The following is a 55,396-nucleotide window of genomic DNA, read 5'->3' as shown; positions in this document are numbered from 1 at the left end:
TCTCGCGCAAGGAGGCGTGGACCTCGGCGATCTCCTTCGGGGTCGGGGTGCGGCCGGAGCCGATCGCCCAGACCGGCTCGTAGGCGATCACCGTGTCCTCGGCGGTGGCGCCCTTCGGGATGCCGATGGCGAGTTGCGCGCGGACGATGTCGAGCGCGCGGCCCTGCTGGCGCTCCTCCATGGTCTCGCCGACGCAGATGATGCCGCGAAGCCCCGCCCGCCGGGCACCCAGCGCCTTGGCGTGGACGCCGTCGTCGGTCTCGTAATGGTAGGCGCGCCGCTCGGAATGGCCGACGATGACGTAGTCGGCGCCGAGGTCGGCGAACATCTCCGCCGAGATCGAGCCGGTGAAGGCGCCGTTCGCCCGAGCATGCAGGTTCTGGCCGCCGATGGCGATGGGCGAGTCCTTCACCGCCTCGACGCAGGCCGAGACCAGCGTCGCGGGCGGGCAGATCAGCACGTCGATGTCGGCGAGCAACTGGGACGACAGCCCGTCCCGGATCGCATCGACGGTGGCGATCGACGAGCGCAGGCCGTTCATCTTCCAGTTGCCGGCAACCAGTGGACGTCGTCCCTCGCTCGCCATGGCGTCCCGGTCCCTCCGCACGTGCCAATCGGTATGGGGCGGACCTAGCAGAGCAAGCTTGGGCGCGCAAACCGGGAAGGCGTTTGTTCAAGGCATCCACGCGAAGGCGGTATCGTGACCTCATACAGCTGAGCCGGAGGACGACCTTCGGGTGCGGACCTGTCGTGAGCCGCGAGCGTGAACGGGACGGCCAACAATGAAAGGCCCCACCGGATCGCTCCGGCAGGGCCTGTCATGAGGCCGGCAAAGGTGGTCCCTGCTGGGGATCGTGCCGGCCCCCAAAGCCCCTTTCGGGGACGGGTTGAACATACGCCCTCAGCTCCCAAAAAAATAGACGTGGCGTATGGATTCGTTGCCGTGACGAGGGCTCAGAGTCCCATCGCCGCCCGCAATCCGGTTTGAACCCGCGCCAAGTCGGCGGGACTCAGGAAATCTCCACGGTACCCACGCCCGATCAAAACCCGATCGAGTCGGGTGTGCGAGACGAGGGTGACGGCAGCGCATTTAGCCCACGAGGCTTTCGGCAGGCTCAGATAGGCTCTCGCCGCGAAGGGAACGTCCCATGCGGCTTGCGATCGCGGCAGCGTCGCGCTGAATGGGACGACGAGGCAGACACCCGGGCCGATGCCGTGTCTGTGGTTCATCGCGGCGGGCGACACCACCACGACCTGCCGGATTTTCCAGAGTTCTGGAGTCACGCCGACGGGCGGTTTTCCGAGAGGAAATGTGAGTGGATCGGCCGGGTCGGGCCCGAAATCGCACATCAGTATCCCGCCCTGCCGCGGGGTGAATGTGATCGTCATCGAACTCGGACCCGGTCCCCGGCACCGTAGATACCATTTGATAAAGGACGTGCATCCCCTCCGGCGCTCATCCGCAAGGTCTGATGACCCCACCCCTACCCTTTGCGGGAGCGGCTCCGATCGTCTATCGCGAGCCCAGACACTGCCCCGCGCCATGCGCCGGGGCGATCAGGGTTTCAGGTCCGGCCGTCCGATGCTCCAGTCCATCCGCAGCGCCAGCCAAACGTGGCTCGGCAAGATCGTGCTCAGCGTGATCTTCACCTTCCTGATCGCGGGCGTGGCGATCTTCGGTGTGGAAGAGTTCTTCCGCGGCGGGTCGAGCACGACGGTCGCCACCGTCGGCAAGACGCCGATCTCGGCCGAAGAGGTCCGCACCGCCTACCAGAACCAGCTCAATCGCTATCAGCAGCAGCTCAAGCGCACCCTGACGCCGGATCAGGCCCGCGCGCTCGGCCTGGAGCGGCAGGTGCTGTCGCAGCTCATCACCGAAGCGGCGCTCGATCAGAAGACCGCCGACCTCGGCCTTGCCGTGTCGGATGCCGCGGTGCTCAAGGCGATCCAGGAGGAGCCGAGCTTCAAGGGCGCCAACGGCGCGTTCGACCGGACGCTGTTCTTTCAGACGCTCCAGCGCGCGGGCCTCAACGAGGCGCTATTCGTGCGTGAGCAGCGCTCGGTCATCGCCCGGCTCCAGCTCGCCGATTCGACGGTGGCCGAACTGCCGGTGCCGCAGGCGATGCGCGAGGCGGTCCACCGCTACTCGACCGAGCGCCGCTCGGCCGCGGTGCTGGCGCTGACGCCCGCCGCTGCGGGCGAGATTCCGGCCCCCACCGACGACGAGCTGAACAGCTACTACGATGGCCACAAGGCCAGCTACCGCGCGCCCGAATACCGCTCCCTGAACCTGCTGGTGCTGGAGCCCGAGACGCTGGCCAAGCCCGATGCCGTCACCGAGGCCGACGCCAAGACCGCCTACGAGGCCAACAAGGGCCGCTTCGGCCAGCCGGAGCGCCGCACGATCCAGCAGATCAGCTTCCCCGACGAGGCCGCGGCAGGGGAGGCGCGCGCCAAGATCGAGAGCGGCGAGCAGCCGTTCGAGGCGGTCGCCGTCGCCCGCGGCGCCGATCCGAGGGAGCTGACGCTGGGCACGCTGGCCAAGTCCGAGCTGTTCGACCCGGCGGTGGCGGATGCCGCCTTCGGCCTGGAGCAGGGCAAGGTAAGCCAGCCGGTCAAGGGCCGGTTCGGCACGGTGCTCCTGCGCGTCACCGCCATCGAGCCCGGCACCGTCAAGCCGTTCGAGGCGGTGAAGGACGAGGTCCGCAAGGAGGTCGCCCTGCGTCGCGCCCGCGAGGGGCTCACCGCCGCCCAGGACGCCATCGAGGATTCCCGCGCCTCGGCCAAGCCCCTTGCCGAGATCGCGAGCGAGCGCGGGCTCGCCGTGCTGTCGATCCCCGAGGTCGATGCCCGCGGGCTCGACCCGGCCGGCAACGAGGTGGCGGGCATCCCGGACAAGGACACGACGCTGGCGGCTGCCTTCCGCGCCGATGTCGGCAACGACACCGAGGCCCTGCGCACCAAGGACGGCGGCTCGATCTGGTACGACGTGATCAAGGTCACGCCGCCGCGGGAGAAGCCGCTGGACGAGGTGCGCGAGGAGGTCGTGAAGGGCTGGACCAAGGCCGAGACCGACAAGCGCCTCGTCGCCAAGTCCAAGGAGCTGACCGAGCGGCTGGAGAAGGGCGACGCGGTCGAGACCGTGGCGCAGGAGGCCGGCATCGCCGTCAAGGCGGTGACCGATCTCGGCCGCAACCAGAGCAAGGACGACCTCTCGGGCGAGACCGTCGAGCGCATCTTCGTCACTCCGGTCGGCAAGGCCGCTTCCGCCCCCTCGGGCGAAGGCCGCGCGGTGTTCAAGGTGACGGCGGCGACGATGCCGGCCTTCGTGCCGGGCACGCCGACCGACACGCAGCTCGTCAACTCGCTGCGCACGGCGCTCGCCGACGACGTGCTCGGCGAGTTCTTGGCCGAGGTGCAGAAGAGCGCGGGCGTGAGCGTCAACCAGACGGCGTTCCGGCGCGCGCTCGGCGGTGAGTACTGAGGGCGTCGATGACCGAACCTGCCCACGATGCGGTGCGGCGCGCCTACGCGGCGGGCCGGCCGAGCCTGCTCGGCCTCACCCTTGTGGCCGACCTGGAGACGCCGGTCGCCGCCTTCCTCAAGCTGAAGGGGGGGCATGCCGGCCCCGGCTTCCTGCTCGAATCGGTCGAGGGCGGCGCCGTGCGCGGGCGCTACTCGATGATCGGGCTCGACCCCGACCTGATCTGGCGCTGCCGCGACGGTCGTGCCGAGACCGCCCGCGACGCCGCGCTCACGGACTTCGTCGCCGACGACCGCCCTCCCCTCGAATCGCTGCGCGCTCTCATCAGTGAGAGCGCCATCGGCGACGAGCCGGACGGCGCGATTCTACCGCCGATGGCGGCGGGCCTGTTCGGCTATCTCGGCTACGACATGGTCCGCGCCATGGAGCGGCTGCCGGAGCCGAACCCCGACCCGCTCGGCGTGCCGGACGCGATCTTTGTCCGCCCGCGGACCATGGTGGTGTTCGACGCGGTCGCCGACGCGCTCACCGTCGTCACCCCTATCCGCCCCGTGGACGGCATGAGCGCGAGTGCGGCGATCGAGGCGGCGCAGGACCGGCTCGACCGGGTCGCGGCGGCGCTGGAAAGCCCGCTGCCGATCGAGGCGCGGGTGGACGCCGCCGGCCTCGCCCTGCCCTCCCCGGTCTCGAACACGCCGCCGGAAGAATTCCTGGGGATGGTCGCGAAGGCCAAGGAGTACATCGTCGCGGGCGACATCTTTCAGGTGGTGCTGTCGCAGCGCTTCGAGGCGCCGTTCACCCTGCCGGCTTTTGCGCTGTACCGGAGTCTGCGCCGCACCAACCCGGCCCCGTTCCTGTGCTACCTCGATTTCGAGGATTTCCAGGTCGTCTGCTCGTCGCCTGAAATCCTCGTGCGGGTGCGCGAGGGCACGGTGACGATCCGTCCCATCGCGGGCACGCGCCGCCGCGGCGCCACCCCCGCCGAGGACAAGGCGCTCTCGGAAGAGCTGCTCGCCGACCCGAAGGAGCGCTCCGAGCACCTGATGCTGCTCGACCTCGGCCGCAACGATGTCGGCCGCGTCGCTAAGATCGGCAGCGTGCGCGTCACCGGCTCATTCTTCCTCGAATACTATTCTCAGGTCATGCACATCGTCTCGAACGTCGAGGGCGATCTGGACCCGCAGCACGACACGCTCGCCGCACTCGCTGCGGGATTCCCCGCCGGTACGGTCTCGGGCGCGCCGAAGGTGCGGGCGATGGAGATCATCGACGAGTTGGAGCGCGAGAAGCGCGGGCCGTATGGGGGCTGCATCGGCTATTTCGGGGCGCGGGGCGAGATGGACACCTGCATCGTGCTCCGAACCGCCATCGTGAAGGACGGTCGCATGCACGTCCAGGCGGGCGCCGGCATCGTCTACGATTCCGACCCGCAATCGGAGCAGCAGGAATGCGTGAACAAGGCCAAGGCGTTGTTTCGCGCGGCGGAAGACGCGGTGTCATTCGCGAGCCGGGCGCGGCGGGGGCAGTAATCGCCGATTTTGTACAGATCCTGCCACCGGAGGCTCAAATTCTTCGTGCGGCATGAACGCATGACGATAGCGGACCATGCTGCGAAAAATCCAGATTTTCCTGCCGTATGCGCTGTTGATCGCCGTGGTACTATTTATATGCATTGCAGTTTATATATCAAATTTGGTTGTGTGTCGCGGCATAAGTTGCGTTTTTTCTGAAGAAGAAATCGAGAAAAATATCTTATTGGCAAAGGATTTCCCGGACAGATGCGCGTATGTTGGAGGCCCTACCGGCATCGGTATATTCCGCCCTTATAAATATGGTCGATTCGTTCGAGATCTGCTCGGCATCGAATATATGTTCATGAGCACGCAATTCCTCTACATATGGCGCGATGGCTCGACTGATGAGGAAATTGTCATCGTCAACGCAAATCGCCATATTATTTTGGAATATTATAAAGACGATAAGACATGCAGCACAAATGTTAGACTGAAATTTGATCCAACGAAAAACATGATCGCCATCAAGACTGATTAGCGGCGGCCGACGCATCTAGCATGTATGCGGGCGCCGGTTTCGACGTCGATTCGCGCATCGCCACCGTGCCGGAAACCGGAGACCAATAGCTGATTCATGCCGTCGATCCGCAGGAGCCAATTTCACACCTGTGGCCGCACGAAGGGCCTGAGCCGGCCCATCGCCTTGACTTCCCAAAGCGCCGACGCCACCCCCTGAGCAACGACCCATCCTACCCAACCCCCTCATCCTGAGGTGCCGGCGCGTCGCGTCGGCCTCGAAGGAGGGCTTCAGTCAGCCGCGCGAGCTGGAGCCCTCCTTCGAGGCCGCTGCGCGGCACCTCAGGATGAAGGGATCGGGTGGGAAACAGGTCCGCCGAATTCGCCGCAAGGCCCAGGCCCGATGTCCAACGTCCTCGTCATCGACAACTACGATTCCTTCACGTGGAATCTCGTCCACCTGATCGGCCCGCTCTGTGGCCGGATCGACGTGGTGCGCAACGACCGGATCGATGTCGCCGGCATCCGCGCGCGGGCGCCGGATGCGCTGGTGCTGTCGCCGGGGCCGTGCACCCCGAACGAGGCGGGGGTCTGCCTCGACGCGGTTCGGGAACTCGGCGCGGAGGTGCCGATCTTCGGCGTCTGCCTCGGGCTCCAGACCATCGGGCAGGCCTATGGCGGCGACGTGGTGCGGGCGCCCGCGCCGATGCACGGCAAGGTCTCGACCATCCGCCACGAGGCCAAGGGCGTGTTCCGCGGCATCAACGAGGGGTTCGATGCCACGCGCTACCACTCGCTGGTGGTCGACCGCGCGAGCTGCCCGGACGACCTCACGGTGACGGCCGAGGCCGACGGGCTGATCATGGGGCTGCAGCACCGGGACTTGCCGGTGCACGGGGTGCAGTTCCATCCCGAGAGCATCCTCTCCAACCACGGCACGCAGATCATCCAGAACTTCCTCGACCTCGCCGCGGCGTGGCGGGCGCAGGCGCGCCCGAGTGCGTGACAAGGGCGGGCTAGCCGTGCATTGACGGTCGCATCCCCCTCCCCCCTCTGCGGGGGAGGGTGGCCCTCGCGTCAGCGAGGGTCGGGAGAGGGGAGCGACGTTTCCGGACAGCGCGCGCCCCTCACCCGACCCGCTTCGCGGGCCACCCTCGCCCGCGGAGGGGAGAGGGTTCGAGCAGAGCCCGACCCATGGACGCCTTCAAGACCCATCTCGCCACCGTCGCGACCGGCGCCGCGCTCACCCGCGAGCAGGCGCGCGCCGCCTTCGACGACCTGCTCTCGGGTGAGGTCACCCCGGTCCAGGCCGGGGCCTTCCTGACGGCGCTCGCCGTGCGCGGCGAGAGCGAGGACGAGATCCTGGGGGCCGTCTCGGCGATGCGCGCCCGGATGCTGCCCGTGACGGCGCCGGAGGGTGCCATCGACATCGTCGGCACCGGCGGGGATCATTCGGGCAGCTACAACGTCTCGACGCTCGCCGCGATCCTCACTGCGGCCTGCGGCGTGCCGGTCGCCAAGCACGGCAACCGCGCCGCCACCTCGCGCTCGGGTGCGGCCGACGTGCTCGCGGCGCTCGGCGTCACCATCGGGCTCGATCCCGCCGGGCTCGCCCGCTGCCTCGAACAGGCCGGCCTGTGCTTCATGTTCGCGCAGACCCATCACGGCGCCATGCGCCACGTCGCGCCGACGCGCTCCGAACTGCCGTTCCGCACGATCTTCAACATGCTGGGCCCGCTCTCGAACCCGGCCGGCGTCACCGCCCAGGTGTTCGGCGTGTCGCGCCCGGCCTGGGCCGAGCCGCTGACGCGGGTGCTCGGCGCGCTGGGCAGCCGCCGGGTCTGGACCGTGCACGGCTCCGACGGGCTCGACGAGATCACCACGACCGGCCCGACCGCGGTGGTCGCGCTGGAAGACGGCGCGCTCCGGCACTTCACCATCCACCCGGAGGATGTCGGCCTGAAGCTGTCGACCCTCGACGACCTGCGCGGCGGCGATCCAGAAGACAACGCGGCGGCGCTCAACGCCGTGCTGGAGGGCGAACGCAACGCCTATCGCGACATCGCCGTGCTGAACGCGGGCGCCGGCCTTGTGGTGGCGGGGACCGCCGGTACCCTCACCGAGGGCGTCCTACGGGCGCAGGCAGCGATCGATTCGGGCGCGGCGCGGGGCACGCTGGCCCGGCTCGTCGCCGCCTCGCGGGCGTGATAAGGCCCGCCAGGGCTTTGAGTGCACCTCATGACATGCCCGCCGACGGGCCTTTTCATGAGAGACACGAAGGACAGACCGATGGACGACATCGTAGCCGACGTGATCGCGGCCCCCCCGGCACCGGAGCGCGCCAGCGTGCTCGCCCGGATCGAGGCCTACAAGCGCCGCGAAATTTCGGAAGCGAAGCTGCGTCTGCCGTTCGCCAAGCTGGAAAAGCTCGTCGCCAAGGCCGACGCCCCCCGCGGCTTCGCCGCGGCCATCGAGGCGCATATCGCGCAAGATCGCCCGGCGTTGATTGCCGAGATCAAGAAGGCCTCGCCCTCCAAAGGGCTGATCCGCGCCGACTTCGACCCCGCGACGCTGGCCAAGGCGTATGCAGCGGGCGGTGCGACCTGCCTCTCGGTGCTGACCGACACCCCGTCCTTCCAGGGCGCCCCGGAATTCCTCGTCCAGGCCCGCGCCGCCTGCGACCTGCCGGTGCTACGCAAGGATTTCCTGTTCGAACCGTATCAGGTGTTCGAGGCCCGCGCCTGGGGCGCCGACTGCATCCTCGTCATCATGGCCTGCCTCGACGACACCGAGGCTAGAGACCTCACCGAGACCGCCCACGATCTCGGCATGGACGTGCTGATCGAGGTCCACGACGCGGAGGAGCTGGAGCGCGCGATTCCCCTCGGCACGCGGCTCGTCGGCGTCAACAACCGCAACCTCAAGACCTTCGACGTCTCGTTCGAGACGGCGATCGACCTGAAGCCCGGCATCCCGGCGGACCGGATCGCGGTAGCCGAGAGCGGCATCGGCAGCCACGCCGACGTACGGCGGCTGCGCGAGCACGGTCTCGACACGATCCTGGTCGGCGAGAGCCTGATGCGGAAGGCCGACGTCACCGCGGCGACCCGCGCCCTGCTTTTCGGAGACACGGTTTGAGCGAGGGCCGCCTCACCCATATCGACGCGTCCGGCGCGGCCAACATGGTCGATGTCTCGGACAAGACTGCCACCTCGCGCACGGCGGTGGCCGAGGGCGCCGTGGTGATGCGGCCGGAGACGCTGGCGCTGATCCAAGAGGGCGACGCCAAGAAGGGCGACGTGATCGGCACCGCGCGCCTCGCCGGCATCATGGCGGCCAAGCGCACCCACGAGCTGATCCCGCTCTGCCACCCGCTGCTGCTCACCAAGGTGAAGATCGCCTGCGAGCCGGACGACGCGCTCCCCGGTCTGCGCCTGACCGCGGAGGTGCGGGTGCAGGGCCAGACCGGCGTCGAGATGGAGGCGCTGACCGCCGTGTCGGTCGCCTGCCTCACGGTCTACGACATGGTGAAGGCCGCCGACCGGGGCATGCGGATCGAGGGGATTCGCCTGCTGTCGAAGGAAGGCGGCAAGTCGGGCCTCTGGCGCGCGGAGGACGAGGTGTGAGCCTCCTCCCCGTCGCGGACGCCCTCGCAAAAATCCTCGCCGCCATCCCCGGCCCGGTCGAGTCCGAATCCATCCCCATTGCCCAGGCCGCCGGCCGCACCCTTGCGGCCGACATCACGGCGTCGCGCACTCAGCCACCCTTCCCGGCCTCCGCCATGGACGGCTACGCCGTGCGCGCCGCCGACGTGGCGAGCGTCCCGGCAACCCTGCGGCTGGTCGGCACCAGCGCCGCCGGGCACGGCTACTCCCAAACGATCGGGCCGGGCGAGGCGGTGCGCATCTTCACCGGCGCGCCGGTGCCGGAGGGCGCCGACGCCATCCTGATCCAGGAGAACGCCGACGCTGACGGTCACACCGTCACCGCCCGCGAGCCCGTCGCCGCCGGCCGGTTCCTGCGCCGGGCCGGGCTCGATTTTTCCGAGGGCGCGACGCTGCTGCAAGCGGGCGAAACCCTCGATGCCCGCCGCCTCGCGCTGGCCTCGGCCGCGGGCCATGCGGTGCTGCCCCTGCGGCGGCGCCCGCGGGTCGCCGTCATCGCCACCGGCGACGAGCTGGTGCGGCCGGGCGAGACGCCGGCCTGGGACCAGATCGTCGCCTCCAACGGATTGGCGCTCTCGGCGCTCGCGACGGAGGCCGGGGCCGAGGCGATCGATCTCGGCATCGTCGCCGACGACCTCGGGTCCTTACGCGACGCGATCACCCGCGCCCGCGCGGCCAAGGCCGACCTCGTCGTGACGCTTGGCGGCGCCTCGGTCGGCGATCACGACCTCGTCCAGGCGGCGCTCCGCGAGGAAGGGCTGGAGCTCGGCTTCTGGCGGGTGGCATTGCGCCCCGGCAAACCGCTGATGTTCGGGCGGCTCGGGGCCATGACGGTGATCGGGTTACCGGGCAATCCGGTCTCCTCGATCGTCTGCGGCCTGCTGTTCGTGGTGCCGGCGATCCGGGCGCTCCTCGGCGACCCGCGCGCCGGAGAGGATCGTAGCGAGCCGGCCCTGCTCGGCCGCGACATGCCGGAGAACGACCAGCGCCAGGACTATCTGCGCGCCCGCCTCGACACGGCCCCCGACCGCCTGCCGGTCGCCCACCCCGAGACCCGGCAGGATTCCTCCATGCTCTCGGTCTTGGGTTCGAGCGAGGCGCTTCTCGTGCGCGCGCCGCACGCCCCCGCGGCCAAGGCGGGCGATCCCTGCCGCATCATCCGCCTCGACCGCCGCATCGTCTGACGCCGACCCTCGCCGCTTCGGTGGTCGGATGTGTCTCAGATCGGCGGCTGCGCCCCGAGAACGATGGTTCGCCTCTCAGCCGCGCCGAGCCGGGAGAGGGGAATGCGTTCATGAAGGGGACGATCTGCGCCGTCGCGTTCGGCTTCGCCGCCACCGCCGCGCTCGCCCAGGATGGCGCAACGACGATCGCCAGCGAGGGGGCGGCCAGCATCCTGGCGCCGAAGAGCCGCTCGCGCATTCAGACCATGCCCGCACAACGCAAAAACCGCCGCATCCTGCCGTTCTGCTAGGCGCTCCAAGTCGCCAAGACACTCTCCAGGGAAATCAGATTATCTTCTCGACCGTTATGACAAATAACTTCATAAAATTCCAAATTTTATGAAGTGCGATCGCGCTGTATGTTCAACTCAACAGCTTCGCTGTGCTACGGCAACACGCGGCACGCCGCATTCGTTGAGCTTGTGATGAGGTTCATAATAGCCGCCAGCCCTACGGAACAGAGCATCGATCTGCTTTTCCTGCCGCTCGCCGTATTCCAGCGCGATCCATCCGCCGGGCCGTAGGTAGCGCAGTGCCGCGCCGATCACCTGCTGATGGATCGTGAAGCCGTAGAGCCCCCCGTCGAACGCTTCGCGCGGCTCCTTTCGCACGAGATCGGCCTTGTTGCCGTCGAGCCGGAAGGTCGGAATATAGGGAGGGTTGCACATCACGAGATCGACGCTCCGGTCGAACTCCTCGATCGGCAGAGGGCCGAAAAGATCGCCTTGACGAACCTGCACCCTGTTCGAGAGGCCGAGGCGATCGACGTTGCGCCATGCTGCGGACACGCAAGCCGAGGTCAGATCGCAGGCCCAGATGGTCGCCGAATTGAATGCCGTCGCAACGGCGCAAGCGAGGTTTCCGGAGCCGCAGCACATGTCGATGACCCGGTGAGGTCCGGGACGTTCGCTCAGAATGTCGACGGCGCTGCGACCCAGAAGTTCGGTTTCCTCGCGGGGAGCCAGAACATCGGCGGGGTGTTCGATCTCGATACCCATGAACCGACTGATTTGGGCGGTGCCCTCATACTGATTCTGCGACACCCGCCGATCCTCCGAGCTACTCCTGGCCAAATCGGATTGCTCCGCACGTCCCCGGCTTCATCCCGATTCATCCAAGGATGCACGCGACTTGTCTCGCGTTTCTGAAAAGGTGAATTGATCTATCGCAAAATCTTGACGCGTCGGGATCGCGGCTTACGACCGAAGCGTGGCTTGCCGGTCTCGATCGGCTCGCGGGATGGACTGGAGGACGGAAAGCTCGTGTTCAGGCGCCGGCGGCTGGAGGTGTCGTCGGTTTACCGCCGGCGCTTCGGCGGCAGCGTGCCGGGACAAAGTCGCACGATGAGCGTGCGTCTTGCCGTGGAGAGGCCAGTATTGCTCCATGGCGAGATAGGTGAAGGACGCGGACCATCCGATCAGGAGGAGACCGTTCAGCGCCTCGACGCCGGTCAGCAGACGGGCGTGGCCGACGGGCACGTGATCGCCGTAGCCGAGCGGGGAGTAGGCGACCACGGAGACGAACAGGCAATCCTCGAAGGTCTCGATCGGTACACCCGAGAACGCTCCCAGGCCGAAACGGAGGACGAGCAGCCAGTAGGCACCCGCATACACCCAGACCGCCGCCGTATGGCCGGCAAAGGCCGCCAGAACCACCGCGATGATGCGCCAGCGCGGCCGCAGCGGCAGGTCCGCCAGATGCTCGGAGGTCAGCCGCAGGGTTTCGTAGAGCACCAGGATGGTGACGACGACGAGGGCGACGCTGGCGGACAGGACGATGAGCATGGCTCGGCTCGGAATGCGCAGCGGCGGCGCCGACCCGGACAGTGGACGCGTTTCGCCCGTCCCCCGTCTTGACGGAGATCAAGGCCGGCGGGCCGAGCGCACCGGAGGATGCGCTCGGTCTCGACGCGGCACCGGCCGCGTGGAGAGGATCGGAGCCACGCCATGGATCGCTTGCAGCACGCCTCGACGCGGTGGCAGACGCGTGAACTCGTCATCGGAACGGTGCAGTATGCGACCGGCACCCTCCTCATCGCGATCGCGTGGGTCCTGATCGCCGCCGACCAGGATCGCGCGGCCGCCTCGGCGCTCATGCCGGGCCTGCTGATCCTGGTCCTCACCGACCTCAACCTGATCGGTTTCCGCGCCGCATTCGAGCGGATGGTCGCCGGCCTCGGACTCTGGACGCTGCTGTCGCCCTGGGCGCTGGGGTTCTCGACCAACCTCGCGGCGGCGTGGGCGCATGTCGCGCTCGGCGGCGTGGCCCTGGTCTGTGCAGCGGTCTGGCTGCGACAGGCGAGGACGCCATGACCAAGACGCTTGCGCCTCTCGTCGGCGCCGTGATCGTCGCCTGCCTGCTCGTGACGTTCGGAGGAAGCGAAAAAGCCGGCGCCGTCGGGGATTCACATGTAAACCACCGCGAGCGCGGCCGGACCTTGGCCGTGCAGCTCTGTGCCGAGTGCCACGTCGTCGGCGGGCAGCCGCACGCGGGCGGCTTCGTCGGTCCGTCCTTCGTCGGCATCGCCAACATGCCGTCCACGACCGGCACCGCCCTCACTGTGTTCCTGCAGAGCCATCATCAGCGAATGCCGAGCCTTCGGCTCGACCGGAACGAGGCGGACGCGGTCATCGACGACATCCTCAGCCTGAAGGAGGCGCCGCCGTGACGACGCCCTCCGTCGGCGACACCGCACCGAGGCTCCCCCATCCCGGCCAACCCGAGCCGAGCTTTCCCCCGCCCTCCCCGGCGCGCCCGCATTGGCCCGGGGAATCGCAGTTGCCGGAACCCCTCGGCGGGCCCGAGACGGAACCCGAGGACATCCCGCCCATGGGCGAACCGATCGGCGTCCCCGGCGGGATGCTCCCGGAGATCGTGCCCCGGTCTCCCACAGGGCGTCGAACAGGTGCGGCCTGAGCGGGAGGAGACCCCTTCATCGAGCCGACGCGGGTAGGGGTTGCTCCGGTGCCGATGGCTGCCGCGTCGATCCGCTCCGGCCGCCGCGTAACAGCGAGGCGACGGCCGCTGCGTCCGTTCGCGCGGCGCGCCCGGATCGGGGTAGAGCCTTCGATCCGGGAAGGTGCAGGTACCCGGGATCGAAATCGGCCAGGGCAGCGAGGCCGGCGTGATCCTGCACCGTGACGACGCCCCGCTTCAGAGCGATGAGCCCGGAGGCTCTGAGGGCCTGCAGCACCCGGCTGACGTGCACGATCGAGATCGCGGTGATGTCGGCGATGACGGTTTGCCGGAAGTGGTTCGGCAACGTGTCCGTCCGGCCCGTGCCGACGGCGCCGATCCGCGCCAGGATTTCGCAGATCAGATGGGCGATCCGCTGGTCGGCGAGGCGTCCGGCGAGCACCAGCCACTGGCGCGTGATCTCGAGCTCGACCGAGGAATGCCACCAGAGGGCGCGCTCGGTCGCGGGGTGTGCCTCGGTCAGGGATCGAAGCGTTCGGTTCGGCAGATCGGCCACCGTGACTTCGCACAGGGCTTCCAAGGTACCCTGCGAAGCGGTCGGGATCGGCAGGCGCGAGAAGCAGAGGTCGCCGGGAAAGTACAGGGCGACGATGCGGCGGACGCCGTCGGGCAGGAACTCGTAGCGATAGGCGATGCCGCTCAGGATCAGATGTGCGCCCCTCGGATCGGTTCCGCCGACGATGTCGGTGCGGGCCTCGATCCGCCTTGCCTGCAACGGAAGCGACAGGAGCGCGTCGCACCCGCTCCCGTCGAGGATGTCCGCCTCCGCCAGCCGCCGGACGAACCATTCGCGGATTGCCTGCGCGTGTTCCTGCATGAGGACCATCCTGAGAGCACCGTTGGCGCGAGGCGCGACGGTAAGGCCGCCGCATCGGCTCGTCGTTGAGATGGATCAAAACCGATCGTCCTCCCGACCTTGCGCAAGGGACGGGGTCGGGCACGATGGTGGGCTCACGGGGTGATGGCCGCCTTGAACACGCCGTCCCGCTGTCCGGCGAAGAGATCGTAGGCCGCCTCGATCGCCTCCAGGCGGAAGCTTTGGGTCACGAGCCCGCGCAGATCGACCCGGCCAAAGGCGACGACCTCCATCAGCCAGCGCATGCGCTCCTTGCCGCCAGGGCACAGCGTCGTTCGGATGGCGTGGTCGCCGAGGCCGGCGGCGAAGGCGTCGAGCGGATCGTCAGGTCGCCGGAATAGACGCCGGGCGACGACAGGGTGCCGCGGCCTTCGTTCAGGGGATCAGCCGCATCCTCCGGATCGAACCCGTTTCGCCGGGCACGTGGCTCGTCCTCTGCGCGCTCGCACTCTCGATCGTGCCCGTCATGGAGATCGACAAGGCGTTGCGAGCACGGGGTGGCGCCCGGACGCCGGCACCGTGAGCGGGACGCGGCTGCCGATGCTGCGATAGTCCTCAACGGTGGCGGTCCCGCGGCGCCCTCCCCTGGGCCGTTCCGACGCAACCGGGCGTGCGGTCGCGCAATGCGTGACCGCGTCCACGCGCATCGCGACGGCTGCCTCAGAATAGGCGATCCGGGTCGTCAGGTCCGCCACCATGACCACCATGAGAAGAGCGGCGACATCCAGCACACCGTTCAGAGCGAAGCGGGCAACCTTGGCCATGCCGACCTCCTCCCCGGTTCGGCCGGGACCGGCTCAGAAGGCGATCAGGCGATCGAGATGCGTGCGGTGGAGGCTGAGCTGACGGCCGCTGCAGCGCAGCAACGCGCCGTCGACTTCGAGTTGGGTCATGAGGCGCGACACGGTCTCGATGGTCAGCCCGAGATAATCGGCGATGTCGCGCCGCGACATCGGCAGGACGAAGGTCCCGGTGGCGCCGAGCCGAAGGTCGAGGTCGATCAGGAAGGCGACGAGGCGCTCCATCGCCGAGCCGCGGCCGAGCAGGAGCATATGGTCTTGCGCGTCGCGCAGGCGGCGGGCGGTGAGGCTCCAGAGCTGGCAGGCGACCGTGGCGTTACAGGCGGCCATCCGCTCGATCTGCCGCCGCCGAAAGATCAACATCCGCGTGTCGGTGAGCGCCTCGGCGGCGTGCCGATGCCGATCCTGTTGCTCGAATCCGAGCAACTCGCCGGGCAGGTGGAAGCCGGTGATCTGGCGCCGTCCGTCACTGAGGATCTTGTGGGTGCGCACCGCCCCGTCGAGCAGCTTGTAGACGAACTCGGCCTCCTCGGCCTCGCCATAGATCTCCTCCTCCCGCGCGTAGGAGAAGGGCGTTCCGATCAGATCCGGGCAACCGGCGAAATACAGGCTGTCCCACGGGCTGATCGGTACGGTCCCGACGGAACCCTTCCTCGTGGACGTAGGGAATGGAATCGATCGAGCGGATATCGGTAGTGAAGACATGAGGCGACTCCCCGACCTTCGGCGACGGGAAGAACCTGGCCGTACGCCGCCGGCAACAAAATTCCGGTCGGTTCCGTAGGCTTTCCTTCTTAAGGGAAACTACGTATCGGGAGGCGAATCGAACGCCGTTCATTCCGAGTTCGAGGACATCACGGTCGCAAAATTATCGGAAACACGCTCAATATTCAGAACCAATATGAAATTCGCCAGAGTAACGGTCGAATAAGTTCCTATAATTTCTGTATATATATTGAATCTTCAGCAAAATTATTGGATTTGACTTAAATCAAGGCCGCCGCAGTGTCTCTGGACATCTTGCTCGCTCGACAAGATCGGAGCGATGGAGGTTATTCCATGAATGCGAAACACCCGATGCAGATCCATGTCCAGGCGCCGTCCGGCGCAGCCGAGGCGCTGGGAACCGGCTTGACGACGTGGCACGCCCTCGCCGTCGAACTTCCGCTGCGGCTGACCGCCGAGACCATGCGCTTCGCGAGCCGTCGTCTGCAGGCCCAGGCCGAGCATATGTCGGCCCTGACCCGCTGCGGCTCGCTCATGGGTCTCGTCGAGCTTCAGACCGCATTCGTGACCAAGGGCGTGTCCGACGACCGCCAAGAGGCGACGACCCTGTCCCACGATGTGCAGGAGACGGCCTTCGCCAAGGCCGCCTGAAGCCGGCTCCCGCTGGAGCACGATGCGAAAAAAGTGGAAGCCGGTTTTCCGAAATCATCGTGCGGCTACAAAGAGCTAGAGCGTGCGGCGGCGGCCGTGATCGAACCGAGCCGACGCCGCCCGATCATCCGATCCGACACCCGCAAGAAGAGTCCGATGGCATTCATCCGGTCTTACCGCATCTTCCAGCGACGCGCCGAGCCGGGACTATGCTGTGCCGTGCCCCAGGCCATGCCGATCCCGTACTTCGTCCGGCCGGACGCATGGAGTTTCGGCCGCACGCTCAGCGAGGACGGGAACCTGCCGGTGGGCTTCCAGCCCATGCTAGCGCGCGAAGCCTCGGCCGCGTTCGGCTACTATCTCTTCCATGATCCCTGCGAGACCCCGGCACCGCGCCGTCGCCGCCTCGGCGGACACGCGGGCAATTTCCTGGATCACGGCGAGCGCATGCGCCTGAGAGCCTGACGGAACGCGGTCGCCTACGGTTCTCCCTGGGGCGGTCGGGGTCGAGCGAACGGCTCCCGTGCGTCGGCGCCGATGGGCAGCGTCGTCCGAAAGACCTCATAGGCGAACGGCTTCTCGATCAACGGCACGCCCGCGCCCCAGGCCGCGATGCGGATGCGCGGATCGGGGTGGCCCGTGACCAGCACGACGGGCACGCGCGCGTCGAGGTCGCGCAGGCGGCTCGCGACTTCGAGCCCATCCATCCCCGGCATGATGTGATCGATGAGCACGCAGGACGGACGAGGCACGGGATAGGCGGCCAGGAGGTCGCGACCGTTCGCGAAAGTCTCGACGCGATGGCCTTGGCTCTCGAACAGGAAGCGCGTCGAGTGCAGGACGGCGGGATCGTCGTCCACGACGTAGATGATCGAAGGGTCCGACATGCGATCCTTGGCCCAAGGCTCTCGTTGCGCGTCGCGTCTTTTCCGACGAACCGATGGCGCTTCGTCGGAATGCGCGCCGAGGCTCGGCTTCGAGCCCGTTCGTGCCGTGCATCCTGCGGGAGGGTCGCGAGGCCGGTGTTGACCTGCCTCAAGTGGTTTCGCCTCACGCGAGCCCGGCGAGCACGGCCCAGCGTACGAGTTCCTGGAGGGTCCCGGCCCGGGTCTTGGCCATGAGCTTGGCCCGGTAGATCTCGACGGTGCGCGGGCTGATGTCGAGGGTGCGGCCGATCGCCTTGCTGGTGCCGCCCGCAACCAGATGGTCGAGCACCTGCCGCTCGCGCTCGCTGAGCGTGCCGACCCGGCGCAGGAACTCCTGAAGCGTCGCGTCGGATGCCTTGTCGCCCCCGGGCCGCAGAGCCGAGCGCAGGGCGTGGAGCAAAGCTTCGGCATCGAACGGCTTCTCGATGAAGTCGGCGGCACCGAGCTTCATCGCCTCGACCGCCAGCGGCACGTCGCCGTGGCCCGTCATCATCACGACCGGTAGCTTCTGATCGGCCGAGCGCAGGCGGCGCAGCAGTTCCAGTCCGTCGATGCCGGGCATGCGGATGTCGGCGAGCACGCAGCCCGCGGCCGGCCTCGGCAGTTGCGCGAGCAGATCGGCGCCGCTCTCGTAGACCCTTGTCTCGAAGCCGGCGATGCCGATCAGGAAGGCGAGCGAATCGCGCATCGCTCCATCGTCGTCGACCACATGCACGAGATCAGCCTCCATGGCTCATCTCCCCTCGGCCCATCTCCCCTCGGCCCATCTCCCCTTCGCGCGCGGCCTGCAGGCTCAGCCGGAAGGTGGCCCCGCCCGCCGCATTGCGCTCGCCGCTCATTCGACCGCCATGCGCCTCAATGATCGTCTTGCAGATCGAGAGGCCGACCCCCATTCCGGTCTGCTTCGTCGAGAAGAAGGGCTGAAACAGCCGCTCGGCCACCGCGGGCGGGATGCCGGGCCCCGTGTCCGAGACCGCGATCTCGACCATGCCCGACGGCATCCGCCGGACTTCGACGCCGAGTTCGCGCCGGGGACGGTCCTGCATCGCCTCGCAGGCGTTGCGCATCAGGTTGACCAGCACCTGCTGCACCTGTACCCGGTCGGCCAGGACGGACTCGGCCCGTGGATCGAGCCGGACGCAGATCGCGATCCCCTGCTCGCGCGCGCCGACCAGCGCCAGCGCGCTCGCTTCCTCGATCAGCTTGGCGACCGGCTCGACCCGCTTCTCCGTCTCGCCGCGGGCGACGAAGGCGCGTAGGCGCCGGATGATCTCTCCGGCCCGCAACGCCTGTTCGGATGTCTTATCGAGAACCTCCAGGGCCTGGGCGACGCCGTCGGGGCCGCGCTCGGCCAGCAGGCGGTGACAGCCCCTGGCGTAGTTGGTGATCGCCCCGAGCGGCTGGTTCAATTCGTGCGCCAGGGTCGCGGCCATCGCCCCCATCGCACTGAGGCGGGAGACGTGGAACAGCTCGGACTGGAGTTCCTGCAGCCGCGCCAGCGTCCGCTCGCGCTCGGTCAGGTCGTTGACGAAGCCGGTGAAGAACACCTGCTCGCCCGAGCGCATCTCGCCGATCTTGAGCTCCATGGGGAAGACGGTGCCGTCCTGCCTGCACCCGGCGACGACGCGGGTGGTGCCGATGATCCGGTGCTTTCCGGTCCGGCGGTAGCGATCGAGATAGGCGTCGTGCTCCGCCCGCATCGGCTCGGGCATCAGGATGCGGACGTTCCGCCCGACCGCCTCGGCGGCCGGATAGCCGAACAGCCGCTCGGCCGCCGTGCTGAACGAGTGAATGGTGCCACCCTCGTCGATGACCACCATGGCCTCCGGCACGGTGTCGAGGATCGATCGCAGATGCGCTTCGCGGGCGCGCAGGTCGGACTCGACCCGCTTCTGATCGTCGATGCTGAGGACGACGCCGCGGTGGCGGGCGGGCCGCCCCGCCGCGTCGAGCTGCACCTGGCCGTGCGAGCGCAGCCATCGGAACTGTCCGTCCGGTCGCCGAACGCGGTAGTCGACGTCGTAGCGACCACCCTCCGCCAGGGCCCGTTCGATGGCCTCGGTACGCACCCGCCGGTCCTGCGGATGCACGCGTTCCTGGGTCGCCGCGAAAGTGCTCAGTTGCTCGGGCGGCGCGCCGAACAGCACCGCGCAGCTCGGCGAGGCGGTGATCCGCCCGGTCGGGATGTCGAGCGACCAGACGCAGACCCCGACCTCGTCGAGGATCTGCCGCAGATCCTCGACCGTCAGCGGATCGCCGTCGTTGCAGCCCGTGTCGAACCAATTCCCCGACTTCGTCATCGCCTGTCTTCCCTGCGATGTCGCGAGTCGCGGCTTGTGACGGTCGCGCCGCCGTATCGTTCAATGTTTCAAGCCGCGTCGCGGTACGAGCAAGATTTTGATGCAAATCACTTAACCGTGAACCCTAGTCCCGATTCTTGTCTTCGCACAGCTCTTGAGGTCATTCTTTTTGTGGACGCATGAACGTTATCAATTATTGATTGATTTCATTATTCATTTTACAACTGTTACGGGGATTAGCGGCACTCGAATATTGACATGCGTTAATCCTTCATGCGCCGCGGCGACCGGGATGTTCCTTGACCTGGATCAAGGCGTTTCCGAGAACCTGCCGGATGCTGCCTTCGCTCAGCCGGAGGCAGGCCATGTCAGCGAACCCATCTCCCCTCGCGGCCCTGCGCGACATCCTCGTCGGCACCACCGTGGAGGGTGAGTACGACGAGGCTTCCGCCGCCATCGGATACGGGCTCACCCTCGCCAGAGCCGCCGGCGCCCATCTGACCGTCCAGTCGGCTTCGTGGTGCCTCGCCGGCGACGACGCGTGGCTCGGCGACTTCGACGACGACGGCTTTCCCCTCATCGACCGCCGCCTCGATGCCCTCGCCCGCTCCGTCGCCGAACGAGCCACCGGCGACGCGGCGCAGGCCGGCCTCGTCTGCACGACTGAAACGCCGAGCCTGCCCTACCCGGAGGTCGTGAACCGGCTGGCGGATCGGGCGCGGCTGCACGACCTGACGATTCTGGATGCCGGGCCGCGGGGCTACGACCTCGACCGCGAGACGATCGAGAAGGCCCTGTCCGCGAGCGGGCGCCCCGTCATCGCGGTGCCACCGGGCCACGGGGCCTTCGCTGCCCGGCGGGTGATCGTCGCCTGGGACGGCAGCGCGCAGGCGGCGCGGGCCGCCAACGACGCGATGCCGTTCCTGCGCGCGGCCGAGGCGGTCGAGATCGTGTCGATCGGTGAAGAGCCGGACGCGGTCCCCGGCGCCGAGTTCGCCCCTCATTTCGCGCGGCACGGGATCGGCGTCACCGTCAACGACCTGCCGCGGCAGGGCAGCATCGCCGAGACGCTGCGCATCGAGGCCGGCCTGTTCCGGTCGGACCTGATCGTGCTCGGCGCCTACCGGCATTCCCGCGCGCGGGAGTTCTTCTTCGGCGGCGTGACGCGCTCCCTCCTGAAGCACGCGCCCGTGCCGCTGTTCCTGTCGCACTGAAGGCGTCCGCGTCATGACGATGCAAAGCCCTCCCCGGATCGACGCGGCCACGCGCAAGGCACGCGCGCGAAATCTCCGCCGTCGGCAGTTCGACCCGGTCCGGCCGCGTCTCGACGCGCCGCCGACGCTCCCACGGGAGGGGGCGGACTGTCCGGCACCGCTCGACCAGGACAAGCTCGACCAGTTGAGATCCGGTTGGACATTCCTCGAATGAATGGTCGACGCGGCCTCCGACCGTTTTCCGAGGCTCGGGCCGTATCCGGCCTCGCTGCGTCGGATCGGATACGGCCCTGAGTCGTTGTCTAGGTGTACGGTCCCAAGATGTGGTGTGACGGATCGACTCTGAAGCGTTCGGGCCCTTCGATCGAGGTGACGCTGGAGTTGTGGGCCTCGTCGCTGCGTGAGGTGAAGGGACGCTTGCGCCCGCTGTTGACGCAGGAGCGGGTCGCAGCCTCGGCGGGAGCATTCCTGGACGGATTGCTCGGCGAGGAGTGGCGCAAGACGGGTTGGATGCGGGCGGGAGCCACGGGCGATCCCGGTCCCTGGCGCCAGCAGGCCGTGCTCGGGCGCGGACGCTGGGATGCGGATGCCCTGCGCGACGTGGTGCGGGACTATGCCCTGGAGACCCTGGCCGACCCGGACGCGGTTCTTGTTATCGACGATCCTTCGACAGGCTCAGGATGAGGCCGGCTTTCTCACGCAGGGCAGAGCTTCGTGCGGCGTGCATCGCCAGTACACCGGCTCGGCGGGCAAGATCACGAACTGTCAGATCGGTGTATTCGCGGCCTACGCCGCCCGGCACGGCCATGCGTTCATCGATCGGGCCTTGTACCTGCCCAAGACCTTGACCTCGGATCCGGTTCACTTGGCCGCTGCCCACATGCCGGAGGGGACGAGCTTTTCGACGAAGCCGGGATTGGCTCTGGCGATGATCGAGCGGGCGATCGCCGCCAGCGTGCCGTTCTCATGGGTGGCGGCCGTTACAGTCTACGGGGTCGGCGATATCGAGAGGGCGCTGCGGCGCGCGGGCAAGGGCTACGTGCTCGGGGTCAAGACCGATCACCTGTTCAATTCCTGGGTCGGCAAGCCGCTGGTGGCCGGCACCGCCGAGGCGATCGCCGACGGCCTTGCTCCGTCTGCCTGGGTACGCCTGTCGGCGGGCGGGGGCACGAAGAGCGCGCGGCTGTACGACTGGGCCTACTGCGAGTTGGCCCACCTCGATGGTGCCGACTACGAGCAGGCCAGCCTGTGGACGCGCGGCCTGCTGATCCGCGGGTCGATCCAAGAGATCCGCCGCATCGCCGAGCGGCTGGCACAGCGGCGCATCCAGCCCGCCCGCGTCATCACGTGGTCGCTCTGGCGCCGGGCGCATCAGGCCGCCGCCCGGCAAGCCCACCTCGAGCGCCGTGCCGCGGAGGTCCGAAGACGCCGACGCGGTGGAGGCCACAAGAATGGGGGCAAACCTGCTCGCTCAAAAACGCAACTTTAATGCTAAGGCGGCGTGACGATCCGAAAGGCTGCCGGGTGAGTCAGCCCGGTACCACCGCCACGTTGTCGATCAGCCGCGTGCCGCCGAGATAGGCCGCCGCGATCACCCGCGCCGCGCGTTCGACCCGCGCGACGGGGCTCAGCGTGGCGGCGTCGCGGACTTCGAGATACTGCACCGGGCCGAAGCCCGCGGCTTTCAACTCCGCAATGCCCTCACCTACCAACGGCGCGGCCTCGGCGCCCGCCGCCAGCCGTTCGGCGATATGTGAGAGCACCGCGTGCAGGCGCGGCGCGGTCGCCCGCTCGGCCGGGGCGAGGTAGCGGTTGCGCGAGGACAGGGCGAGGCCGTCCGCCTCGCGCAAGGTGGGCACGCCCTCGATCAGTACGGGGAGGTCGAGGTCGCGCACGACCGAGCGGATCACCTGAAGCTGCTGGAAATCCTTCTCGCCGAACAGGGCCACGTCCGGCCCGACCTGGTTGAGGAGCTTCGTCACCACCGTCGCCACGCCCGAGAAGTGGCCGGGGCGAAAATGGCCGCACAGGCCCTCGGCCGCGGGGCCGGGCTCGATGCGGGTGGAGAAGCCCGCCGGATACATGGTCTCGACGGTGGGCAGCCAAGCCGCGTCGGCACCGGCGCCGGCCAGCAGGACGAGATCGCTCTCGGTGTCGCGCGGGTAGCGCGAAAAATCCTCGCTCGGGCCGAACTGGGTCGGATTGACGAAAATACTCACCACGGCCCGCTGACCGATCGCCCGCGCATGCGCCACGAGGGCGAGATGGCCGGCATGCAGCGCTCCCATCGTCGGCACCAGCACGATCCGCTCACCCGCCCGCCGCCACGCCGCGACCTGCGCGCGCAAGGGGTCGAGACGGTCGAAGCGGAGAAGCGTATCGGACATGGAGGGGCTCGTTGGGAGGACGAAGGCTGCACAGGTAAGCGGCCCGCGGGGCGGATGCCAGCCGCCGACGCCCGCGCGATTCGACCGCCTCACCGCGCGCCTTCGCGGATCGACTACGCCAGATTCCGAAAATGTTGCCGAATGATCCCGAACATACCTTCCTTTTTATCCGTAAGTGGTTGTCGGAGCGCAAGAAATATGTTGCCGCAAGGGCACGCCGGGGCACGAAGCTTGAGCGATCCCTCATAAATGCCCCGATAGAGGCTGTGGCGTGATTGTGGCGGCCACGCTTCTCGGGTGACAGTCGCGGCAAGGCCCCACGGGTGGGCCATAAACACGAAGCGACAAGGGCTCGGGGAATGACATTGCGAGTGCTGCGCGGCAGCCTGGTCGCATCGGTGGCGCTGCTGCCGGGGCAGGTTCTGGCCCAGCAGGCCGTGACGCTGGACGAAATCAGCGTCGTCTCGAACACGCCCGTCGCGGCGCCGCGCCGGATCGTCACGGCGCCGACCGCCTCGGGCGTGACGCGTGAACTGACGGTGCTCGACGGCATCGACCGCAACAAGGTTCCGCACAACACCAGCGTGCTGACCGCGAGCGACGTGAACCGCGTCGGCTTCCCGAGCGTGGTCCGCTCGCTCGATGAGCGGGTCGCCTCGATCAGCATCAACAACGCGCAGGGCAACCCCTTCCAGCCGACGATCACCTATCGCGGCTTCGAGGCCTCGCCGCTCGGCGGCTCGCCGCAGGGTGTCGCGGTCTACGTCAACGGCGCGCGCTTCAACACCTCGTTCGGCGACACGGTGCAGTGGGACCTGATCCCCGACATCGCGGTGGACCGGATCGAACTGGAGGGCTCCAACCCGGCCTTCGGCCTCAACGCGCTCGGCGGCTCGCTCGCGGTGTCGCTGAAGAACGGCTTCACCTACCAGGGCAGCGAAATCAACCTGCTCGGCGGCTCGTTCGGCCGCGGCGCGGTGGCGTTCCAGCACGGCCAGCGGGTGGACAATGTCGGCCTCTACGTCGCCGGCAACGTGCTCGGCGAGCGGGGCTGGCGCAAGCACTCGCCCTCGCGTCTCAACCAGATCTACGCCGACCTCGGCGTGCTGGCCGAGAAGGGCGAGTTCCACTTCAACGTGATCGGCGCCAGCAACAGCCTCACCGGCAACGGCACCGCGCCGGTGGAGCTGCTCCAGGCCAAGTACAACGACGTCTTCACCTATCCCGACCAGACCAAGAACGACTTCCTGCGCTTCCAGTTGTCGGGCACCTACGACGTCACCCCGACCATCAGCGTGCAGGGCAACGCCTATTACGGCGTGTTCAAGCAGCGCACCGCCAACGGCGACGCCGCCGACGTGGAGAACTGCGAGGCCGACGAGCGCTTCCTGTGCGCGGAGGGCGCCGACGACGAGCAGTTCTTCCTGCGTGACCGCACCGGCGCCCGGGTCCGGGCCAACCGCGTCCGCACCGCCAATTTCGGCGCGGTCAACCCGATCTTCGCCGACCGGTTCGACGAGGGCGGCCCCTACGCCTTCCTCAACCAGACCCGCACCGACACCGACAATTTCGGCGCCACGATCCAGACCACGGTGCGCGAGACGCTGTTCGGCCTGCCGAACCGCTTCGTCATCGGTGGCTCGTACGACGGCGGCCGCACCCGGTTCAACGCCGACAACTCGATCGGCGGCCTGACCCTCGACCGCGGCTTCGCCGGCCCCGGCATCGTCGTGTCGAGCGACGACGGCATCATCACCCCGGTCTCGGTGCGTTCCTCGAACGATTACGGCGGCATTTACTTCTCGAACGTCACCGACCTGACCGACCGGCTGACCCTGACGCTGCAGGGCCGGTTCAACATGGCCCACATCGTGCTGCAGGATCAGATCGGCACCGCGCTCAACGGCGACCACTACTACCAGCGCTTCAATCCCGGCGTCGGCCTCGCCTACAAGGTGATCCCGGACTACCTCAACGTCTACGGCGGATACTCCGAGGCCAACCGCGCCCCGACCCCGGCTGAACTGTCCTGCGCCGACCCGCAGGCGCCGTGCTCGCTCACCAACTTCTTCGTCGGCGATCCGCCGCTCAAGCAGGTCAAGGCCCGCACCGTCGAGGCCGGCATCCGCGGCCGCATCCCGCAGCCCGACGACTGGTTCGGCGGCATCCTGTCCTACAAGGCGGGCTTCTTCTCGACCCGCAACGACGACGACATCCTGTTCGTGCCAGCCCCCGACACGATCGGCCGCGCCTATTTCCGCAACGTCGGATCCACCAAGCGGCAGGGCGTCGAGGCGAGCCTGTTCTACACGACGCCCACATGGTCGGCCTTCATCGACTACGCCTATGTCGATGCGACCTTCCAGTCGCCGATCGAGCTGGCCGCGCCGGGCAACCCGTTCAACAGCGAGGGCGGCGACGAGGGCGGCCTCGTGCAGGTCCGTCCGGGCAACCGTCTGCCCGGCGTCGCGCCGCATCAGGTCAAGTTCGGCTTCAACTATCAGGTCACGCCGGAATGGCGCATCGGCGCGCTCGGCCGCTTCGCCACCGGCAAGTTCCTGGTCGGCGATCCGTCCAACCTGAACCGGACCACCGGCGACTACGCGGTGTTCGGCCTCAACACGTCCTACCGCGTGACCGAGAACATCGAGATCTACGGCTACGTCGAGAACGCCCTCAACCGCCGCTACTCGACCTTCGGCACCTTCTCGCCGGTGGACGAGGTTCCGATCGTCGCGGTGCCGAACGCCTCGATCAACCGCAGCCTCGCGCCCGGCGCGCCGATCGCGGCCTTCGGCGGCCTTCGCATCCTGTTCGCCCCGCCGCCGCCCGCCGCCCCCATCGAGCCGCTGGTCCGCAAGGGCTGAAAACCGACGCATCCGGGACGGCCTCGGTCGTCCCGGTCCCAAGGATCGACCCTTCGAGAAGCGCGGCGCCGGGCCCCCGGCGCCGCGCTTCTTCGTTTCGAAGCCCCTCGTCGGGCGCATGCAACCGGACGAGATCGTACACGTTCTTCTGGAAATCCCGCCCGGACATATTGCCAAATCATCCCGGGCGAGTTACGCAAGGATGCCGGCCGGGGCGACGGATGCGTGAGGCGCGCGACCGTTCCCGGCCAGTCCGTTTGCCGACCCGCCCGGTTCGCGCCGGGCCCTAAGACCAGGAGACAGATTCCCCATGGCGTTCCGCCCCACCCATGTCGCCCTCCTCGCCCTTGCGCTCGGCGCCGCCGCCCCGGCCTTCGCAGCCCCGACGATGACCAAGGTCGATGTCGCCGCCTTCGATCCGGACAAGGACGGCACGATCGATCTCAAGGAGGCCCAGACCGCCGCGTCGGCCGCCTTCGACAAGCTCGATCCGGATAAGGACGGCACCCTCGACGCCAAGGAGCTCACGGGCCGCATGAGCGCGGCCGACCTCAAGCAGTTCGACCCCGACAGCGACGGCACCCTCGACAAGAAGGAATACCTCGCCGCCGTGGCCGCCCAGTTCAAGGCTGCCGACCCGGACAACGACGGCACCATCGACGCCAAGGAGCTCGCCGGCCCGGCCGGTTCGGCCCTCGTCGCCCTGATGCGCTAAAACCGAGCGACCGCTCGATGAGGGGGCGCGGACCTGCGAGGTCCGCGCCCTTTTTCGTGCGCGCAGCGCGCTGGCACAGGCCGCAAGGGCGTAGCGTCGCAGGCCGGAAACTTACCATGGGTTCGGCGGCTTTCTGGGCACTCGGCCAGCGCGAAGGCGCGGCCCGTGATCCCGGAGACAGCCCACCATGCGTATCGCCCTCGGCCTGCCGGCCGCCCTCGCCTTCCTCGTCACCGCCGGACCCGCCCTCGCCGTGACCTGCAAGGACGACATCTCGACGATCGAGCGGCGGCTCAACAGCACCGGGGCCGAGCAGGTGACCGGCAAGGAGCCGCCGGGCGGCGCCACCACCTCCGGCTCGCCCATGGCCCTCGACAAGGCGCCGGAGGGCAAGCCGTCCGACCCTTCGACCAAGTCGACCAAGGCCGGCGTCGAGGAGGCGCGCAAGCTGCTCGCCACCGCCAAGGAGCAGGACAAGGCCGGCAAGGAGACCGAGTGCCAGAACACCATGACGAAGGTGAAGGAGGCGGCGGGCGCGCTGCCGTAACCGAACGGCGTTCTCATGAAAAAAGTCCGGAGCCGTGAGGCTCCGGGCTTTTTTTGTCGGTTCCACCGCCCACCTTCTCCGTCTTCGCGCGGCGAAGCCGAAGCGATGACGGCGAGAAACCTCAATACGCGCTGTCGGTCTTGAACAGGGCCAGCGGCGTCGTCACGAGAATCTTCAGGTCAAACAGGATCGACCAGTTCTCGATATAGTGCAGGTCGTGCTCGACGCGGCGCTGGATCTTTTCGCTGGTGTCGGTCTCGCCCCGCCAGCCGTTGATCTGGGCCCATCCGGTGATCCCGGGCTTGACCTTGTGGCGGGCGAAGTAGCCGTCTACCACCTGATCGTAGAGGGTGTTGGCGGCCTTGGCCTGGAGGGCGTGCGGCCGGGGGCCGACGAGGGAGAGATCGCCGCGGATCACGTTGAGGAGCTGCGGCAGCTCGTCGAGCGAGGTCTTGCGGATGAAGCGCCCGACCGGGGTGACGCGGGAATCGGTCTTGGTGACGAGGCGCGAGGCGCCCGCATCGCACTGATCGACATACATCGAGCGGAACTTGAACACCTCGATCAGCTCGTTGTTGAAGCCGTAGCGCTTCTGCCGGAACAGCACCGGGCCGGGCGAGGTGAGCCGCACCGCGAGCGCCACGCCGAGCATGACCGGCGAGAGCGCCAGCAGCAGGCCGAGACCCACGAAGCGGTCGAACAAGCCCTTGGTGATCACGTCCCAATCGGCCAGCGGCTTGTCGAACACGTCGAGGAGCGGCACGTTGCCGAGATAGGAATAGGCGCGCGGGCGCAACCGCAGCTTGGTCGCGTGGGCCGAGAGGCGGATATCGACCGGCAGCACCGAAAGCTTGGCCAGCATCTGCAGGATGCGCGCCTCCGCCGAGATCGGCAGGGTGAACACCACCAGATCGACGCGGTTGCGGCGGGCGAAGGCGACGAGGTCGCTGACGTTGCCGAGCTTGGGGTAGCCCGCGACGTGGTCGCTGGCGCGCTCGTCGCCGCGGTCGTCGAACACGCCGACGATGCGGATGCCGCTGTCGGGGCCGGCCGCGTGCAGCGCGCCGATCAGCTCCTCGGCGACCGCGCCGCCGCCGACGATGGCGGTACGCCGGTCGAAGCGCCCGCGCGACATCTGCACCCGCACGAAGGCGGAGAGCGCGGTGCGGCCGAGCATCAGCGCCGCGAGGCCGGTGGCGAAGAAGCTGATGAGCCAGATGCGCGAGTAGTGATCGGACACCTTCGCCAGCACCATCGCGCCGGCCACCATCAGGAAGGCGAGCGACCAGCCGGCGACGAGCTTGAGTCCGGTCTTGGGCAGGTGGCGGAAGGCGCCGATCCGGTAGCAGCCGGACGCCTGGAACAGGCCGATGGCCGCGACCGCGACGGCGAAGATGGCGGCGGGGTAACGCGGGGCGAGCGGCACACGCCCGTGCAGCAGCGCCACGTGCAGGGCGAAGCCGATCAGCACGAGCCCGCCGAACTCGGCGAGCCGGACGCAGCCCGCCAGCACCACCGGCGACAGCCAGGGGCTCGCGGGCGGCGGGGGGGCGAGGTCCGGCTCCGCGCCGGCCTCACCGAGGGGAAGCGGCGGCGGCACCGGGGTCGGGGCGCCGGCTTGCCCGGCCGCCTTCAGCAGATCGCGGACGTCGATGGCACTCATGGCGGACTTACCCAAGGGATGCGCGAGAACTTCTTTGGAATTGGGGGCCGGGACGGTCCCCTAGAGCATCGTCTGAGATCCGGGATCCAGGACGATGCTCTATGTTGTTGTGCCGCATCGGCTTTTTTTCGAAAGCCGGCGACCACCTTTCGGGCCGATGCTCTAGGTGGGTCAGGCCGTGGCGGGGGCGGGTTGCGCCACGGCGGGGCGGGACGCCAGCGCGGCGGCGTAGCCGCACAGCACGTCGGCCCCCATGCGGTTCATCGAGAAGCGGGCGCGCACCGAGTCGCTCAGCGCCTTGGCCCGGCCATCGCGGACCTCCGCCGGCTCGTCGAGGATGCGGGCGATGGCTCCGCTGAGCGCCCCGACATCGCGCGGCGGCACGAGGCTGCCCGCGAAAGCGCCGAAGATCTCGGGGATGCCGCCGACATTGGTCGCCACCAGCGGCTGGCAGGCGGCCGCCGCTTCCAACACCACGTAGGGCAGCGACTCGGCCAGAGACGGCACCACCATGAGCCGGCCGCGGCCGAGCACCGGCCGGATCGGCTGGGGCGGCTCGAAGGCGATGGCGTCCCGCACGCCGAGTTCGTCGGCCAGCCGCGTGAGGCTGTCGGTGTCGGGCCCCGAGCCGACCATCAGCAGCCGCAGGCGACGGCCCTCGGCCTTGAGCCGCGAGAGCGCCTGCAGCAGGAACGGCAGGCCCTTGGCCTCGCGCAATTCGCCGACATAGACGAGGTCGAACGCCGCCGCGACGGTGCCGACGGGCTCGAACTCGGCCTCGGCGATGCCGTTGTGGACGATGCGCGCGAGGCGGACCGGCCCGCCCGCATAGGTGCGGTGGCGCGAGGCCACGAACTCGCTCTCGAACAGGAAGACGTCGGTCGCGCGGACGAGCTGCCGTTCGATGCCCATGTAGAGCCGGTGCAGCATCGTGCCGGGGCGATAGTTGTAGCTGCCGCCGTGGGGCGTGTAGGCGCGGATCAGCCCGTCCGAGACGGGGCAGAGCCGGGCGTAGACGCCGCCCTTGGCGCCGTGGCCGTGCAGCACGTCGGCACCGACCGCCCGCACGCGTTCGCGCACGCCCATCAGCGCCGCGAGGTCGGAGGGGTGCGGGTTGCGCCGCATCGGCAGCCGCACGACACCGAGCGCCAGATGCGGCGCGAGGTCGGCGAGCGCCTGCTCGGCCCTCTCGCCGCCGGTGTTGGCGTCGCAGACGATGCCGACCCGGTGCCCCGCTGCCGCCTGGATGCGGGTGAGATCGACGACGTGCCGAAACAATCCGCCGACGGGCGCGCGGAAGACGTGGAGGATGCGCAGGCTCTGCCCGGTCCGGCAGGGCCCCGGTAGATCGAGCGCGAGCGGCTCGGAAACCGGGCGGGGCGGCGCGAGGCCGGGAGCGAGGGAAGCGACCACGGTGGAGCAATCTCCGCGGAGGGCGGTCCCGAAACGGGCGCCCGATAGCCGGGAGAATTGCGCGCGAGGGGTCAGCGGCGGGTTAAGGGAACCGGCGCAATGCCGACTCACCGACCGCCGGGGGCCATTGCGACCGTGTTTTGTACGGTTGGGTTAGGCGTCCGTGAACGATCTCAGGCCGACCGACCCGACTCCTAAAAAAACCGTTCCTTGACGACGATCGTGTCGCCGGGGCGCACCGGGTAGGACATCGGCACGATGCCGTTGATGAGGCCGCCCGGCCCGTCGCGGGTCAGCACGGCGTAGTCGCGGGCGGCGCGGGGCCCGAAGCCCGCCGCGATGGCGACCGCCGATTCCACCGTCATGCCGTTGACGTAGGGGTACTGGCCCGAGGTCGTGACCTCGCCGAGGATGTAGAACGGCCGGTAGGCATCGACCTCGACGGTGACGTGCGGCTCGCGCACGTAGCCCGTCGAGAGCTTGCCCTCGATCGTCCGCGCGGCCTGCGCCGTGCTCTGCCCGCCGACCTGCACCGTGCCGATCAGCGGCATGGCGATGCGCCCTGCTCCATCGACCGCGTAGATGTTGGACAGGTTGTCCTGCCCGAAGACGATGACCCGCAGCTTGTCGCCCGCGGCCAGCGTGTAGCGGCTGCCGATGGAGCCGGTGCCGGTGGCGTCGAGGTCGGCCGTCCGGTAGTCCGGACGCAGGCAGCCGCCGAGCGCCAGCACGGTCGGGAGGCCGAAGAGGAATGCGCGCCGATGCATCGTCATCGCCGTTATGGTGAATCTCTCCTCTCGTCTAAACCGCCATGGTTAATGAACTCTGACGTGCCGAACGAAGACGGCGCATGAGCGGAATGCCTTAACCTGCGAGAAACCTTAACAGGTTCTATTGAGGCAAGAGGGGTCGATTGCCTCGATCCCGGCCCTGCTCTGCGTGAAGACTGCCCATGCCTCGCCTCAGGCCGCCGACCGACCCCGCCGCCTTCAACGAGCGTTCCCACGCCGCCGGGGACGGGCTGTCGGTGACGCAGATGTTCTCGGTGCTCGGCCGCTCCTGGGCCTGGATCGCGGTGCCGACGCTCGCCGTTGCACTCGGTGCGGGCGTCTTCGTGCAGGTCGTCGCGCCGCGCTACACCGGCGAGGCCAAGGTGCTGCTGGAGAGCCGCGACCCGGCGTTTGCCCGCACCGCGGCCGAGCGCGGCGAGCCGATCCAGCCGATCGACGAGCAGGCGGTGGCGAGCCAAGTGCAGGTGGCGATGTCGCGCGATCTCGCCCGTCAGGCGATCCGCAGCCTGAAGCTCGTCGGCAACCCGGAATTCGATCCGCAGGCGGGGGGCGTGTCGCCGGTCCAGAGCGCCCTGATGCTGCTTGGCGTCACCGCCTCGCCGATGGAGCGCTCGCCGGAAGACCGGGTGCTCGACAACTATCTGGAGCGCCTGCTGGTCTATCCGGTCGGCAAGTCGCGCATCCTCGCCATCGAGTTCAAGTCGCGCGATCCGGAACTCGCCGCCCGCGGCGCCAACACGGTGGCCGACCTCTACCTCGCCTCGCTCGCCGCCGCCTCCGTCGACACCGCGCGCTACGCCTCGACGTGGCTCGGCAACAACATCGAGACCCTGCGGGCGCGGGTGGCCGAGGCCGAGGCCAAGGTCGAGTCGTTCCGCGCCCAGAACGGGCTGATCGGCACCGGCTCGGCCGCGAGTCAGCCGCTCTCGGCCCAGCAGCTCTCGGAGCTGTCGAGCCAGTTGACGCAGGCCCGCACCATCAAGGCGGACCTCGCCGCGCGGGCCAAGCTCCTCAAGGACATGATCAAGGACGGGCGGGCGTTCGAGATCCCGGATGTCGCCAACAACGAGCTGATCCGGCGCACCGTCGAGAGCCGCATGACGCTGCGCGCCCAGCTCGCGCTCGAATCGCGCACGCTGCTGCCGGCGCATCCGCGCATCAAGGAGCTGACCGCCCAGGTCCAGGACCTGGAGACCCAGATCAAGGCAGCGGCCGAGCGCGTCGTCCGCACCCTCGAGAACGACGCCAAGATCGCGGGCGCCCGCGTCGAGAGCCTGCAGGCGGCCGTCGATGGCCAGCAGGACGTGGTCGCCAAGGGCAACACCAGCGAGGTGCAGCTCCGCGCCCTGGAGCGCGAGGCGAAGTCGCAGCGCGAGCAGCTCGAATCCTACCTCTCGCGCTACCGCGAGGCCGCAGCCCGCGACGCCGAGAGCGCGACGCCGGCCGACGCCCGCGTGGTCTCCCGCGCGGTGACGCCGGAGCTGCCCTCGTTCCCCAAAAAGGTGCCGATCGTCGCCTTCGCGACACTGCTCGCCTTCCTGCTGTCCTCGGCGGCCGTCATTGGCCGCCACCTTCTCAAGAACCCGCCCGCGCCCCGGCCCGTCCGGTTCGAGGCGGAGGACGAGCTGCCGCCGGACCACTTCCCCGAGCCGGAAGGCCCGCGCCGCCGCGCCCCCGAGGCCCCGCCGATGCCGGCCTCTGCCGCCGAGCGGTTCGCCCCGGCGCTCGCCTTCGCCCACTCGCTGCGGGCGACCGCCACCGTCCACCAGCCCATCTTCGGCGGCGCCCAGGGGCTCGCTCCGGTCGCCCCGCTCGCCAGTGCGCGTCCGGCCGGCGCGATCGACCTCGACCGGCTGATCGAGCGCCTCGGCACGGGCAAAGCCGGTGAGGGCACCTGCATCCTGGTGGTCGAGACCGAGTCGGGCCGCGCGGAATCCGGCCTCACCACCGAACTCGCCCGCACCCTGAGCCCCCGCGCCCGCACCCTCTTGGTCGATGTCAACGGCGCGCCCGGCGGTCTGTCCGGCCCCGGCCTGACCGATCTGGTCGCGGGCGAGGCCGCCTTCCTCGACGTGATCCAGCCGGTACGCGGCTCGCGCCTTCACACCATCCGCCGCGGCCTCACCGAACGCGAGGTGCTCGTGGAGGAACCGCAGGCGCTCGCCATCGCCCTCAACGCCATGACGCAGAGCTATGACTGGGTGCTGTGCCGCCTCGACGCCGCGACCCTTGAGGCCGGCGATCTGATCTCGGCCTGCGGCCCCTGCGCCGACTCGATCGTCATCGCCTCGAACGAAGCCCCCGACGACCCCGCGCTCGTCACCCTCTACGGCCTCGCCCGCGAAACCGGCGCCGCCCAGGTGCTCGTCGCCCAGGACCGCGAGACCGCCCCGCGCCGGGCGCCGCGCGACGAGCGGCTGGAGGAGACGCCGCTGCGCCTGTCGGCTTGAGCGGCGCGGATCGATACGGCTGAAGCGCCACCGGTTCAGCCGCTTTCCCCCCCTCTCCCGGCACGGCGGGGAGAGGGGATGCGCTTCACCCCCGCCGCATCGTCCGCAGCCGCTTCGCCACCGCGAACAACCTTGGCGAGCGCTTGATCCGGTGCTTCAGCCGCACCGCGCTCCCCGCGACAACCGCGTAAAGATGGCCCGCCGCGCTCACCGGCACCACCGATTCCACGAGTTCGATGGTCTCGTCGCAGGTCTTGGCCTTGTAGCTCGCCTCGCCGACGCCGAGGTCGAGCGCCCGGCGGCCGCGGGCCGACTGGTCGCCGATCAGGCGGTGCAGCAGGATCTCGCCGGGGCTGAAGCGGCCGAGTTCCGGATCGGTGTCGAACGAGGTCCACATCCCGCAGAAGCGGTTGGCATCGACCGCGCCGCCGAAGGTCGCGAGAACCCGGGCGGATTCGGTCTCCAGCGCATGCACCTCGATCGCCGGGCCGCGCCCGTCGGCCGGTAGGGTCGCGGCGGCGACGAAGCGGCGCACCGCCGGCTCGGCATAGGCGTCCGGCACACCGAGCGCCGCGAAGCGGGCGGCCTTCTGCGCGTAGAACGCCGCCTGGATGTCTTGCACCTCCGCTGCGGTCGCGGCGACGCGGTGGCGCACCGGCCCCAGCGCCTCGACCAGCTTGCGCTCCTTGGCCCGCACTTTCTTGCGGGCATCACCGCTGAAGACGCGCTTGAGCGTCGCCTCCGCGTCGGGGCCGAGCAACAGGCCGTAGGCGTCGCTCGGGGCCGGTTGGCCGCGATGGCTCAGCGGGTTCGGCACCCCGTCCCAGAAGCGCGGCTGGTTGGTGAAACGGAACGCGTCGATCCCGACTTGGCGCCCGGCCCGCACCAGCGCCTCGGCCAGCTCCTCCGGGCGCATCGACGCCGCCTCGCGGGATGCGAAGAGCGGCATGTGGAAGTTGGCGTGGCGATCCCCGGTCACCCGCGCGATCCGCAAGCCTCCCAGCCGTCCGACCGCGAGCGGGATCAGCAGGCGCGGCCGGGCCGCCTCATCCTTCAGGATCAGGACCAGCGTCTCGGCCGCGATCCCGGCGCCGGCATAGGCCGCGACCCAGTCGAAGCGCTGATAGGGCGTCATCAGCGCCGCCGGATCGGCCTCCAACGCGCGCCATGCGGCCTCCGCCGCCGCCAAATCCGAAACAATCTCGACCGTGAGGGTGCCGCGGGCGGCGGCCCCGTCGAGCGCGGCCCGACCCAGGTTCTCGGCGAGTGCCGTCATGACGTGCGATCCCGGCTGCGCCCACGACGCGGAGGCCCGAACCCTCGCCCGGACTCCCTCAAGCGCCGGTTGATGCGCGCAACCGATCTGTCGCGATGGGTAACGAATGCTTGTCGGGCTGGCCGTACGATGCGCAGCATGTCCGCCTCTCGCCATCGCCTGTTCCGCGCCGGATTCGCCGCGATCACCGCGCTCGGCGCCGACCGCTGGCTGAGCCCCCTCGCCCGCGGACGCGGGGTCATCCTCACCTTCCACCATGTCCGGCCGGAGCCGCCCGAGCCCTTCGCGCCGAACGCGCTCTTGTCGATCACCCCGGCCTTCCTCGACCGGACGCTGACCGCCCTCAGGCAGAGCGGCTTCGCGATCGTCGGCCTCGACGACGTGCCCGATCGCCTCGCCGATCCCGCACCCGGCAGCCCCTTCGCGGTGCTGACGTTCGACGACGGCTACCGCGACAACGTCGTCCACGCCCGGCCGGTGCTGACCCGCCACGGCGCGCCCTGGACCCTGTTCGTCACGGGCGACTTCGCCGACCAGCGCGGGCGCCTGTGGTGGATCGAACTGGAACGCGCCGTCGCCCGCCTCGACCGGGTGACCCTGGCCGGCGGCCTCGATTGCCCGGCGCGGGACGCGGCGGAGAAGAGCGTCGCGTTCGAGGCCGCCTACCGGGCGCTGCGGGCCGGGCCCGAAGAGGTTCTCTTGGATGAAATCGCCGGATTGTGCCGCCGCGCCGGCCTCGTACCGGGCGCGGTCGCGGAAGAACTGTGCCTAACCTGGGACGAGCTGCGGGCGCTCGGTCGCGACCCCGCCGTGACGCTCGGCGCGCACACGCTCTCGCACCCGATGCTCGCCAAGCACGATGCCGCCACCGCCCGCCGCGAGATGGCCGAGAGCCGGGCCCGGATCGAGACCGAGACCGGCCGCTGCGTGCGCCACCTCTCCTATCCCGTGGGCGATCCGACCTCGGCGGGCCCCCGCGACTTCGCGCTGGCCCGCGATCTCGGCTTCGCCACGGCGGTGACGACGCGGCCGGGCCACCTCTTCGCCGGGCACGCCGCCCATCCCCACGCCCTGCCGCGGGTCTCGGTCAACGGGCTGCACCAGACCGACGCGGCGCTCGCGAGCCTTCTCTCCGGCGTGCCGTTCGTGGCCTGGAACCGCGGGCGGCGGCTCAACGTCGGCTGAGCGGGCGCCGCGACGGGTGAGGACAGGCTTTCTGAGCCATTCCTAAGCCGCCGCTCCGGGGCTCGCCCCTCGCCAAGCCGGTCCGATCTTGGCACATGGGGCGCAACCGGGATGGCCGGATCGAAGCCGCCGAGGCGCCGACCCGCCGATTCGACGAAGGCGGTCATCCCGATGTCAGATGAGAGCCGCGATCCGACGCGACATGATCGGGCGGGCTCGAGGAGAGGAACACCCCATGAGACATCGCGCCGTCGCCGCGGCCCTCCTGCTCGCGCTGCCGCTGGCGGCAGGCGCCCAAGAGACCCCGAAGGAAGCCCCCGCCGGCGCGCCGACGGAAGCGCCCCCGCCCGAACCGAACCGCCAGCAGGCCAACGCGGCCAAGCTCGCCGGGCTGATCCGCTTCGTCGGCGAGTCCTGCAAGGACGTTCAGCCCGATTACGAGCGCTTCAAGGCGGTCGTCGCCGCCATGGGCGTCGAGATCGACGCGATCTCGAAGGGCGAATTGCTGATGCGCAGCATGAGCTACACCGAGGCCTACCGGAAGAACGTCGATGAGAGCTGCCGCAAGGCGGCCGAGCTGTTCGGCGAGAAGGGCACCAGCATTCCCGGTCTCGTGTTGCGCAAGGCCTCGTAGTCGGTCGCTACCTTAAGCGCCCATTCACCGCGTTGCGCGAGAGTGCCCGGCACGAGTGGCGTTCGGCGGCGCGGGCCCGGGTGGGGTCGGGGCCGCCGCGAGTATGGGCGGGGGCGATGGCGGGACGGTCCGGTCGGGTGCCGGGTCTTGGAACGGTCCTGCGGGCCGGGCTCGCGCTCGGCCTCGGCCTGAGCACCCTCGGCCTCACCGCGCTCGACGCCGAAGCGGCCAAGCTCCTCTCCGCCAAGGGCAACCAGGCCGAGGGCTACGGCCGCATCGTCCTCACCTTCGACACGCCGGTCTCGGTCAAGGCCCGGCAATCCGGCACCGTGCTGGTGCTCGGCTTCGGCGAGGCGGTCTCCGCCGGCCCCGAAAAGATCGCCGCGGGCATGCCCGATTACGTCTCGGCGGTGCGGCGCGATCCCGACGGCGCGGCGATGCGGCTCGCGCTCCAGCGCGGCTACCGCATCAACGTGCAGGACGCCGCCGAGCAGGTCTTCATCGACCTCCTGCCCGAGAGCTGGAGCGGTTTTCCGCCGCCGCTGCCGCCGGAAGTGGTGGCCGACCTGATCCGCCGGGCCGCCGCGGCGGAGGCCCAGCTCAAGGCCCGCACACCCGCGCCGGTGCGGCGCCCGCTCACGCTGGAACTGTCGCACAACGCCCTGCGCACGCGGCTCAGCCTCAGCCTGCCCGAAGGCACCGAAGCCGCCTTCAGCCCGCAGGAAAAGTCCACCCGGCTGACGCTGCCGGGGGCGTGGCGCATCGACGACCGCAGCCTGCGCGGACGCTTCGACCCGGCGCTCGGCCGCGTCGCCATCGATGCGGATGATAAGGAAGCGCACGTCCTCGTCACGCCGGCCGAGGGCGTGGCCGTCTCGACCGCCCGCGACGGCGATGTCGTCACCCTCGATTTCCTGACGAAGCCGCTTCCCGCGACCGAACTCCCCACGGTCCCGGCCCCCTCCCCTGCCCCGGCGGCGACCGCCGCGCCAGTGAAAGCCGCGGAGACGACACCGGCCCCCGTCGCCGCGCCGCCCCGCGCCGCCGAGCCGGCTCTGCCCAAGGCCGGGGCCGGCCTCGTCTTCCCGTTCCGCAAGCGGGTGCCGGCGGCCCTGTTCGAGCGCGGCGGCGTCGTCACCCTGATCTTCGCCACGACCGACCCGGTCGCGATGCCGACCAAGGCCTCAGCCGATCTGGCTCCGCTCGGCGAGCCGTCCCGCAGCGGCGGCTTCACGGTCCTGCGCTTCGCCAAGCCCGCGGGCCGCCTCGTCGATCTGTTTCCCGTCACCGAGCCGGACGGCTGGGAGCTGGTCTCGCGCGACGGCACGGTGCCGAGCGAGAGCCTGACCGCGCAGCGGCGCCAGGGCCAGCGCGAGCGCATCGGTATCGCTGTCCCCCTGCCCGGCGTCGGCCCGGCGGGCTGGCTCGATCTCGACGGTGAGCGCATCGCCGTCGTCACCGCCGACGGGATGAAGCGGGCGGCGGTCGCCAAGGCGCAGCGCTTCGTCGAGTTCGAGCTGATCCCGAGCCGGGTCGGGCTCGCGGTGCTGGCGCTCGCCGACGACCTCACCGTCCAGCCCGATCTCGACGCCGTCGCGATCGGACGCGAGGGCGGCATGGCGGTGTCGGGCTCGGACAACGTCGCCGCGGCGTCCGGCCCGCCGCGCCCCGCCGACCCGCCGGTCGGCGCCGTGTCCGATCTCGTCATCGACAACGACGCCTGGGAGCGGGCCCGCCGCGGCGATGTCCGCACCACCCTGCGCGAGGCCTTGAACGGGATCACCGAGGCGAGCCGGCGCGACCGGGGCGCCGCCCATGTCGCGCTGGCCCGGACCATGATGGCCAACGGCCTCGCCGTGGAGGCGCTCGGCGCGCTGGCGACGGCGGCCGCCGACGACGTGGTGGTCGAGGGCGATCCGTTGACCTTGCTGATGCGCGGCATCCTGCTCACCCGCATGGGCCGCCTCTCGGAGGCGCGCCCGCTGCTGACCGCACCCGCGCTCGCGGCAAACCCCGAGGCGCGGCTGTGGCGCGGCCTGCTCGACGCCGAAGCCGGGCGCTGGAGCGACGCCCGCGCCGCGTTCCAGGCCGGCAACGGGGTGCTGCGGCGCTATCCCGACGAGATGGCATCCTTGTTCTACGCCTCCGCCGCGGAGGTCGCGGTCGAACTCGGCGACTGGGAGGAAGCCGCCCGCGCTTCCTCCGCCGCGGGCCGCGGGGCGAGCGACACGATCCGCGACCGCATGGCCCTGCTGCGCGCCCGCATCGACGAGGCGACCGGCCGCGGCACCGCGGCGTTCACCGCCTACGAGACCCTGAGCAACGAGGCCGTCTGGCCGGTTGCCGCTGCCGCCACCCTGCGGGCCGCGACCCTCGGCCACACGCTCGGCAAGACGACGCTGCCCGACGCCATCGACCGGCTGGAGGGCTTGCAGCTCCTCTGGCACGGCGGCCCGACCGAGATCGGCACGCTGGCTGCCCTCGGCGGCCTTTACGAGGAGGCCGGGCGCTGGCGCAAGATTTTCACCACCGCGCGGCGCGGCTCCGTCCTGTCGCCCGACGCGTCGGCGATCCGCTCGCTGCACGAGCAGGCCCAGCGGGTGTTCGAGGACCTCTTTCTCGGCGTCCGCGGGGAAAAGCTCAACGGCGTCGAGGCGCTGGCGCTCTACTTCGACTTCAAGGATTTCGCCCCGCCGGGGCGGCGGGCCGACGAGATCGTGCGCCGCCTCGCCGACCGGCTGGTCGCCCTCGACCTGCTCGATTCGGCCGACGAGCTGCTGCAATACCAGATCGAGCACCGCCTCACCGGCCCGGCCCGCGCCTCGGTCTCGGCCCGGCTCGCCACGATCCGGCTGATGGAGGGCAAGCCGCTGGAGGCGATGGCGACCCTCGACGCCACCCATCAGCCCGGCCTGCCCGAGGACGTGCGCCGCGCCCGCGCCCTGCTGCGCGCCCGCGCCCTGTCCGACCTGTCGCGCACCGATCTGGCGCTCGAAACCGTCGAGGGTGAGACCGGCACCGATGCCGAGCGCCTGCGCGCCGACATCCTGTGGTCGGCCCGGCGCTGGCGCGAGGCCGGCGAGGCGCACGAGCTGCTGCTCGGGCCGGTCTGGCGCTCGGGCAAGCCGCTCGACGAGGCGGCGCAGGCCGACGTGATCCGCGCGGCCATCGCCTACGGGCTCGCGGGCGAGGGCCTGGGGCTGGAGCGGCTGAAGGCGAAGTTCTCGGGGCTGATGGCCGAGAGCGCGGACGCCCGCACCTTCGCCATGCTGACCCGCCCCGACGCCGCCCGCAGCCCTGCCTTCCGCGACGCCGCGCTCAAGGCGACCAAGGCGGAAACGCTCGCCGCCTTCCTCACCGAGTACCGCAAGCGCTACCCCGACTCCGCCGTGCCCGAGCGCGGCAGCGAAGCACCGGGCAACCGCGCCGAGGTGGCGGGCGCGACGCCGCCGGGGTGAGTGGGATTAGTTCAGGTCCGCCTGGGCGGCGCGCTGGACGATGTCCTAAGCGCCACGCTCGTCGGCCTTCCGGTCCCTGGCGATGTGGGTGCGCAGCTCACCGAAAACCTCCTCGGCCGGGATCGGTGACCGAGGATCGTCGAAGGCCTCATAAAATTGCCGACGCGGCTCGGCGCAGCGTTTGGCCAAGCCGGCTTCCTGATTGTCCGGCATGGCCTTACCCGCCTCAGTATCGCCCGCGCGCCCGCTGCGCATCGACGCTCCACGGGCCCGGCCCGGCGAAGACGATGTAGAGGAAGACGAAGCAGTAGAGGATCGCCGCGTCGCCGCCGTTCAGCGCCGGGTAGAGGCTCTTGGGCGCGTGGGCGAGGAAGTAGGCGAAGGCCATCTCGCCGGACAGGATGAAGGCGACCGGGCGGCTGAACAACCCGATCAGAAGGAGCGCGCCGCCGACGAGTTCGAGCACGCCCGCGATCCAGGACAGGCTGAACATCGCCGGGTTCATGGCGCTGGCCGGAAACCCCAAAATCTTCTGCGTGCCGTGCGCCATGAAGATCAGCGCCGACACGATCCGCAGGACGCTCAGCATATGCGGGGCCCAGCGGGCGGTGGAGGTCGTCAGGTCCATGCCTCGGTCTCTCCGATGAGGTGTAAAACGTCAGCTTCCGTAGCTTTGAACGAGCGAGCCCGCCACCAGCGTCCAGCCATCGACCAGCACGAAGAAGATCAGCTTGAACGGAAGCGCCACGGTCGCGGGCGGCAGCATCATCATGCCCATCGCCATCAGCACCGAGGCGACCACGAGGTCGATGATGAGGAACGGAATGAACAGGAGGAAGCCGATCTCGAAGGCGCGGCGCAGCTCCGAGATCATGAAGGCGGGCGTGACGATCTCCAGCCCGATCGCCTCCGGCCCGGCGGGGGCGGGCTGCTTGGCCATGTCGAGGAAGAGCTTGAGGTCCTTCTCGCGCGTGTTGCGCAGCATGAAGGTCTTGAACGGGGCCGACGCCCGCTCGAACGCCTGCGACTGGCTGATCCGGTTGGCCATGAGCGGCTCGATGCCGGCGGTGTAGGCTTCGCGCGCGGTCGGGGCCATCACGAAGGCGGTGAGGAACAGGGCGAGACTGGTGATGACGGCGTTGGGCGGCGCGGTCTGCGTGCCGAGCGCCGAGCGCAGGATCGACAGAACCACGACGATGCGGGTGAAGGCGGTCGCCATCACCAGCACCGAGGGCGCCAGCGCCAGGACGGTGACCAGGGCGACGAGTTGCAGCGCCCGCTCGGTCGTCCCGCCCGCACCGAGATCGAGGGTGACGCTCTGCGCCCACGCCGCGCCGGCACTGCCCGCGACGAGCAGAACGGCAAGCCCGAGGGTGCACAGTCGTTTCGAAGAAATCATCGTGGGCCGCACCGATGCCGGTCTTGAGCCGGACCGGACGCTTTCCTTCAGATTTCGCCGTCACCGACGACGCCGGCCTCGTCCTGCGCCTGGAGCACGGCGGGGCGCGGCATCGAGATGATGTTGTACCCTGAATCGACGAAGTGGACTTCGCCGGTCACGCCGCCCGAGAGGTCCGACAGAAGGTAGAGGGCGGAGTTGCCGACATCTTCAAGCGTCACCGTGCGGCGCAACGGGGCGTGCGCCTTCTGGTGATTGTACATCAGGCGGGCGTCCGCAATGCCGGCGCCGGCCAGCGTCCGCATCGGGCCGGCCGAGAGCGCGTTCACCCGCACGCCGTCGGGGCCGAGATCGGTGGCGAGGTAGCGCACCGAGGCCTCCAGAGCGGCTTTCGCCACGCCCATCACGTTGTAGTTCGGCATCACGCGGGTCGAGCCGGCATAGGTCAGGGTCAGCAGCGCGCCGCCGCGGGGCATGCGCGCGGCGGCGCGCTGGGCGATCTCGGTGAAGGAGAAGCACGAGATCGTCATGGTGCGCGAGAAGTTCGCGCGGGTGGTCACGTCGACGTAGCGGCCCTTGAGCTGCGACTTGTCGGAGAAGCCGATGGCGTGGACGATGAAGTCGATCCCGTCGGGGAAGCGCTGGTCGAGGGCGGCGAAGACCGAATCGACGCTGTCGAGATCCTCGACGTCGCAGGGCAGCACGATGTCGGAGCCGACCGAGGCCGCGAGCGGCGTCACGCGCTTGCCGAGCGCTTCGCCCTGATAGGTGAAGGCAAGTTCGGCACCGTGCCGGTGCAGCGTCCTGGCGATGCCCCAGGCGATCGAGTGATCGTTGGCGACGCCCATGATCAGGCCGCGCTTGCCCGCCATCAACCCTGTCATTCGCTTCAAACCCGTACGCGTTTCAGGTGGGGCGTCGAGGCCCCTGCCTGACGCTTAGCGCGCCGGATGCGGCCCTGTCCACGCGAGACCGGACAAGCGAAGGCCCCGCCCGCGGATGCGGAACGGGGCCTTGGTGTCGCGCCGATATGCCGAATCAGAAGTAGCCGCGGGTCCCGGACTGCGCGTCGTTGATCAGAGTCTGCTTGGCACGCCAAGCTACGCTGGCGACGACGGCGATGGCGGTCACGCAGATAAAGGCGAAGAAACCGATCATGATGTGATCCTGGCCGCGTCCCCGTTAACGCCAGTCGAGTGGCGGGGTTCCAGGGCCTGTTCAGTTGAGGGCCGGGCCTAAGCTCGGCCGTATTCTCGCAGATGCGAAGTGTTGCCTGGGCGGTGCAAGAAGAAGCTCGGCCGTTCAGGCGTCGGGATGCTTGAGCACGAGAGTGGCGTTGGTGCCGCCGAATCCGAACGAATTCGACATCACGTGACCGAGCTTGGCCCCGTCGCGGCGCTCGCGCAAGATCGGCATGTCGGCAAACGCCGGGTCGAGCTCGTCGATATGCGCGCTCTCGCAGATGAAGCCGTTGTTCATCATCAGCAGCGCGTAGATCGCCTCCTGCACGCCGGTGGCGCCGAGGGAGTGGCCGGTGAGCGACTTGGTGGCCGAGATCGGCGGACAGGCTTCGCCCGCGCCGAACACCTCGCGGATCGCCTCGATCTCCTTGTCGTCGCCGACCGGCGTCGAGGTGGCGTGCGGGTTGATGTAGTCGATCCTGGCGCCCTTCAGCTCTTCCATGGCCTGGCGCATGCAGCGCACCGCGCCCTCGCCCGAGGGGGCGACCATGTCGTGGCCATCGGAGGTGGCACCGTAGCCGGCGACCTCGCCGTAGATGCGCGCACCGCGCGCCTTGGCGTGCTCCAACTCCTCCAGCACCAGCACGCCCGCGCCGCCGGCGATGACGAAGCCGTCGCGGTTGGCGTCGTAGGCGCGGGACGCGCGGGCCGGGGTGTCGTTGTAGCGCGAGGACATCGCGCCCATGGCGTCGAACAGCACCGAGAGCGTCCAGTCGAGATCCTCGCAGCCACCCGCGAAGATCACGTCCTGCCGGCCGCCGCGGATGATCTCGGCGGCGTTGCCGATGCAGTGGTTCGAGGTCGCGCAGGCAGACGAGATCGAATAGTTCACGCCGCGGATCTTGAACCACGTCGCCAGCGTCGCGGACGCCGTCGAGGACATCGCCTTCGGCACGGCGAACGGGCCGACGCGCTTGGGCCCTTTCTCCCGTGCGATCGCCGCCGATTCGACGATGGTGCGGGTCGACGGTCCGCCCGAGCCCATGATGATGCCGGTGCGCTCGTGCGAGATTTCGTTCGCCTCGAGCCCGGCGTCGCGGATCGCCTGATCCATGGCGACGTGATTCCAGGCGGTGCCGCCGCCGTGGAAGCGCATGGCCCGGCGGTCCACCGCCTCCTCGGCCACCAGGGTCGGCATCCCCGCGACCTGGCTACGGAAGCCGTGCTCGGCCTGCGACGCCGAGCGCGTGATCCCGGAGCGGGCCTCGCGCAGGGATGCCAGGACTTCCTGGGTGTTGTTGCCGATGGACGAGACGATGCCCATCCCGGTGATGACGACACGCCGCATGGTGGCTCGGGCTTGCTGCGCCGCGGACGCGCGGCACTTCGTTAACGGGTCAACTAGGATGCCCCGCGATCAATCTCAACTGGTTGATTTTTGGCTCGGCCTCAAGCGCTGGCGCCCGTGTCCGCGACCTTGGGCTATCGCTTCGCTCGACGCCTCGGCGTGGCCGAGGCCGCTGCGCGCGGCGCTCTTCGCGCCGGGCTATACGGCGCTGCCGCTCCTTCAACCGGAAGAGGCAGATCATCGGGAAGAGATGACGGGCGGGAAGCGCTTACGCCTGCGCCTGGAACAGCGCCACGCGCAGGTCGCTCGCCTCGTAGATGCGGCGGCCGTCGGCCTCCAGCCAGCCATCGGCGATGCCGAGCACCAGCTTGCCCGTGCGGACGCGCTTGATGTCGATGCCGTAGACGACCTGTTTCACGGTCGGCAGCACTTGGTCCGAAAACTTCACCTCGCCGACGCCGAGCGCCCGGCCACGGCCCGGCGCGCCGAGCCAGCCGAGATGGAAGCCGACGAGCTGCCACAGGGCATCGAGGCCGAGGCAGCCCGGCATCACCGGATCGCCCTTGAAGTGGCACGGGAAGAACCAGAGGTCCGGGCGGATGTCGAACTCAGCCAGCACGTGGCCCTTTCCGTGGGCGCCGCCCTCCTTGCCGATCGAGGTGATGCGGTCGAACATCAACATCGGCGGCAGGGGCAGCTGGGCGTTGCCGGCACCGAACAGCTCGCCGCGTCCGCAGGCCAGCAGCTCCTCGTAGGAGTAGTGTGACGCCCGCTGCGGGATCGCGGTGTCGGTCTGCGGGTCGGAAGAGGCCATGGAGGGGTGCGTCCTCGTTGACGGACGAGTCCGATCGGTTGCCGGACAGGGAATGACGGGATCGGCGCCTCGATAGCACAGGCGCCGCACGCGCTCAAAGCATTGTCGTTTCTTCTTGGGCCTCACACGCCGGCGCCCGCGTCCGCGGGCTTAGGCTGCTCGCTCCGCTAGACGCCTCGGCAATAGCCGAGGCCGCTGCGCGGGGCGCTCTTCGCGCCCGGATGCACGGTGCTGCCGCACGCTTGAGCCGATTACCGTTCCGGGTTGAAAGCGGTAGTCGCCACTTGGTCGGGGCCGCCGAGCCATGCGCCACGGGGGCAACCCAGCCGCATCGCCATGCTTCGGGTTGCCGCAGGCGAAGGGCATCCGTATACTTGCCCGATCTTTCTTCGTCCAAAGGTTGGGAATCACTCCCCGCGATGTCCGATCTGACGCCCCTCCAGGCCGTGCTGAACGCGCGGAGCCCCCTGTCGGCCGACGGTGCCGCCGGGCGCCGCGGCTGCCCGCTGTCCGATCTGCGCGACCGCCTGCGTCGCGCCGGCCTGCGCCCCACCCGCCAGCGCCTCTCGCTCGGCTGGTTGCTGTTCGGGCGCGGCGACCGCCACCTGACCGCGGAAATGCTCTACGACGAGGCCATGCGCGCCAAGGTGCCGGTCTCGCTCGCCACCGTCTACAACACGCTGCACCAGTTCACCGAAGCCGGCCTTCTGCGCCAGCTCGCGCTCGACGGGTCGAAGGCCTATTTCGACACCAACCCGACCGAGCACCACCACTTCTTCCTGGAGGAAGAAGGCGAGGTGCTCGACATGCCGGAATGCGGCATCTCGGTCGATTCGCTCCCCGATGCCCCCGAGGGCATGGAAATCGCCGGCGTCGAGGTGATCGTCCGCCTGCGCCGCCGCGCCGTCTCCGGCCGCGGCTGATCCGTTTTCCGATCTGAACGAAAAGGGGCCCGGATTTCCGGGCCCCTTTTCGTTTGCGCTCACTCGATCTTCTCGTCCGGATACACCCCCCACAGCCGGTCCTGGCGGATGTAGCCGTCGACGTCGCCCTGCTTCTGCGGCAGCGCCACGACGAGGCGGCACCACTGGCCGGTGCAGGTCTTCACGCTGCCGATCACGCCCGGCTGGAGCCGCGCCTCCTCGCCCGAGCCCTCCTCGGCCCGCGCCTTGAGCGGCACCGTGGATTTGCCCGCATCCGCCTTCTCGCCGGACGGCGGGATCACGACGGCGGTGCGCCGGCCTGACAGCAGCGAGTGCAGCACCCAGCCCTCGGTGCCCTCCGAATCGCGGATGCGCCGCCACGTCTCGAACTCGGCGACGATCTCGATCGGCAGGCCGGCGCGCTGGAACACCCAGAGGGTGCGGTGGTCCTTGGAGGGCCCCTCGCGCAGGTTGACGCGGTCGGTCTTGAGGCTGGCGTAGCGCGGCAGCGGCAGCTTCGTGACCGGCCCCTTGCCGACCTCGGAGGCCGCAGGCGGGGCAGCCCGCGCGGTCAGCGGCGCGAGCAACGCCAGCACAGCCGCGAGGATCGCGAGGCGGGCGGGGTTCACGAGAGCTGCGCCCGACCACGTTGGGTAGGGGCGCAGCTCTCGGTCTTTGTCGGGACGCGCTGTCTTTCGGCGAACCGGCAGCCAATTCGTCGGAAAGCGCGCTAGGGGAAGAGCGGGCGGGCGCATCGTCCTCGTCTCCAACCGAGTCCTCAAAACCGGTCACGGACGGCTTCGCGGTGCATCGCGAACCGGTCCGCCTCGTGTTGCATTGTGTTCCCGAACCTCTCTGATAGAGAGGCCGGATGTCCTGCGGCGTGGCCGGAGGCCGGCCCGTCACCGGCTCCATCTGGCCGCGACGTGGTTAAGGGAGCGTAAGCCGGACCGCATCCGGGCCGGCCCGCCCGCCGGGAGGGATCATGCCGTCATTGAAGCGCAAGCCGCTCGTGGTCGTCACCCGGCGCCTGCCGGACGCGGTCGAGACGCGCATGCGCGAATTGTTCGATACGCGCCTCAACCACGACGACGCGCCCCTCTCCCCCGAGGCCATGGCCGCCGCGATCCGCGAGGCTGACGTGCTGGTCCCGACCGTCACCGACGAGATCGGCCCCGGCCTGCTGGCCCAGGCCGGCCCGAACCTGCGGCTCATCGCCAATTTCGGCAACGGCGTCGATCACATCGACGTCGGCGCGGCCCTGGAGCGCGGCATCACCGTCACCAACACGCCCGGCGTGCTGACGGAGGACACCGCCGACATGACCATGGCGCTGATCCTGGCGGTCGCCCGCCGGATCGCCGAGGGCGCTCGGATCATCCCGGACGACGACTGGACCACCGGATGGTCGCCGACCTGGATGCTCGGGCGCCGCATCACCGGCAAGCGGCTCGGCATCGTCGGCATGGGCCGCATCGGCCAGGCGCTCGCCCGCCGGGCCAAGGCGTTCGGCCTGTCGATCCACTACCACAACCGCCGCCGCGTCCCGACCGCGATCGAGGAATCCCTCGACGCGACCTATTGGGAATCGCTCGACCAGATGCTGGCGCGCGTCGACATCGTCTCGACCAACTGCCCGCACACCCCCGCGACCTACCACCTGCTCTCGGCCCGCCGCCTGAAGCTGCTCAAGCCCGAGGCGATCGTGGTCAACACCGCCCGCGGCGAGGTGATCGACGAGAACGCGCTGGCCCGCCTGATTGAGTCGGGCGACATCTCGGCCGCCGGCCTCGACGTGTTCGAGCAGGAGCCCGCGGTGAGCCCGCGCCTCGTGCGGCTGGCCCGCACCGGCAAGGTGGTGCTGCTGCCTCACATGGGCTCGGCGACCCACGAGAGCCGCACCGAGATGGGCGAGAAGGTCATCATCAACATCAAGACCTTCATGGACGGCCACCGCCCGCCGGACCGGATCCTGCCGAGCATGCTCTGAAACGAAGTTTCGGCCGATCGCCACGAGGTCGGCCGGGCTCCCTCCTCTCCCCGCTCGCGGGGAGAGGCCTGTAGGGACCTTGTCGTCCCTACAGGGAGCGAAGCGACGGTGAGGGGGACTCGACGGAAGAGACTCCTTCGGACAAGCCCCCTCACGTTCGGCTGCCGCCTCGCTTTGCCGACGACAGGGTCGGCAAAGCCCTCTCCCCGCGTGCGGGGCGAGGAGATGCACGGCCGAACGCGCGTCTAAGCCTCACCCCAGCATCGACGCGACCGCGTCCGCCCGGATCGCCGCCTTGGCGCGGGCCGAATCCACATCCATCTGCGCGATCAACGCCTCGGCGCTGGCGAACTTCTCCTCGCCGCGTAGGTACGCCAGCAGTTCGACCGCGACTTCCTGCCCGTAGAGATCGCCCGAAAAATCGAACAGGTGGACCTCCAGCAGCGGCGCGCCGTCGTCGAAGGTCGGGCGGCGGCCATAGCTCGCCACACCCGGTACGAGGCGGCCGTCGGCGAGGCTCACCCGGACGGCGTAGATGCCGTGGGCGAGCCCGCAGGAATCGAGGGCGAGGTTGGCGGTGGGATAGCCGAGGGTGCGCCCGCGCTTGTCGCCGTGGCGCACGTGCGCCAGCACGAACCAGCGATAGCCGAGCAGCGCGTTGGCGCGTGCCATGTCGCCCGCGGCGAGCGCGGCGCGGATCGCGCTCGACGAGATCGGCTCGGACCCGGAGCCCGCCGCCACCGCGGGCACGACCCGGCACGCGATGCCGGCCTCGCGGCAGAGGTCGGCCAGGATCGCGGGCGTGCCGGCCCGGCCCTGCCCGAAATGGAAGTCGTGGCCGATGACGACGCCGGACAGGCCGAGATCGTCGCGCAGCCAGCCTTCGACGAAGCCGCGGGGCGAGGTCGCGGCGAGCCGGGCGTCGAACCGGCGCACGAACAGCCCGTCGAGCCCGAGGCGGGCGAACACGATCTCCTTGGCCCGCGGCCCGGTGAGGCGGAACATCGGCTGGTCGGGGGCGAAGAAGGCGCGCGGATGCGGCTCGAAGGTCAGCACCGCGGCGGGCCGCGTTCCGGCTTCCTCACGCACGGCCTCGATCAGGGCGCGGTGGCCGCGATGCACGCCGTCGAAGTTGCCGAGCGCCGCCACGGCGCCGCGGAGCGCGGGCGGCACGGCATCGTCCGCTCCGCAGACCGTGAAGGGGGAGCCGGGCTCGCTCTTGATATCGCCTGACGGCATCGGCTCCTGCGGGGCATGTCGGCGGACAGCGCCGGAGGGCGCCGGACCATGGGCTGCGGCTTGGCGAAATCCGCCCCCCCGGTCAAGCGAGACGAAAACCACACCGGCCGCGACGGTGCGGCGGGGGCGAACGTCCAGGGCCCGGCAGTTAAACCTTTCGCAATCCGCGGGTGCCTATTGTCGTGTGGACGGGAGGCTCCTCCGCGTTCGCGCTCGGGACGTGATGCCCTGCGCCCGAAAGAGCCGCCAGCACCGACATCAGGGACAACGGAGCACGATTCACATGGCCCTCGACCTCAGCATGCCGATCCTGGTGGTCGACGACTACCAGACCATGGTGCGCATCATCCGCAACCTCCTGAAGCAACTCGGCTTCGAGGACGTGGATGAGGCCTCCGACGGCACCGCCGCGCTCGCCCGCCTCAAGGGCCGCAAGTACGGCCTCGTCATCTCCGACTGGAACATGGAGCCGATGACGGGCTACGAGCTGCTGCGCCACGTCCGCGCCGACGAAGGCCTGCGCACGACGCCGTTCATCATGGTCACGGCGGAGTCGAAGACCGAGAACGTCATCGCCGCCAAGAAGGCCGGCGTGAACAACTACATCGTCAAGCCGTTCAACGCGGCGACCCTGAAGACGAAGATCGAAGCGGTCTGCGGCGCCTGACGGTCGCCGGCCCGCCCCGCCGCACGGATGTGCGGCGGGGCGGGCGCCGCCTTCTCCGGTCCATCCCCTAACGTCCCCCGGTCGAGGGACGCTCGAGAGAACATCCATGGGATCGATGGCCTTCCCGCGCGACGTCCGCCCATCGTCCAGCACGCCGTCGGCGATGATCCAGGAACTCCTCGACATCGCGGACTACATCGCCAAGCTGCGGGACGCGATCGCGCTGCTGCGGGCGAACGAACTCACCCGCGACCGCCTGCCGATGGTGCACGAGGAACTCGGCGAGGTCGTCGCCGCGACCGCCAGCGCCACCAACACGATCATGGGCAGCGCCGAGGGCATCCTCGCCCTGCCCGACGGGCCCGGCTACCGCGCGGCGGTCGAGGAGAAGATCCTCGACGTGTTCGAGGCCTGCGCCTTCCAGGACATCACCGGCCAGCGCATCGCCAAGGTCGCCGAGGCGATGAGCCTGCTCGAAGGCCGGCTCGCCCGCTTCAGCGTGGCGGTGAAGGCCCGCGACGCGGGCGGCGTGGACGAGACCGAGGTCGACCGGTGCAAGCGCAACGAGTCGCTCCTTCTCAACGGCCCGCAAAAGGGCGGCCCGGCCACCCCCCAGGACGCCATCGACGCGCTCTTCGACTGAAAACCCAGGTTTCGAAAGGACGAGTCCTTTCGCGGGTCCAGGGCAGAGCCCTGGTTTGGAAGGGAGACCAGGGGCTCTGCCCCGGTACCCCGCCAAAGGGCTCGCCCTTCGGGAACCCGTTACGGCTTCGGCGCGGCTTCGGCGGATTTCTCCGGCTCGCCCTGCTTTTCCATCGCCGCCGCGAAGGCCTCGGGCGAGAGGTCGATGAAGCGGGTCATCGCGGCCTGGAAGTCCGGCTCCTTGTCGGCGGGCGGGCAGCTGAAGCCCTTGTTGACGAGCTGCTCGCGAATGTTCGCATCGAACGGCGCCATCTCCGGCTGGAGCGCGGCCATGCGGGCTTCCACCGCGGCGCGCTGCCGGCCGGTCGAGGCGACGTCGCATTCCTTGAGCACCCGCTGCAGCGCGATGCCGACCGCGTAGCTCGCGATCCGGGCCTGGGACGGCACGGACGGCGCAGGGTTGGAGATGGCGGCGCCGATCGCCGCTTGCGGCGAGGATTTCGGCGGGGCGGCGTCGCAGCGGCGCAGGGCCTCGTAGCCGGCGGCGAAGTTCGGGATGCGGAAGTCGGCCTCGCCGTTGTCGAAGCGCAGGATCACGGTCTTGGCCGCGAGCAGATCGGGGACCAGGGTGTCGGGGAACTGCGCCCGCAGGGTCTTGCCGTCACCGGTCCACGTAGTCTTGATCTTGATCGGCTTCTTGTCGAGGAACAACGGCACCTTCACCGTCTCCTCCTTGTCGAAGTCCCAGCCCTGATAGGCCAGCACGAGGCTGGCCTTGCTGCCGTCCAGCGCGAAGACGACCGCGTTCGTGGCGTTGTTGTCGTCCTTGTCCTCGTAGGTGTGGGTCATGATGCAGGGGTTGGCGCTGGTGTCGCCGACCGTGCGCTCGACCTCCCAGCCCTTCACGATCTCGAACGGCTCGCGCGGCGCGGCTTGAGCGAGCGTCGGCAGGAACGCGACGGACAACACCGTCGCCAGGAAGGGGAAGGGGCGCACCTGTGCTCTCCGAAACGAAGGCCCGCGCGCGGCTGCGGGACGCAGGAGGCTCGGCACCGCGAGCTTAGCGGTAAATCGATCCGGCGACCAACACGACGGTAGCGCAGATTCAAAAAATTCAACCGCTTTCATCGGCCGTGCTTCACCTTGCGGCGCGGACCGTTTCAATTCGACGGTTTCTTCTTGCGAAACCTTCAGGGCCGTCGCCGAGACTCGAAAGCCGACCGGGTCGGGCCGCCGTCGACACGGCTTGGGGGCACTATTGGCACCCCGGCGTGACAATTCGCACTGCACCCAGCTCTTCGGCGGCGCAAATATGAATTTGCGGTAAAAATGTGAACGGGCCGCGGAACTTGTTCCCGCTGCCCCCGTTATTCACGCACAGTCGAGCTTTTGCTCGGCGGCCGCGTGCCCTGACCCAGGGCGGGAGCCGGTCATGCCCATCTTCGATGCGAAGAATCTGCCCCACCACGACGACGATCTGAACGTCCTCGCGACGATCCTGCACCCCACACCCGTCGCCCTTGAGCAGGCGCGTGAGCGGGGTCGGGCTCGGCTCGAGCGGGCGACTATGCTGGCCGAACTCGCGCCCGCGCTTCCGGGCACGACGCTCGCCGCCCTGACGATGCGCGACGCCGTCCCGGCCGCCTGATCCCCTTTACCAAGCCTGCGGCGTGATCAGGCCCTGGCGCGTGACGACGACCCAGTTCCGGCCACGACGTTCGATCGCCTCGACACGCCCGACCCCCGGCACCGCATCCCCCGCGCCGACCTCCACGAGCCGGCGACGGCGATCTTCGAGAATGGCGACGCCGTCGTAGACGTCACGCACCGCCCAGCCCTCGACGGTCTCGGGCTTGGCGCGATCCGGTAGGCTGCCGGTCTGGACCGGCTCGGGCTTGGCCTCGGGTCGGATTTCGGGCTTCGTCTCGATCCGGGCCTCCGGCTTCGGCGGAGCGGGGACCGTGGCCTGCAGCTTCTTCTCGACCGTCAGGGTCAGCCCGGCGAGACGCGCGCCCTGCTCGCGCTCGGCCTGGGCAAAAGTGTCCGACAGCGTCGCGAAGCGCTTGTCGAGCCCCTGTTCCAGGCGCCCGATGCTGCCGCCGAGCGCCTTGGTCTCGGTGCGGGTCGCCTCGCTGGCCTCGCGCAGGGCGGACGCCGTCCGGGCAAGCCGCTCCACCTCCTGCGACAGCCGCAGCGTCTCGGCGCGGCCGGCCTCGATCCCGGCGCGCAACTGCAGCAGCGCCTCGCCGGAGCGCTCCCGCGGCGGCTCGGCGAGCCCCAGGCCGATGCAGACGCCGCCGACGAGGGCGGCGCAGGCGGCGGCGGCGAGCCGCCCGTTGGCGGTGAGCCGGAACGGCCGGCGCTTCGGCGCGACCGCCGCCGCCTCGGCCGGCTTCGCGCTTGCTGCGCCGACCGCCTGCTTCAGCATCTCTTCCGGCGAGGCCTTGCCTGCGGGGCCCGCCTTCTCCGCTCCGACCGACTCCGCCATGACCCGGTTTTCCCCGATGGATGTCCACCGCGCAGGGTCCGGCCGGGCTCGACGAGCCGCAGATCCGCCGCACGCGAGGCGCCGGCCCGCCCTCGCCGGCGCGCTCGCTATGAGCGGGGCCGCGATCCGCGTCCGATGTCCTAAGACGATGTTAGGCATGTCTGTTTACCGAAAGGTTACCATCCTGGCGGCGTCAGGGGATGACGGCGGCGCCCGGACGCGATATCGCTCCGGTTGCGTGGGCCTGTAGCTCAATGGTTAGAGCCGACCGCTCATAACGGTCTGGTTGCAGGTTCGAGTCCTGCCGGGCCCACCATCTTGTCCCGCACACCCTCAAGGTGAGGGGGCGCAAGGCCCACCGCCTTGCCCTGCAAATCTGCAGCGGCAGCAAAATCCATCCCGACGACCATCCGTATCCGTTTCAAATCAAGCTGCTGTGCGTTCTTCGCGCGATCCGCTTTGGTCGCGATGTTGAGGATGCCGGCGAGGTCACCGTTCAGGTCGACCAGCAGGCCCTTTCCGTTCGGGTCTGGCGTCAGGACGATCCGCTCGACGAGGGAGCGAATCAGCTCGGCAGCTTCGTCGCGCCGCTCGTCGTGATTGAGGGCGTCGACCAAGGCCGTCACCTCTTTCCGGTAGCGCAGCGCCATGTTCGGATGGAGGAGGACCGGCTCAGGGTTCTTTTCGATCAAAAGCTCGGTCAGTTCTTTGCGACGCTCTCCGAAGGCATTGAACTCGTTCTTCATCGCCTCGCTGGTGTAGCCTTCCTTGACGGCTTCGATGATCCGCCGCTCCAGTCGGTCGATCTTCTTCAGCTCGGCCTGATAGCTGTGGAGCGAGGCGTTGTGCTCCATCCGCAACCGGTTGATGTGAGCCGTGTACTCCTCGCAGAAGACCTTCACGAGTTCAGGGTCCATCAGGTGGCGCGTCAGCGTCGCCAGAACGGTGATCTCCAACTCGTCCTGCCTGATGTTGCGCCGGTTGGCGCAGATCGATTCGCCTTTGTTACGGCTGGTCGAGCAGCCGAACATCAGCTTGGAAATTTTGCTGAAACCGCCGCCGCAGCAGCCGCAGCGGAGCATGGAGGAGAAGAGAGTCTTTGGCCTCTGCTTCTCCCAGAATTGCTTGTGCGTCCGACGCAGGCCGGATTGGCGCAGCTTCACACGGTCCCAGACATCCTGATCGACGATCCGGAGCTCCGGCACCTCCTTGCGTATCCACTCTTCTGGAGGATTGTTGCGTGTGACATGTTTCCCGATATCTGGATCTTGATATAGTGAACCTCATTCCAGGCGATTACGCCCTGATACAGCTCGTTGTTCAGGATGCCTGAGCCGCGCTGCCAGTTGCCGTTGATGGTCGAAGCGGTCCAGCCGGCACCGGACGGGCCAGCGACATCTTCCTTGTTGAGGCGCTGCGCAATGATCTTGGGTGATCTGCCCTTGGCGTACTCGGCGAAGATGCGCCGCACGATCGCGGCCTGTGCCGCGTTGATGGTCCGGTCGCCGCGGATCAGCTCGCCATGTTCATCCAGTTTCCGGACGACATCGTAGCCGTATGCGATGTCGCCGCCGGCCTTGCCTTTCTCGACTCGGCCGCGCTGTCCGCGCCGGACCTTGTCAGCCATGTCCTTAAGGAAGAGGGCCTTCATCGTGCCCTTGAAGCCAATGTGGAGGCTGGTGATCTCGCCCTCGGCCAGCGTGATGATCTTGACGCCTGCGAACTGCGTCCGCTTGTAGAAGCCGGCAACATCCTCCTGATCGCGCGACAGACGATCGAGCGCTTCGGAAAGGATGATGTCGAACTTTCCGCTGATGGCGTCGCGCAGAAGCGACTTCACGCCGGCCCGATGCATGCTGGTGCCAGATATGGCGTAGTCGGTATACGCCTCGGTAATCGTCCAGCCTTCCTTGTTGGCACGCTCCTGACAGATGCGAAGCTGATCCTCGATCGAGGTCTCGCGTTGGTTGTCGGACGAGTATTGTGCATAGAGGGCGACACGGATCATTGGAGAGTCTCTTTCTCGCTCCTGGCTTCCGCCTCCCGGTGCGTCTTAGAGCGCCTAACAGAACGGCACGAAGCGGTCGGTTAGGGGTTGGTCGGGTATGGCTCGACCTCTACTTCCCGACGATCTCTGGACCGAGATCGTCCCGCTCCTACCGCGGCCCCGTCCGCGCCCGAAGGGCGGACGGCCTCCGATCGACAATCGGGCTGCGCTGACCGGCATCCTGTTCGTGCTGCGCTCGGGTCTCACCTGGGAGATGCTGCCGGCCGAGATGGGCTGCGGTTGCGGCATGAGTTGTTGGCGCCGCTTGCGCGACTGGCAGGAGGCCGGCGTGTGGGCGCGGCTGCATCAGGTGCTGCTGAAGCGCCTGCACGCAGCCGGCGAGATCGACTTGCGACGGGCGAGCCTGGACAGTGCCTCTGTCCCGGCCAAAAAGGACAGTGCCTCTGTCCCGGCCAAAAAG

54 protein-coding genes, 1 tRNA gene and 2 pseudogenes (1 of these 57 cut by a window edge) are annotated in these 55,396 nt (G+C 69.1%); 29 read left to right on the top strand and 28 right to left on the bottom strand.

Annotated elements, in window-relative coordinates; all coding sequences use genetic code 11:
• Both tpiA and ASG52_RS26410 read right to left on the bottom strand, forming a co-directional pair.
• A protein-coding gene (gene tpiA / locus ASG52_RS13780; RefSeq protein WP_056243983.1) for a triose-phosphate isomerase crosses the window boundary here: on the bottom strand, positions 1-586 show its 5' portion. The gene continues 179 nt to the left of window position 1, outside the view; only the first 586 of its 765 coding nucleotides appear in the window; it begins with the start codon at positions 584-586; the stop codon falls past the left edge of the window.
• Between the two features lie 368 nt (positions 587-954).
• Positions 955-1,389: a type II toxin-antitoxin system PemK/MazF family toxin gene (locus ASG52_RS26410; protein ID WP_162250004.1), complete on the bottom strand. Its 435-nt coding sequence runs from the start codon at positions 1,387-1,389 to the stop codon at positions 955-957.
• Positions 1,390-1,582: 193 nt separating this feature from the next.
• Between ASG52_RS26410 and ASG52_RS13775 the strand changes: the two genes are divergently transcribed.
• The 9 genes from ASG52_RS13775 to ASG52_RS13740 all read left to right on the top strand — a co-directional run bounded on the left by ASG52_RS13775 (position 1,583) and on the right by ASG52_RS13740 (position 10,653).
• Entirely contained in the window at positions 1,583-3,484 is a 1,902-nt protein-coding gene (locus tag ASG52_RS13775; protein ID WP_056243982.1) for a peptidylprolyl isomerase, read from the top strand.
• Positions 3,485-3,492: 8 nt separating this feature from the next.
• Complete coding sequence (gene trpE / locus ASG52_RS13770; protein WP_056243979.1) at positions 3,493-5,013, top strand: anthranilate synthase component I; 1,521 nt, start codon at positions 3,493-3,495, stop codon at positions 5,011-5,013.
• 76 nt (positions 5,014-5,089) lie between these two features.
• On the top strand, positions 5,090-5,536 hold the full coding sequence (locus ASG52_RS27240; protein WP_156383963.1) for a hypothetical protein: 447 nt from the start codon (positions 5,090-5,092) through the stop codon (positions 5,534-5,536).
• A 381-nt stretch (positions 5,537-5,917) separates the two neighbouring features.
• Positions 5,918-6,520, top strand: coding sequence for an anthranilate synthase component II (locus tag ASG52_RS13765; protein ID WP_056243977.1), 603 nt, complete (start codon positions 5,918-5,920; stop codon positions 6,518-6,520).
• A 188-nt stretch (positions 6,521-6,708) separates the two neighbouring features.
• Positions 6,709-7,722, top strand: coding sequence for an anthranilate phosphoribosyltransferase (gene trpD, locus ASG52_RS13760; protein WP_056243974.1), 1,014 nt, complete (start codon positions 6,709-6,711; stop codon positions 7,720-7,722).
• Between the two features lie 81 nt (positions 7,723-7,803).
• The gene (trpC, locus tag ASG52_RS13755) at positions 7,804-8,652 is read left to right on the top strand and encodes an indole-3-glycerol phosphate synthase TrpC (protein WP_056243969.1); all 849 of its coding nucleotides are present in this window, start codon (positions 7,804-7,806) and stop codon (positions 8,650-8,652) included.
• On the top strand, positions 8,649-9,140 hold the full coding sequence (gene moaC, locus ASG52_RS13750) for a cyclic pyranopterin monophosphate synthase MoaC (RefSeq protein WP_056243968.1): 492 nt from the start codon (positions 8,649-8,651) through the stop codon (positions 9,138-9,140). Before trpC ends, moaC begins: the two co-directional genes overlap by 4 nt.
• Positions 9,137-10,363, top strand: coding sequence for a molybdopterin molybdotransferase MoeA (locus tag ASG52_RS13745; protein ID WP_056243965.1), 1,227 nt, complete (start codon positions 9,137-9,139; stop codon positions 10,361-10,363). Before moaC ends, ASG52_RS13745 begins: the two co-directional genes overlap by 4 nt.
• A 110-nt stretch (positions 10,364-10,473) precedes the next feature.
• The gene (locus ASG52_RS13740) at positions 10,474-10,653 is read left to right on the top strand and encodes a hypothetical protein (RefSeq protein WP_056243963.1); all 180 of its coding nucleotides are present in this window, start codon (positions 10,474-10,476) and stop codon (positions 10,651-10,653) included.
• A 117-nt stretch (positions 10,654-10,770) separates the two neighbouring features.
• On the opposite strand, the gene ASG52_RS13735 is transcribed toward ASG52_RS13740, so the two are convergent.
• Both ASG52_RS13735 and ASG52_RS13730 read right to left on the bottom strand, forming a co-directional pair.
• Positions 10,771-11,445 (bottom strand): N5-glutamine methyltransferase family protein, encoded by a 675-nt coding sequence (locus tag ASG52_RS13735; RefSeq protein ID WP_056243961.1) that lies wholly within the window; start codon positions 11,443-11,445, stop codon positions 10,771-10,773.
• A 153-nt stretch (positions 11,446-11,598) separates the two neighbouring features.
• Positions 11,599-12,186 carry an ion channel gene (locus ASG52_RS13730; RefSeq protein ID WP_082552558.1) on the bottom strand — a complete coding sequence of 196 codons (588 nt, stop codon included), beginning with the start codon at positions 12,184-12,186 and terminating at the stop codon, positions 11,599-11,601.
• Positions 12,187-12,348: 162 nt separating this feature from the next.
• On the opposite strand from ASG52_RS13730, the gene ASG52_RS13725 reads away from it, so the two are divergent.
• Both ASG52_RS13725 and ASG52_RS13720 read left to right on the top strand, forming a co-directional pair.
• On the top strand, positions 12,349-12,714 hold the full coding sequence (locus tag ASG52_RS13725; protein ID WP_056243957.1) for an SPW repeat protein: 366 nt from the start codon (positions 12,349-12,351) through the stop codon (positions 12,712-12,714).
• Positions 12,711-13,070, top strand: a complete 360-nt coding sequence (locus ASG52_RS13720) for a cytochrome c family protein (RefSeq protein ID WP_056243954.1) — start codon at positions 12,711-12,713, stop codon at positions 13,068-13,070. The genes ASG52_RS13725 and ASG52_RS13720 overlap by 4 nt, the downstream gene beginning before the upstream one ends.
• A gap of 264 nt (positions 13,071-13,334) precedes the next feature.
• Here the strand turns inward: ASG52_RS13720 and ASG52_RS13715 are convergent, their stop codons facing one another.
• The 4 genes and pseudogenes from ASG52_RS13715 to ASG52_RS13705 all read right to left on the bottom strand — a co-directional run bounded on the left by ASG52_RS13715 (position 13,335) and on the right by ASG52_RS13705 (position 15,739).
• Complete coding sequence (locus ASG52_RS13715; protein ID WP_082552556.1) at positions 13,335-14,204, bottom strand: Crp/Fnr family transcriptional regulator; 870 nt, start codon at positions 14,202-14,204, stop codon at positions 13,335-13,337.
• 125 nt (positions 14,205-14,329) lie between these two features.
• Positions 14,330-14,598: pseudogene (locus ASG52_RS26395) on the bottom strand (NAD(P)-dependent alcohol dehydrogenase); the annotation flags it as partial.
• Positions 14,599-14,698: 100 nt separating this feature from the next.
• Positions 14,699-14,998: a hypothetical protein gene (locus ASG52_RS27695; protein ID WP_056243948.1), complete on the bottom strand. Its 300-nt coding sequence runs from the start codon at positions 14,996-14,998 to the stop codon at positions 14,699-14,701.
• 33 nt (positions 14,999-15,031) lie between these two features.
• On the bottom strand, positions 15,032-15,739 hold the full coding sequence (locus ASG52_RS13705) for a helix-turn-helix domain-containing protein (protein ID WP_082552555.1): 708 nt from the start codon (positions 15,737-15,739) through the stop codon (positions 15,032-15,034).
• Positions 15,740-16,093: 354 nt separating this feature from the next.
• Between ASG52_RS13705 and ASG52_RS13700 the strand changes: the two genes are divergently transcribed.
• Together ASG52_RS13700 and ASG52_RS27915 are read left to right on the top strand one after the other, a co-directional pair.
• A complete protein-coding gene (locus tag ASG52_RS13700; RefSeq protein ID WP_056243946.1) occupies positions 16,094-16,411 on the top strand; it encodes a phasin family protein in 318 nt (105 codons plus the stop codon).
• Between the two features lie 33 nt (positions 16,412-16,444).
• On the top strand, positions 16,445-16,876 hold the full coding sequence (locus ASG52_RS27915) for a hypothetical protein (protein ID WP_200945608.1): 432 nt from the start codon (positions 16,445-16,447) through the stop codon (positions 16,874-16,876).
• 14 nt (positions 16,877-16,890) lie between these two features.
• Here ASG52_RS27915 and ASG52_RS13690 read toward each other — a convergent pair whose 3' ends face one another.
• From ASG52_RS13690 to ASG52_RS13680, 3 genes are all read right to left on the bottom strand, one after another.
• Positions 16,891-17,298: a response regulator transcription factor gene (locus tag ASG52_RS13690; RefSeq protein WP_082552554.1), complete on the bottom strand. Its 408-nt coding sequence runs from the start codon at positions 17,296-17,298 to the stop codon at positions 16,891-16,893.
• Positions 17,299-17,461: 163 nt separating this feature from the next.
• Positions 17,462-18,067, bottom strand: a complete 606-nt coding sequence (gene fixJ, locus ASG52_RS13685) for a response regulator FixJ (protein WP_056243943.1) — start codon at positions 18,065-18,067, stop codon at positions 17,462-17,464.
• The gene (locus ASG52_RS13680) at positions 18,057-19,637 is read right to left on the bottom strand and encodes a PAS domain-containing sensor histidine kinase (RefSeq protein WP_082552553.1); all 1,581 of its coding nucleotides are present in this window, start codon (positions 19,635-19,637) and stop codon (positions 18,057-18,059) included. The genes fixJ and ASG52_RS13680 overlap by 11 nt, the downstream gene beginning before the upstream one ends.
• Positions 19,638-20,002: 365 nt before the next feature.
• Between ASG52_RS13680 and ASG52_RS13675 the strand changes: the two genes are divergently transcribed.
• Both ASG52_RS13675 and ASG52_RS13670 read left to right on the top strand, forming a co-directional pair.
• Positions 20,003-20,851 (top strand): universal stress protein, encoded by an 849-nt coding sequence (locus tag ASG52_RS13675; RefSeq protein ID WP_056243942.1) that lies wholly within the window; start codon positions 20,003-20,005, stop codon positions 20,849-20,851.
• A 321-nt stretch (positions 20,852-21,172) separates the two neighbouring features.
• Positions 21,173-22,139 (top strand): annotated as a pseudogene (locus tag ASG52_RS13670) (IS701 family transposase); the annotation flags it as partial.
• A gap of 241 nt (positions 22,140-22,380) precedes the next feature.
• Here the strand turns inward: ASG52_RS13670 and panC are convergent.
• Positions 22,381-23,238, bottom strand: a complete 858-nt coding sequence (panC, locus tag ASG52_RS13665) for a pantoate--beta-alanine ligase (RefSeq protein ID WP_056243938.1) — start codon at positions 23,236-23,238, stop codon at positions 22,381-22,383.
• A gap of 365 nt (positions 23,239-23,603) precedes the next feature.
• Between panC and ASG52_RS13660 the strand changes: the two genes are divergently transcribed.
• The 3 genes from ASG52_RS13660 (at position 23,604) to ASG52_RS13650 (ending at position 27,367) form a co-directional block, all read left to right on the top strand.
• On the top strand, positions 23,604-26,105 hold the full coding sequence (locus ASG52_RS13660) for a TonB-dependent receptor (protein WP_082552580.1): 2,502 nt from the start codon (positions 23,604-23,606) through the stop codon (positions 26,103-26,105).
• A 310-nt stretch (positions 26,106-26,415) separates the two neighbouring features.
• On the top strand, positions 26,416-26,820 hold the full coding sequence (gene lanM / locus ASG52_RS13655) for a lanmodulin LanM (protein ID WP_056243932.1): 405 nt from the start codon (positions 26,416-26,418) through the stop codon (positions 26,818-26,820).
• Between the two features lie 187 nt (positions 26,821-27,007).
• Positions 27,008-27,367, top strand: a complete 360-nt coding sequence (locus ASG52_RS13650; protein WP_056243928.1) for a hypothetical protein — start codon at positions 27,008-27,010, stop codon at positions 27,365-27,367.
• A gap of 121 nt (positions 27,368-27,488) precedes the next feature.
• On the opposite strand, the gene ASG52_RS13645 is transcribed toward ASG52_RS13650, so the two are convergent.
• From ASG52_RS13645 to ASG52_RS13635, 3 genes are all read right to left on the bottom strand, one after another.
• Complete coding sequence (locus tag ASG52_RS13645; RefSeq protein ID WP_056243926.1) at positions 27,489-29,030, bottom strand: undecaprenyl-phosphate glucose phosphotransferase; 1,542 nt, start codon at positions 29,028-29,030, stop codon at positions 27,489-27,491.
• 171 nt (positions 29,031-29,201) lie between these two features.
• Positions 29,202-30,443 carry a glycosyltransferase family 4 protein gene (locus ASG52_RS13640; RefSeq protein WP_056243922.1) on the bottom strand — a complete coding sequence of 414 codons (1,242 nt, stop codon included), beginning with the start codon at positions 30,441-30,443 and terminating at the stop codon, positions 29,202-29,204.
• 194 nt (positions 30,444-30,637) lie between these two features.
• Positions 30,638-31,216 (bottom strand): polysaccharide biosynthesis/export family protein, encoded by a 579-nt coding sequence (locus tag ASG52_RS13635; protein ID WP_056243920.1) that lies wholly within the window; start codon positions 31,214-31,216, stop codon positions 30,638-30,640.
• A 179-nt stretch (positions 31,217-31,395) separates the two neighbouring features.
• On the opposite strand from ASG52_RS13635, the gene ASG52_RS13630 reads away from it, so the two are divergent.
• Positions 31,396-33,684 (top strand): GumC family protein, encoded by a 2,289-nt coding sequence (locus tag ASG52_RS13630; RefSeq protein WP_056243917.1) that lies wholly within the window; start codon positions 31,396-31,398, stop codon positions 33,682-33,684.
• Between the two features lie 85 nt (positions 33,685-33,769).
• On the opposite strand, the gene ASG52_RS13625 is transcribed toward ASG52_RS13630, so the two are convergent.
• Positions 33,770-34,960, bottom strand: coding sequence for a GNAT family N-acetyltransferase (locus ASG52_RS13625; RefSeq protein WP_056243915.1), 1,191 nt, complete (start codon positions 34,958-34,960; stop codon positions 33,770-33,772).
• 138 nt (positions 34,961-35,098) lie between these two features.
• On the opposite strand from ASG52_RS13625, the gene ASG52_RS13620 reads away from it, so the two are divergent.
• From ASG52_RS13620 to ASG52_RS13610, 3 genes are all read left to right on the top strand, one after another.
• The gene (locus ASG52_RS13620) at positions 35,099-36,145 is read left to right on the top strand and encodes a polysaccharide deacetylase family protein (protein WP_056243913.1); all 1,047 of its coding nucleotides are present in this window, start codon (positions 35,099-35,101) and stop codon (positions 36,143-36,145) included.
• A 235-nt stretch (positions 36,146-36,380) separates the two neighbouring features.
• Complete coding sequence (locus ASG52_RS13615; protein ID WP_056243911.1) at positions 36,381-36,779, top strand: hypothetical protein; 399 nt, start codon at positions 36,381-36,383, stop codon at positions 36,777-36,779.
• A 116-nt stretch (positions 36,780-36,895) separates the two neighbouring features.
• Positions 36,896-40,237, top strand: a complete 3,342-nt coding sequence (locus tag ASG52_RS13610) for a tetratricopeptide repeat protein (protein ID WP_056243908.1) — start codon at positions 36,896-36,898, stop codon at positions 40,235-40,237.
• A 45-nt stretch (positions 40,238-40,282) separates the two neighbouring features.
• On the opposite strand, the gene ASG52_RS13605 is transcribed toward ASG52_RS13610, so the two are convergent.
• The 6 genes from ASG52_RS13605 to fabA form a co-directional block, all read right to left on the bottom strand.
• Complete coding sequence (locus ASG52_RS13605; protein ID WP_156383962.1) at positions 40,283-40,450, bottom strand: hypothetical protein; 168 nt, start codon at positions 40,448-40,450, stop codon at positions 40,283-40,285.
• 13 nt (positions 40,451-40,463) lie between these two features.
• A complete protein-coding gene (locus ASG52_RS13600) occupies positions 40,464-40,865 on the bottom strand; it encodes a DoxX family protein (RefSeq protein WP_056243902.1) in 402 nt (133 codons plus the stop codon).
• Positions 40,866-40,895: 30 nt separating this feature from the next.
• Complete coding sequence (gene fliP / locus ASG52_RS13595) at positions 40,896-41,636, bottom strand: flagellar type III secretion system pore protein FliP (protein WP_056244709.1); 741 nt, start codon at positions 41,634-41,636, stop codon at positions 40,896-40,898.
• A 47-nt stretch (positions 41,637-41,683) separates the two neighbouring features.
• Positions 41,684-42,520, bottom strand: a complete 837-nt coding sequence (fabI, locus tag ASG52_RS13590; RefSeq protein ID WP_056243899.1) for an enoyl-ACP reductase FabI — start codon at positions 42,518-42,520, stop codon at positions 41,684-41,686.
• A gap of 418 nt (positions 42,521-42,938) precedes the next feature.
• On the bottom strand, positions 42,939-44,165 hold the full coding sequence (gene fabB, locus ASG52_RS13585) for a beta-ketoacyl-ACP synthase I (protein ID WP_056243896.1): 1,227 nt from the start codon (positions 44,163-44,165) through the stop codon (positions 42,939-42,941).
• 268 nt (positions 44,166-44,433) lie between these two features.
• Complete coding sequence (gene fabA / locus ASG52_RS13580) at positions 44,434-44,979, bottom strand: 3-hydroxyacyl-[acyl-carrier-protein] dehydratase FabA (RefSeq protein WP_056243895.1); 546 nt, start codon at positions 44,977-44,979, stop codon at positions 44,434-44,436.
• Between the two features lie 419 nt (positions 44,980-45,398).
• On the opposite strand from fabA, the gene irr reads away from it, so the two are divergent.
• A complete protein-coding gene (irr, locus tag ASG52_RS13575; RefSeq protein WP_056243892.1) occupies positions 45,399-45,902 on the top strand; it encodes a Fur family transcriptional regulator Irr in 504 nt (167 codons plus the stop codon).
• 59 nt (positions 45,903-45,961) lie between these two features.
• Here the strand turns inward: irr and ASG52_RS13570 are convergent, their stop codons facing one another.
• Complete coding sequence (locus ASG52_RS13570; RefSeq protein ID WP_056243889.1) at positions 45,962-46,531, bottom strand: SH3 domain-containing protein; 570 nt, start codon at positions 46,529-46,531, stop codon at positions 45,962-45,964.
• Between the two features lie 356 nt (positions 46,532-46,887).
• Between ASG52_RS13570 and ASG52_RS13565 the strand changes: the two genes are divergently transcribed.
• Positions 46,888-47,892, top strand: a complete 1,005-nt coding sequence (locus tag ASG52_RS13565) for a 2-hydroxyacid dehydrogenase (protein ID WP_056243888.1) — start codon at positions 46,888-46,890, stop codon at positions 47,890-47,892.
• Between the two features lie 252 nt (positions 47,893-48,144).
• Here ASG52_RS13565 and ASG52_RS13560 read toward each other — a convergent pair whose 3' ends face one another.
• Positions 48,145-49,131, bottom strand: coding sequence for a bifunctional riboflavin kinase/FAD synthetase (locus tag ASG52_RS13560; protein ID WP_056243885.1), 987 nt, complete (start codon positions 49,129-49,131; stop codon positions 48,145-48,147).
• A 283-nt stretch (positions 49,132-49,414) separates the two neighbouring features.
• Between ASG52_RS13560 and ASG52_RS13555 the strand changes: the two genes are divergently transcribed.
• Both ASG52_RS13555 and ASG52_RS13550 read left to right on the top strand, forming a co-directional pair.
• Positions 49,415-49,798 carry a response regulator gene (locus ASG52_RS13555; RefSeq protein WP_056243882.1) on the top strand — a complete coding sequence of 128 codons (384 nt, stop codon included), beginning with the start codon at positions 49,415-49,417 and terminating at the stop codon, positions 49,796-49,798.
• A 106-nt stretch (positions 49,799-49,904) separates the two neighbouring features.
• A complete protein-coding gene (locus tag ASG52_RS13550; protein ID WP_056243879.1) occupies positions 49,905-50,441 on the top strand; it encodes a hypothetical protein in 537 nt (178 codons plus the stop codon).
• Positions 50,442-50,560: 119 nt separating this feature from the next.
• Here ASG52_RS13550 and ASG52_RS13545 read toward each other — a convergent pair whose 3' ends face one another.
• Positions 50,561-51,436, bottom strand: coding sequence for a hypothetical protein (locus tag ASG52_RS13545; protein ID WP_056243877.1), 876 nt, complete (start codon positions 51,434-51,436; stop codon positions 50,561-50,563).
• 436 nt (positions 51,437-51,872) lie between these two features.
• Here ASG52_RS13545 and ASG52_RS13540 point away from each other — a divergent pair, with 436 nt between their 5' ends.
• Positions 51,873-52,088, top strand: a complete 216-nt coding sequence (locus tag ASG52_RS13540) for a hypothetical protein (protein ID WP_056243867.1) — start codon at positions 51,873-51,875, stop codon at positions 52,086-52,088.
• Between the two features lie 6 nt (positions 52,089-52,094).
• Here ASG52_RS13540 and ASG52_RS13535 read toward each other — a convergent pair whose 3' ends face one another.
• A complete protein-coding gene (locus ASG52_RS13535) occupies positions 52,095-52,928 on the bottom strand; it encodes a hypothetical protein (RefSeq protein ID WP_056243864.1) in 834 nt (277 codons plus the stop codon).
• A gap of 240 nt (positions 52,929-53,168) precedes the next feature.
• Here ASG52_RS13535 and ASG52_RS13530 point away from each other — a divergent pair.
• Positions 53,169-53,244: transfer RNA gene (locus tag ASG52_RS13530), tRNA-Ile, on the top strand.
• Here the strand turns inward: ASG52_RS13530 and ASG52_RS28660 are convergent.
• Both ASG52_RS28660 and ASG52_RS27230 read right to left on the bottom strand, forming a co-directional pair.
• Complete coding sequence (locus tag ASG52_RS28660; protein ID WP_156383976.1) at positions 53,201-54,010, bottom strand: recombinase zinc ribbon domain-containing protein; 810 nt, start codon at positions 54,008-54,010, stop codon at positions 53,201-53,203. The genes ASG52_RS13530 and ASG52_RS28660 overlap by 44 nt on opposite strands.
• Before the next feature lie 77 nt (positions 54,011-54,087).
• Positions 54,088-54,936: a recombinase family protein gene (locus ASG52_RS27230; RefSeq protein ID WP_156383961.1), complete on the bottom strand. Its 849-nt coding sequence runs from the start codon at positions 54,934-54,936 to the stop codon at positions 54,088-54,090.
• Between the two features lie 97 nt (positions 54,937-55,033).
• Between ASG52_RS27230 and ASG52_RS13520 the strand changes: the two genes are divergently transcribed.
• On the top strand, positions 55,034-55,396 hold a 363-nt coding region (locus ASG52_RS13520), incomplete at its 3' end, for a transposase (RefSeq protein ID WP_156383960.1).

This window comes from Methylobacterium sp. Leaf456, from assembly GCF_001425465.1.
Taxonomy (GTDB): domain Bacteria; phylum Pseudomonadota; class Alphaproteobacteria; order Rhizobiales; family Beijerinckiaceae; genus Methylobacterium.
This window is presented reverse-complemented; position numbering and strand designations above follow the sequence as displayed.

Bases quoted from the DNA above. Each gene is read 5' to 3' on its own strand.
- ASG52_RS13725 (WP_056243957.1), top strand. From the start codon at position 12,349: ATGGATCGCTTGCAGCACGCCTCGACGCGGTGGCAGACGCGTGAACTC.
- ASG52_RS13560 (WP_056243885.1), bottom strand. From the start codon at position 49,131: ATGCCGTCAGGCGATATCAAGAGCGAGCCCGGCTCCCCCTTCACGGTC.
- ASG52_RS13605 (WP_156383962.1), bottom strand. From the start codon at position 40,450: ATGCCGGACAATCAGGAAGCCGGCTTGGCCAAACGCTGCGCCGAGCCG.
- ASG52_RS13550 (WP_056243879.1), top strand. From the start codon at position 49,905: ATGGGATCGATGGCCTTCCCGCGCGACGTCCGCCCATCGTCCAGCACG.
- ASG52_RS13630 (WP_056243917.1), top strand. From the start codon at position 31,396: ATGCCTCGCCTCAGGCCGCCGACCGACCCCGCCGCCTTCAACGAGCGT.
- ASG52_RS28660 (WP_156383976.1), bottom strand. From the start codon at position 54,010: ATGCTCCGCTGCGGCTGCTGCGGCGGCGGTTTCAGCAAAATTTCCAAG.
- trpC (WP_056243969.1), top strand. From the start codon at position 7,804: ATGGACGACATCGTAGCCGACGTGATCGCGGCCCCCCCGGCACCGGAG.
- ASG52_RS13565 (WP_056243888.1), top strand. From the start codon at position 46,888: ATGCCGTCATTGAAGCGCAAGCCGCTCGTGGTCGTCACCCGGCGCCTG.
- ASG52_RS13740 (WP_056243963.1), top strand. From the start codon at position 10,474: ATGAAGGGGACGATCTGCGCCGTCGCGTTCGGCTTCGCCGCCACCGCC.
- ASG52_RS13635 (WP_056243920.1), bottom strand. From the start codon at position 31,216: ATGACGATGCATCGGCGCGCATTCCTCTTCGGCCTCCCGACCGTGCTG.
- fixJ (WP_056243943.1), bottom strand. From the start codon at position 18,067: ATGGAGGCTGATCTCGTGCATGTGGTCGACGACGATGGAGCGATGCGC.
- ASG52_RS13625 (WP_056243915.1), bottom strand. From the start codon at position 34,960: ATGACGGCACTCGCCGAGAACCTGGGTCGGGCCGCGCTCGACGGGGCC.
- ASG52_RS13715 (WP_082552556.1), bottom strand. From the start codon at position 14,204: ATGGTCCTCATGCAGGAACACGCGCAGGCAATCCGCGAATGGTTCGTC.
- ASG52_RS13680 (WP_082552553.1), bottom strand. From the start codon at position 19,637: ATGACGAAGTCGGGGAATTGGTTCGACACGGGCTGCAACGACGGCGAT.
- irr (WP_056243892.1), top strand. From the start codon at position 45,399: ATGTCCGATCTGACGCCCCTCCAGGCCGTGCTGAACGCGCGGAGCCCC.
- ASG52_RS13730 (WP_082552558.1), bottom strand. From the start codon at position 12,186: ATGCTCATCGTCCTGTCCGCCAGCGTCGCCCTCGTCGTCGTCACCATC.
- ASG52_RS27695 (WP_056243948.1), bottom strand. From the start codon at position 14,998: ATGGCCAAGGTTGCCCGCTTCGCTCTGAACGGTGTGCTGGATGTCGCC.
- fabA (WP_056243895.1), bottom strand. From the start codon at position 44,979: ATGGCCTCTTCCGACCCGCAGACCGACACCGCGATCCCGCAGCGGGCG.
- fabB (WP_056243896.1), bottom strand. From the start codon at position 44,165: ATGCGGCGTGTCGTCATCACCGGGATGGGCATCGTCTCGTCCATCGGC.
- ASG52_RS13620 (WP_056243913.1), top strand. From the start codon at position 35,099: ATGTCCGCCTCTCGCCATCGCCTGTTCCGCGCCGGATTCGCCGCGATC.
- ASG52_RS13535 (WP_056243864.1), bottom strand. From the start codon at position 52,928: ATGGCGGAGTCGGTCGGAGCGGAGAAGGCGGGCCCCGCAGGCAAGGCC.
- ASG52_RS13650 (WP_056243928.1), top strand. From the start codon at position 27,008: ATGCGTATCGCCCTCGGCCTGCCGGCCGCCCTCGCCTTCCTCGTCACC.
- ASG52_RS27240 (WP_156383963.1), top strand. From the start codon at position 5,090: ATGCTGCGAAAAATCCAGATTTTCCTGCCGTATGCGCTGTTGATCGCC.
- ASG52_RS13775 (WP_056243982.1), top strand. From the start codon at position 1,583: ATGCTCCAGTCCATCCGCAGCGCCAGCCAAACGTGGCTCGGCAAGATC.
- ASG52_RS13675 (WP_056243942.1), top strand. From the start codon at position 20,003: ATGTCAGCGAACCCATCTCCCCTCGCGGCCCTGCGCGACATCCTCGTC.
- ASG52_RS27230 (WP_156383961.1), bottom strand. From the start codon at position 54,936: ATGATCCGTGTCGCCCTCTATGCACAATACTCGTCCGACAACCAACGC.
- ASG52_RS13600 (WP_056243902.1), bottom strand. From the start codon at position 40,865: ATGGACCTGACGACCTCCACCGCCCGCTGGGCCCCGCATATGCTGAGC.
- ASG52_RS26410 (WP_162250004.1), bottom strand. From the start codon at position 1,389: ATGACGATCACATTCACCCCGCGGCAGGGCGGGATACTGATGTGCGAT.
- panC (WP_056243938.1), bottom strand. From the start codon at position 23,238: ATGTCCGATACGCTTCTCCGCTTCGACCGTCTCGACCCCTTGCGCGCG.
- ASG52_RS13610 (WP_056243908.1), top strand. From the start codon at position 36,896: ATGGCGGGACGGTCCGGTCGGGTGCCGGGTCTTGGAACGGTCCTGCGG.
- ASG52_RS13700 (WP_056243946.1), top strand. From the start codon at position 16,094: ATGAATGCGAAACACCCGATGCAGATCCATGTCCAGGCGCCGTCCGGC.
- fliP (WP_056244709.1), bottom strand. From the start codon at position 41,636: ATGATTTCTTCGAAACGACTGTGCACCCTCGGGCTTGCCGTTCTGCTC.
- ASG52_RS13645 (WP_056243926.1), bottom strand. From the start codon at position 29,030: ATGAGTGCCATCGACGTCCGCGATCTGCTGAAGGCGGCCGGGCAAGCC.
- ASG52_RS13615 (WP_056243911.1), top strand. From the start codon at position 36,381: ATGAGACATCGCGCCGTCGCCGCGGCCCTCCTGCTCGCGCTGCCGCTG.
- ASG52_RS13540 (WP_056243867.1), top strand. From the start codon at position 51,873: ATGCCCATCTTCGATGCGAAGAATCTGCCCCACCACGACGACGATCTG.
- ASG52_RS13765 (WP_056243977.1), top strand. From the start codon at position 5,918: ATGTCCAACGTCCTCGTCATCGACAACTACGATTCCTTCACGTGGAAT.
- trpD (WP_056243974.1), top strand. From the start codon at position 6,709: ATGGACGCCTTCAAGACCCATCTCGCCACCGTCGCGACCGGCGCCGCG.
- fabI (WP_056243899.1), bottom strand. From the start codon at position 42,520: ATGACAGGGTTGATGGCGGGCAAGCGCGGCCTGATCATGGGCGTCGCC.
- ASG52_RS13690 (WP_082552554.1), bottom strand. From the start codon at position 17,298: ATGTCGGACCCTTCGATCATCTACGTCGTGGACGACGATCCCGCCGTC.
- ASG52_RS13705 (WP_082552555.1), bottom strand. From the start codon at position 15,739: ATGTCTTCACTACCGATATCCGCTCGATCGATTCCATTCCCTACGTCC.
- lanM (WP_056243932.1), top strand. From the start codon at position 26,416: ATGGCGTTCCGCCCCACCCATGTCGCCCTCCTCGCCCTTGCGCTCGGC.
- ASG52_RS13555 (WP_056243882.1), top strand. From the start codon at position 49,415: ATGGCCCTCGACCTCAGCATGCCGATCCTGGTGGTCGACGACTACCAG.
- trpE (WP_056243979.1), top strand. From the start codon at position 3,493: ATGACCGAACCTGCCCACGATGCGGTGCGGCGCGCCTACGCGGCGGGC.
- ASG52_RS13720 (WP_056243954.1), top strand. From the start codon at position 12,711: ATGACCAAGACGCTTGCGCCTCTCGTCGGCGCCGTGATCGTCGCCTGC.